This is a genomic window from Clavibacter sp. (assembly GCF_014802555.1).
In the GTDB taxonomy this organism is placed as follows: Bacteria; Actinomycetota; Actinomycetes; order Actinomycetales; family Microbacteriaceae; genus Clavibacter; species Clavibacter sepedonicus.
In genome coordinates, this window is sequence record NZ_JAAVCB010000108.1 from 1 (window position 1) to 44,641 (window position 44,641).

50 protein-coding genes and 2 pseudogenes are annotated in these 44,641 nt (G+C 73.2%); 22 read left to right on the plus strand and 30 right to left on the minus strand.

Features of this window, described 5'->3' with window-relative positions; translation table 11 throughout:
* Window positions 1-104, plus strand: a pseudogene (locus HDR73_RS11830) (IS481 family transposase); the annotation flags it as partial.
* A 43-nt stretch (window positions 105-147) separates the two neighbouring features.
* Here the strand turns inward: HDR73_RS11830 and HDR73_RS11835 are convergent.
* The 4 genes from HDR73_RS11835 to HDR73_RS11850 form a co-directional block, all read right to left on the minus strand.
* A complete protein-coding gene (locus HDR73_RS11835) occupies window positions 148-1,176 on the minus strand; it encodes a LacI family DNA-binding transcriptional regulator (protein WP_012300251.1) in 1,029 nt (342 codons plus the stop codon).
* Between the two features lie 56 nt (window positions 1,177-1,232).
* A complete protein-coding gene (locus HDR73_RS11840; RefSeq protein WP_012300252.1) occupies window positions 1,233-2,156 on the minus strand; it encodes a carbohydrate ABC transporter permease in 924 nt (307 codons plus the stop codon).
* Window positions 2,153-3,259, minus strand: coding sequence for a carbohydrate ABC transporter permease (locus tag HDR73_RS11845; protein ID WP_012300253.1), 1,107 nt, complete (start codon window positions 3,257-3,259; stop codon window positions 2,153-2,155). Before HDR73_RS11845 ends, HDR73_RS11840 begins: the two co-directional genes overlap by 4 nt.
* An 87-nt stretch (window positions 3,260-3,346) precedes the next feature.
* Window positions 3,347-4,666 carry an ABC transporter substrate-binding protein gene (locus tag HDR73_RS11850; RefSeq protein WP_012300254.1) on the minus strand — a complete coding sequence of 440 codons (1,320 nt, stop codon included), beginning with the start codon at window positions 4,664-4,666 and terminating at the stop codon, window positions 3,347-3,349.
* 161 nt (window positions 4,667-4,827) lie between these two features.
* Here HDR73_RS11850 and HDR73_RS11855 point away from each other — a divergent pair, with 161 nt between their 5' ends.
* Entirely contained in the window at window positions 4,828-5,844 is a 1,017-nt protein-coding gene (locus tag HDR73_RS11855; RefSeq protein ID WP_012300255.1) for a Gfo/Idh/MocA family protein, read from the plus strand.
* 136 nt (window positions 5,845-5,980) lie between these two features.
* Entirely contained in the window at window positions 5,981-6,532 is a 552-nt protein-coding gene (locus HDR73_RS11860) for an NAD(P)H-dependent oxidoreductase (protein ID WP_012300256.1), read from the plus strand.
* Window positions 6,533-6,621: 89 nt separating this feature from the next.
* Here HDR73_RS11860 and HDR73_RS11865 read toward each other — a convergent pair.
* The 3 genes and pseudogenes from HDR73_RS11865 to HDR73_RS11875 form a co-directional block, all read right to left on the minus strand.
* Window positions 6,622-7,797: pseudogene (locus HDR73_RS11865) on the minus strand (zinc-dependent alcohol dehydrogenase).
* 391 nt (window positions 7,798-8,188) lie between these two features.
* On the minus strand, window positions 8,189-8,515 hold the full coding sequence (locus HDR73_RS11870; RefSeq protein ID WP_012300257.1) for a hypothetical protein: 327 nt from the start codon (window positions 8,513-8,515) through the stop codon (window positions 8,189-8,191).
* Window positions 8,516-8,653: 138 nt separating this feature from the next.
* The gene (locus HDR73_RS11875) at window positions 8,654-8,977 is read right to left on the minus strand and encodes a DUF7882 family protein (RefSeq protein ID WP_012039605.1); all 324 of its coding nucleotides are present in this window, start codon (window positions 8,975-8,977) and stop codon (window positions 8,654-8,656) included.
* Between the two features lie 329 nt (window positions 8,978-9,306).
* Here HDR73_RS11875 and HDR73_RS11880 point away from each other — a divergent pair, with 329 nt between their 5' ends.
* The 5 genes from HDR73_RS11880 (at window position 9,307) to HDR73_RS11900 (ending at window position 12,983) form a co-directional block, all read left to right on the plus strand.
* Window positions 9,307-10,191, plus strand: coding sequence for a manganese catalase (locus HDR73_RS11880; RefSeq protein WP_012300258.1), 885 nt, complete (start codon window positions 9,307-9,309; stop codon window positions 10,189-10,191).
* A gap of 105 nt (window positions 10,192-10,296) precedes the next feature.
* A complete protein-coding gene (locus tag HDR73_RS11885; RefSeq protein WP_012300259.1) occupies window positions 10,297-11,076 on the plus strand; it encodes an MBL fold metallo-hydrolase in 780 nt (259 codons plus the stop codon).
* Window positions 11,073-11,810 carry a histidine phosphatase family protein gene (locus HDR73_RS11890; protein ID WP_012300260.1) on the plus strand — a complete coding sequence of 246 codons (738 nt, stop codon included), beginning with the start codon at window positions 11,073-11,075 and terminating at the stop codon, window positions 11,808-11,810. The genes HDR73_RS11885 and HDR73_RS11890 overlap by 4 nt, the downstream gene beginning before the upstream one ends.
* Entirely contained in the window at window positions 11,794-12,687 is an 894-nt protein-coding gene (locus tag HDR73_RS11895; RefSeq protein ID WP_012300261.1) for an NAD(P)H-hydrate dehydratase, read from the plus strand. Before HDR73_RS11890 ends, HDR73_RS11895 begins: the two co-directional genes overlap by 17 nt.
* A 92-nt stretch (window positions 12,688-12,779) precedes the next feature.
* Window positions 12,780-12,983, plus strand: a complete 204-nt coding sequence (locus HDR73_RS11900; protein ID WP_012300262.1) for an early set domain-containing protein — start codon at window positions 12,780-12,782, stop codon at window positions 12,981-12,983.
* Between the two features lie 21 nt (window positions 12,984-13,004).
* On the opposite strand, the gene HDR73_RS11905 is transcribed toward HDR73_RS11900, so the two are convergent.
* The gene (locus HDR73_RS11905) at window positions 13,005-13,214 is read right to left on the minus strand and encodes a hypothetical protein (protein ID WP_106408698.1); all 210 of its coding nucleotides are present in this window, start codon (window positions 13,212-13,214) and stop codon (window positions 13,005-13,007) included.
* A 106-nt stretch (window positions 13,215-13,320) separates the two neighbouring features.
* On the opposite strand from HDR73_RS11905, the gene deoC reads away from it, so the two are divergent.
* Together deoC and HDR73_RS11915 are read left to right on the plus strand one after the other, a co-directional pair.
* Window positions 13,321-14,043 carry a deoxyribose-phosphate aldolase gene (gene deoC / locus HDR73_RS11910; RefSeq protein ID WP_012300264.1) on the plus strand — a complete coding sequence of 241 codons (723 nt, stop codon included), beginning with the start codon at window positions 13,321-13,323 and terminating at the stop codon, window positions 14,041-14,043.
* On the plus strand, window positions 14,043-15,338 hold the full coding sequence (locus HDR73_RS11915; RefSeq protein WP_012300265.1) for a M18 family aminopeptidase: 1,296 nt from the start codon (window positions 14,043-14,045) through the stop codon (window positions 15,336-15,338). The genes deoC and HDR73_RS11915 overlap by 1 nt, the downstream gene beginning before the upstream one ends.
* A gap of 108 nt (window positions 15,339-15,446) precedes the next feature.
* On the opposite strand, the gene HDR73_RS11920 is transcribed toward HDR73_RS11915, so the two are convergent.
* Window positions 15,447-16,160: a DUF305 domain-containing protein gene (locus HDR73_RS11920; RefSeq protein ID WP_012300266.1), complete on the minus strand. Its 714-nt coding sequence runs from the start codon at window positions 16,158-16,160 to the stop codon at window positions 15,447-15,449.
* A gap of 55 nt (window positions 16,161-16,215) precedes the next feature.
* Here HDR73_RS11920 and HDR73_RS11925 point away from each other — a divergent pair, with 55 nt between their 5' ends.
* From HDR73_RS11925 to HDR73_RS11935, 3 genes are all read left to right on the plus strand, one after another.
* Complete coding sequence (locus HDR73_RS11925) at window positions 16,216-16,869, plus strand: dienelactone hydrolase family protein (RefSeq protein WP_012300267.1); 654 nt, start codon at window positions 16,216-16,218, stop codon at window positions 16,867-16,869.
* Window positions 16,870-16,966: 97 nt separating this feature from the next.
* Window positions 16,967-17,386 (plus strand): DUF4383 domain-containing protein, encoded by a 420-nt coding sequence (locus tag HDR73_RS11930; protein ID WP_012300268.1) that lies wholly within the window; start codon window positions 16,967-16,969, stop codon window positions 17,384-17,386.
* A gap of 123 nt (window positions 17,387-17,509) precedes the next feature.
* The gene (locus HDR73_RS11935) at window positions 17,510-18,211 is read left to right on the plus strand and encodes a hypothetical protein (RefSeq protein ID WP_012300269.1); all 702 of its coding nucleotides are present in this window, start codon (window positions 17,510-17,512) and stop codon (window positions 18,209-18,211) included.
* A 34-nt stretch (window positions 18,212-18,245) separates the two neighbouring features.
* Here the strand turns inward: HDR73_RS11935 and HDR73_RS11940 are convergent, their stop codons facing one another.
* Window positions 18,246-19,547: an ATP-dependent DNA helicase gene (locus tag HDR73_RS11940; protein WP_012300270.1), complete on the minus strand. Its 1,302-nt coding sequence runs from the start codon at window positions 19,545-19,547 to the stop codon at window positions 18,246-18,248.
* Window positions 19,548-19,680: 133 nt separating this feature from the next.
* On the opposite strand from HDR73_RS11940, the gene HDR73_RS11945 reads away from it, so the two are divergent.
* Window positions 19,681-20,700 carry a hypothetical protein gene (locus HDR73_RS11945; RefSeq protein ID WP_012300271.1) on the plus strand — a complete coding sequence of 340 codons (1,020 nt, stop codon included), beginning with the start codon at window positions 19,681-19,683 and terminating at the stop codon, window positions 20,698-20,700.
* Between the two features lie 115 nt (window positions 20,701-20,815).
* The gene (locus tag HDR73_RS11950; RefSeq protein ID WP_012300272.1) at window positions 20,816-21,238 is read left to right on the plus strand and encodes a VOC family protein; all 423 of its coding nucleotides are present in this window, start codon (window positions 20,816-20,818) and stop codon (window positions 21,236-21,238) included.
* Between the two features lie 23 nt (window positions 21,239-21,261).
* Here the strand turns inward: HDR73_RS11950 and HDR73_RS11955 are convergent, their stop codons facing one another.
* The 3 genes from HDR73_RS11955 to HDR73_RS11965 are packed head-to-tail and all read right to left on the minus strand — an operon-like array spanning window position 21,262 to window position 24,264.
* Window positions 21,262-22,125 (minus strand): ABC transporter ATP-binding protein, encoded by an 864-nt coding sequence (locus HDR73_RS11955; RefSeq protein ID WP_012300273.1) that lies wholly within the window; start codon window positions 22,123-22,125, stop codon window positions 21,262-21,264.
* Between the two features lie 19 nt (window positions 22,126-22,144).
* Window positions 22,145-23,209, minus strand: coding sequence for a FecCD family ABC transporter permease (locus HDR73_RS11960; RefSeq protein WP_012300274.1), 1,065 nt, complete (start codon window positions 23,207-23,209; stop codon window positions 22,145-22,147).
* Window positions 23,206-24,264 (minus strand): FecCD family ABC transporter permease, encoded by a 1,059-nt coding sequence (locus HDR73_RS11965; RefSeq protein ID WP_012300275.1) that lies wholly within the window; start codon window positions 24,262-24,264, stop codon window positions 23,206-23,208. The genes HDR73_RS11960 and HDR73_RS11965 overlap by 4 nt, the downstream gene beginning before the upstream one ends.
* 102 nt (window positions 24,265-24,366) lie before the next feature.
* On the opposite strand from HDR73_RS11965, the gene HDR73_RS11970 reads away from it, so the two are divergent.
* On the plus strand, window positions 24,367-25,371 hold the full coding sequence (locus HDR73_RS11970) for an iron-siderophore ABC transporter substrate-binding protein (RefSeq protein WP_012300276.1): 1,005 nt from the start codon (window positions 24,367-24,369) through the stop codon (window positions 25,369-25,371).
* Window positions 25,372-25,469: 98 nt separating this feature from the next.
* The gene (locus HDR73_RS11975; protein ID WP_231692863.1) at window positions 25,470-26,057 is read left to right on the plus strand and encodes a DUF998 domain-containing protein; all 588 of its coding nucleotides are present in this window, start codon (window positions 25,470-25,472) and stop codon (window positions 26,055-26,057) included.
* A 28-nt stretch (window positions 26,058-26,085) separates the two neighbouring features.
* Here the strand turns inward: HDR73_RS11975 and HDR73_RS11980 are convergent, their stop codons facing one another.
* The 13 genes from HDR73_RS11980 to HDR73_RS12040 all read right to left on the minus strand — a co-directional run bounded on the left by HDR73_RS11980 (window position 26,086) and on the right by HDR73_RS12040 (window position 37,588).
* Window positions 26,086-28,065 carry a bifunctional copper resistance protein CopD/cytochrome c oxidase assembly protein gene (locus HDR73_RS11980; RefSeq protein WP_041464776.1) on the minus strand — a complete coding sequence of 660 codons (1,980 nt, stop codon included), beginning with the start codon at window positions 28,063-28,065 and terminating at the stop codon, window positions 26,086-26,088.
* A gap of 132 nt (window positions 28,066-28,197) precedes the next feature.
* Window positions 28,198-28,485 (minus strand): HU family DNA-binding protein, encoded by a 288-nt coding sequence (locus tag HDR73_RS11985; RefSeq protein ID WP_012039622.1) that lies wholly within the window; start codon window positions 28,483-28,485, stop codon window positions 28,198-28,200.
* 131 nt (window positions 28,486-28,616) lie between these two features.
* Complete coding sequence (gene rpsN, locus HDR73_RS11990; protein ID WP_012039623.1) at window positions 28,617-28,922, minus strand: 30S ribosomal protein S14; 306 nt, start codon at window positions 28,920-28,922, stop codon at window positions 28,617-28,619.
* 2 nt (window positions 28,923-28,924) lie between these two features.
* Window positions 28,925-29,092, minus strand: a complete 168-nt coding sequence (gene rpmG, locus HDR73_RS11995; protein ID WP_012300279.1) for a 50S ribosomal protein L33 — start codon at window positions 29,090-29,092, stop codon at window positions 28,925-28,927.
* On the minus strand, window positions 29,092-29,328 hold the full coding sequence (rpmB, locus tag HDR73_RS12000; RefSeq protein ID WP_012039624.1) for a 50S ribosomal protein L28: 237 nt from the start codon (window positions 29,326-29,328) through the stop codon (window positions 29,092-29,094). The genes rpmG and rpmB overlap by 1 nt, the downstream gene beginning before the upstream one ends.
* Before the next feature lie 194 nt (window positions 29,329-29,522).
* A complete protein-coding gene (locus HDR73_RS12005) occupies window positions 29,523-29,966 on the minus strand; it encodes a Fur family transcriptional regulator (protein WP_012300280.1) in 444 nt (147 codons plus the stop codon).
* Window positions 29,963-30,889, minus strand: a complete 927-nt coding sequence (locus HDR73_RS12010; protein WP_012300281.1) for a metal ABC transporter permease — start codon at window positions 30,887-30,889, stop codon at window positions 29,963-29,965. The genes HDR73_RS12005 and HDR73_RS12010 overlap by 4 nt, the downstream gene beginning before the upstream one ends.
* Window positions 30,886-31,824, minus strand: a complete 939-nt coding sequence (locus tag HDR73_RS12015) for a metal ABC transporter ATP-binding protein (protein ID WP_012300282.1) — start codon at window positions 31,822-31,824, stop codon at window positions 30,886-30,888. The genes HDR73_RS12010 and HDR73_RS12015 overlap by 4 nt, the downstream gene beginning before the upstream one ends.
* On the minus strand, window positions 31,821-32,768 hold the full coding sequence (locus tag HDR73_RS12020; protein WP_012300283.1) for a metal ABC transporter substrate-binding protein: 948 nt from the start codon (window positions 32,766-32,768) through the stop codon (window positions 31,821-31,823). Before HDR73_RS12020 ends, HDR73_RS12015 begins: the two co-directional genes overlap by 4 nt.
* 69 nt (window positions 32,769-32,837) lie before the next feature.
* Entirely contained in the window at window positions 32,838-34,238 is a 1,401-nt protein-coding gene (locus tag HDR73_RS12025) for a dihydrolipoamide acetyltransferase family protein (RefSeq protein ID WP_041464777.1), read from the minus strand.
* A 60-nt stretch (window positions 34,239-34,298) separates the two neighbouring features.
* Window positions 34,299-35,264, minus strand: a complete 966-nt coding sequence (locus HDR73_RS12030) for an alpha-ketoacid dehydrogenase subunit beta (protein ID WP_012300285.1) — start codon at window positions 35,262-35,264, stop codon at window positions 34,299-34,301.
* Between the two features lie 86 nt (window positions 35,265-35,350).
* On the minus strand, window positions 35,351-36,463 hold the full coding sequence (locus tag HDR73_RS12035; protein WP_012300286.1) for a thiamine pyrophosphate-dependent dehydrogenase E1 component subunit alpha: 1,113 nt from the start codon (window positions 36,461-36,463) through the stop codon (window positions 35,351-35,353).
* Window positions 36,464-36,472: 9 nt separating this feature from the next.
* A complete protein-coding gene (locus HDR73_RS12040) occupies window positions 36,473-37,588 on the minus strand; it encodes a pyridoxal phosphate-dependent aminotransferase (protein ID WP_012300287.1) in 1,116 nt (371 codons plus the stop codon).
* A gap of 70 nt (window positions 37,589-37,658) precedes the next feature.
* Between HDR73_RS12040 and HDR73_RS12045 the strand changes: the two genes are divergently transcribed.
* Window positions 37,659-38,054 carry a phage holin family protein gene (locus HDR73_RS12045; RefSeq protein WP_012300288.1) on the plus strand — a complete coding sequence of 132 codons (396 nt, stop codon included), beginning with the start codon at window positions 37,659-37,661 and terminating at the stop codon, window positions 38,052-38,054.
* A gap of 8 nt (window positions 38,055-38,062) precedes the next feature.
* Here the strand turns inward: HDR73_RS12045 and HDR73_RS12050 are convergent, their stop codons facing one another.
* Window positions 38,063-39,424, minus strand: coding sequence for a hypothetical protein (locus tag HDR73_RS12050; protein ID WP_012300289.1), 1,362 nt, complete (start codon window positions 39,422-39,424; stop codon window positions 38,063-38,065).
* Complete coding sequence (locus HDR73_RS12055) at window positions 39,421-39,732, minus strand: hypothetical protein (protein WP_012300290.1); 312 nt, start codon at window positions 39,730-39,732, stop codon at window positions 39,421-39,423. Before HDR73_RS12055 ends, HDR73_RS12050 begins: the two co-directional genes overlap by 4 nt.
* Before the next feature lie 132 nt (window positions 39,733-39,864).
* On the opposite strand from HDR73_RS12055, the gene HDR73_RS12060 reads away from it, so the two are divergent.
* A complete protein-coding gene (locus HDR73_RS12060) occupies window positions 39,865-40,392 on the plus strand; it encodes a low molecular weight protein-tyrosine-phosphatase (RefSeq protein WP_012300291.1) in 528 nt (175 codons plus the stop codon).
* 13 nt (window positions 40,393-40,405) lie between these two features.
* Window positions 40,406-41,788, plus strand: coding sequence for an adenylosuccinate lyase (gene purB, locus HDR73_RS12065; protein ID WP_041464778.1), 1,383 nt, complete (start codon window positions 40,406-40,408; stop codon window positions 41,786-41,788).
* Between the two features lie 119 nt (window positions 41,789-41,907).
* Here purB and HDR73_RS12070 read toward each other — a convergent pair whose 3' ends face one another.
* Window positions 41,908-42,177, minus strand: a complete 270-nt coding sequence (locus tag HDR73_RS12070) for a hypothetical protein (protein WP_012300293.1) — start codon at window positions 42,175-42,177, stop codon at window positions 41,908-41,910.
* Between the two features lie 2 nt (window positions 42,178-42,179).
* Window positions 42,180-42,854, minus strand: a complete 675-nt coding sequence (locus HDR73_RS12075) for a hypothetical protein (RefSeq protein ID WP_012300294.1) — start codon at window positions 42,852-42,854, stop codon at window positions 42,180-42,182.
* A 324-nt stretch (window positions 42,855-43,178) separates the two neighbouring features.
* Here HDR73_RS12075 and ppgK point away from each other — a divergent pair, with 324 nt between their 5' ends.
* Both ppgK and HDR73_RS12085 read left to right on the plus strand, forming a co-directional pair.
* A complete protein-coding gene (gene ppgK, locus HDR73_RS12080; protein WP_012300296.1) occupies window positions 43,179-44,063 on the plus strand; it encodes a polyphosphate--glucose phosphotransferase in 885 nt (294 codons plus the stop codon).
* A 72-nt stretch (window positions 44,064-44,135) separates the two neighbouring features.
* Window positions 44,136-44,641 (plus strand): glycerate kinase (locus HDR73_RS12085; RefSeq protein WP_287136451.1); only part of this gene is annotated, 506 nt, incomplete at its 3' end.

The window sequence follows — 44,641 nt, forward strand, 5'->3', positions numbered from 1 at the left end:
ACCGGGCCGACGCGCTTGACCCCTTCATCGAGCACTACAACACTGAACGGATCCACTCGAGCCACGGGCTCACGCCCGCGGCCCGAGTGTCACCAACGTCATGACCCAGTACAGCTAGCAGCACCGGCGACCGCAGCCCGCCGCGCCTCAGCTGCTCTGCCGCACCACCAGGGTGGTCGGCATGAGCGTCAGCGGCTCCACTGTCTCCCCCGCCACCAGCCGCACCAGCACCTCGGCCATCTTCCGGCCGAACTCCTGGTTGGGCTGGCGCACGGTGGTGAGCGGCGGCACGGCGGACTTCGCGAAGTAGTCGTCGTCGAAGCCCACCACCGCCACGTCGTCGGGCACGCGCAGCCCGTGCTCGCGCAGCTCCGCGTAGACGCCCGCGGCCATCTGGTCGCTCGCCGCGAAGACGCCGTCGATGGGCTCGCCGCGCGCGAGGAGCGTGCGCATCGCGTCGGCGCCCGACGCCGGCGAGAAGTCGCCGTACGCGACGAGCGTCGGATCCAGCCCCGCCCCGGTCATCGCCTCCCGGAACCCGCGCAGCCGGTCGATCCCCGCCGGCATGTCCTGGCGGCCGGCCACCGACGCGATGCGCGTCCGACCGCGCGAGATCAGGTGCTCGGTCGCGGCCTTCGCGGCGCCGACGTTGTCGACGTCGACGGTGGGCGCCTCGCGGTCGTCCTGTCGCAGCGGCCGACCGGCGAACACGACGGGCAGCCGGTCGCGCATGCCGCTGAAGGTGGCGTCGCCCGAGTGGTGCGACACCACGAGGACGCCGTCGACGTTCCCCCCGAGCAGGAACCGCCGGGTCTTCTCGGCCTGCGCGGGCGAGGAGATGAGGAGCGTGAGCGTGTACTCGGTGGCGGCCAGGTGCGCCATCGCGCCCTGGATCAGCGCCGAGAAGAACGGATCCGCGAACACCCTGGCCGTCTGCTCCGGCATCACGAGCGCCAGCGCGTTCGTGCGGCGCCCGGCGAGCGAGCGTGCCGCGCGGTTGGGCACGTAGTTGAGCGTGGCGATGGCCGCGTTGACGGCGGCGACGACGTCGGGTGCGACCCGGTCGGATCCGTTCACCACCCGCGAGACCGTGGCCCGGCTGACCCCGGCGAGCGCGCCGACCATCTCGAGGGTGGGCGGGTGCTGCTCGGCGTCGGCGGCCACGGTCCCCCTCATGTCGGTGCTCGTCGGATCAGGCGCGGCGTGGATCAGGACGAGTGTACGGGCGGCCCCTACCCCTTCACCGCGCCCGCCATGATCCCGGATATCAGCTGCCGTCCGGCCACCACGAACAGGACCAGCAGCGGCAGCGTCGCGAGCACCGCGCCCGCGAGCACGATCGAGTAGTCGACGTACCTGGCCGACTGCAGCTGGCTGAGCGCCACCTGCAGCGTCGGGTTCTGCGGCACGACGAGCAGCGGCCACAGGTAGTCGGTCCAGGCCGTCATGAAGGTGAACAGGCCGAGGATCGCCATGGCCGGCCGGGCCGCGGGCACCCCCACGTGCCAGAAGGTGCTGATCATCGACGCGCCGTCCATCCGCGCCGCCTCGATGAGCTCGGTCGGGATCACGTCCACCAGGTACTGCCGCATGAAGAAGACGCCGAACGCCGTCACCAGGGTCGGCACCACGACGGCGCCGAGCGTGCCGGTCCAGCCGAGCTGCTTCATCATCATGAACAGCGGGATGATGCCGAGCTGCGTGGGCACGGCGAGCGTCGCGATCACGAAGACCATGAGCCCCTCGCGGCCGCGGAACCGGAGCTTGGCGAAGGCGTATCCGGCCAGGGTCGAGAAGGTGATGACCGAGACGCTGATCACGGTCGACACGATCACGCTGTTCATCAGCGCGAGCCAGAACGGCACGGTGCCCACGACCTCGGACACGTTGATCCAGAACCGACCGCCCGGCAGCAGCGACGGCCAGGTGTCGGTGAGCGCCGACTTGTCGCTGGATCCCATGACGACGGACCACCACAGCGGATACGCGCCGCCGATGAAGACCGCGAGGATCAGGCCGTAGGCGAGGAATCCGGGACGGCGGTCGATGCCGGTGCCGCCGCTCGGTCGGCGCCGGGGCGCGCGGTCGCGGCCGGCGGGCGGGCGCCCGGAGGCGGTGCCGGCTGACGCGGCGGGACGGGTGACGGTGGCGGTCATGATTCGCGCTCCTCGGGAAGGACGGTGTCGGGCGCCTGCGGCACGCTGGTCGCGCCGGGCGCGGGGGCCGCGGGCTGGGCGCGGAACCGGGTGATGGCCCGGCGGGTGCGGCGGGCGGATCCCCGCGCCTCCACCCCCGCGATGCGCCGCGACAGCCAGAAGTTGAGCAGCCCGATGAGCACGATGAGGAGGAACAGGATCCACGCCACCGCGCTCGCCTTGCCGAAGTCCTGCCGGTTGAACGCGAGGTCCCAGAGGTAGAGCACGGTCGTCTGGTACTGCCGCTGCGGCCCGCCCGGCGTGGAGCTCGCGGCGTTGAACAGCTTGGGCTCCGTGAATATCTGCAGGCCGCCGATGGTGGCCGTGATGATCACGAAGACGAGCGTCGGACGGATGCTCGGCACGGTGATGGAGAAGAACCGCCGCACGGATCCTGCGCCGTCGAGCGCGGCAGACTCGTGCACGTCGCGCGGCACGGCCTGCATGGCCGCGAGGAGGATGAGCGCGTTGTACCCGGTCCAGCGCCAGTTCACCATCGTCGCGATGGCGAGGTGCGACGGCAGCGTCTCCGTCTTCCACATGACCGGGTCGAGCCCGATCTCGGTGAGCAGGTTGTTCACGAGCCCGTACCTCTCGCCGAACATGCTGCTGAAGATGATCGCGACCGCGACCGGCGTGACGATGTACGGGAGGATCACGCTCATGCGCCAGAACGTCTTCGCCCGCAGGTTCTGGTCGAGGATCGCCGCGATGGCCGCCGCGACGGCCAGCTGCGGCACCGTCGACAGCAGGAAGATGCTGAACGTGTTGTAGACGGAGTTCCAGAACAGCGGATCCGCGAGCTCGACCGCGTAGTTCTCGAACCCGATCCAGTCGCCCGCCCCCGTCAGCAGGTTCCAGTCGTTGAGCGACACGACGAACGTGTAGGCGAGCGGGAACAGGCCGACCAACCCGAAGAGCACGAAGAACGGCGCCACGTAGAGGTACGGCGAGTAGCGGAAGTCCCACGTGGCGAGCCTCTGGCGCCACGTCGGCGGTGCGGGCTCCCGCGGCGGCAGCGCGCGGGGTCGGGGCGGCGCCGGTGGGCGCAGGGTGGTCGTCATCGGTCCTTCTCTCGAGCGTCAGGGACGGGGTGCGGGCGCTGTGGCGCCCGCACCCCTCGGGTGGGCGGTCCCCCGACCGCCCGGCTCCTACTGCTCGACCAGCTGCCCGAGCAGGGTGATCGCGTCGGCCCACGACTTCTTGCCGTCGGACTTGCCGGCGTCGAGCGCCTGGATGGAGGGGCCGAAGACCTGCTCCTGGATGACCGAGTCGTCCGGCCCCTTGTACTGCGCCTTCACGCCCTCGGCACGCGCAGCGAGGATCGTGCCCACGGGTGCCTCGTTGAAGAACGTCGTGAGCTCGCTCGGCCCGGTCACGCCCTCCGAGGACTGCGCCTCGACGGCGCTGGGGAACGTGCCCGCGGACTGGAAGGCAGCCGACTGCTGCTCCGGCTCGGTGAGCCACGCGGCGAGCTCCGCGGCCTCGGCCGGGTGCTTCGAGCTGGTCGGCACGGTCAGGAACGAGCCGCCCCAGTTGGCGGATCCACCGGGGAACACGTCCGCGAAGTCCCAGCCGGTCGTGGCGTCGCCGCCCGCGGACTCGGCGTTGCCCTTCAGCGTGCCGAGCATCCATCCCGGGCAGACGAAGGTCGCGAAGGACCCGTCGGTGAACGCCTTGCCGCCGCCCCAGTCCCATGCGGTCTGCGCGTCGGAGAGGCCGGCGCCCGCGCCGTCGGCGACCTTCTGCCAGAGCGCCTCGAGGTCGGCGTTGCCCTCGACGTTGAGCTCGCCGTCCTTCGTGTAGTAGCCCTCGGCCTGCTGGTTGACCATGGCGTTCCAGATGAAGCCGGACTGGTCGTACCAGGACTTGCCCGTGGCCGCCTTGTACTGCTTGCCGACCTCGAAGTAGCGGTCCCAGGTGGCGTCCTCGCCGCCGAAGAGCGTCGCCACCTCGGCGCGGTCGGTGGGCAGGCCCGCCTCGGCGAAGAGCTTCGAGTTGTAGCAGAGGCCCTCGGGCCCGATGTCGGTGCCGTATCCGATGACACGGCCCTCGGGATCCGTGGCCTGGTCGTACTTCCACGGGACCCAGCGGTCCTTGACGTCCTCGATGCCGTGGTCGCGGAGGTCGGTGAACGAGTCGGAGACCTGCATCACCTTGCTGAGCCCCCCCTCCTCGACGGCCTGCACGTCGGGGAGCCCCGCCCCGGACGCCTGCTTGGTCTGCCAGTCGATGAGCGCGTTGCCGCCCGTGTCGATGTTGGTCGCCTTGATGGTGACGCCCGGGTGCGACGCCTCGTACTGGGCGTAGAGCTCGTCGAAGCCCATCTTGTTGAACGTCGTGACGGTGAGCGTGATGTCCCCGCCGTCGGATCCTCCCGCGCCGCCGGAGCTGCATCCGGTCGCGAGGAGGGCGATGACCGCGGCGCCGGCGATGCCGGCGGCCGCGCGCGTTCGTGCTGTGTTCGTCAAAGGTCACTCCCTTGTGCCTGTCGGACGTCGGTGCTCTCGCTGTAAGCGCGCTCTCACGCCGTTCGGCAGACCATATGCAGCCCTCCTCGGCCCTGTCAAGGGCCGCGCGCGCTTCCGTGGAAGCGCTCTCACGGCAACCGGGCACCGCCTAGGCTCGATACATGTCGACGACGATGCCGCCCGCCCCCGCCCGCCCGCCCGACGGGGACGACGCCGGCCCCGTCCGGTTCGACGTGATCGGGGCCGCCGGCATCGCGACCTCGGTCGTCCCCGACATGCTGCTCGTGCCCGGCATCGAGGTCGTCGCCGTGCACTCCCGCACCCGCGCGAGCGCCGAGGATCTGGCCGCGACGCACGGCATTGCGCGGATCCACGACACCCTCGACGCGCTCCTCGCCGACCCCGAGGTGGACGCCGTCTACGTCGCCACCCCGCACACGCTCCACCGCGCGCAGGCGGAGGCCGCCCTCCGCGCCGGCAAGCACGTCGTCTGCGAGAAGCCCGCCACCACCACGGCCGCCGACACCCGCGCCCTCGTCGACCTCGCCCGCGCCGAGGGCCTGCTGTTCCTCGAGGCGCTCTGGATGGCGTTCTCCCCCGGCTACCTCGCTGTGCGCCACGCCATCGCGGACGGCCGCATCGGGGATCCGCGCGCGATCTCCGTGGCCTTCGGCTTCGTCACCGAGCCCGGGAAGGGCCGCCTCTGGGACCCGGAGGTCGGCGGCGGCACGCTGCTCGACATGGGCGTGTACCCGCTCGCCTTCGCGCACGGCCTGTTCGGCACGCCGTCGTCGGTCGCGGCGGTCGGCACCGTGATCGACGGCGGCGTCGACACCGAGGTCGCGATCCTGCTCGGCTGGCCCGACGGGCGGCACGCGACGCTCGCCTGCTCCCTCGTCGCCGCGCTCCCCACGGGCGCGACCGTCAGCGGCACGGCCGGCCGCATCGAGGTGGATCCGCTCTTCCTCGCCTCCCGCGCACTCACGGTCGTGCCCGCCGACGGGGATCCGGAACGGCAGGAGCACGAGATCGAGGGCCGCGGCTACGTGCCCATGTTCCGGGCGGCGCGCGACGCGATCCGCGCGGGCGCCGTCGAGTGCGCGGAGATGCCGCACGCGGAGTCCGTCGCCCTCGCCGAGCTGATGGACGGGATCCTCGCGGACATCGGCGCGCGCTGACCGACGCCGGCCGGGAGGCGCACGTCCGGGAAGACGTCAGAGGGCGCTCGTTAGGGTCGGAGAGGAGGCACGCGCCTCCGCCCTGCGGCACGTCGACGGAGACGATCCGACCGGAACGACCCCGAAGGAGAACACCATGACGCACGTCCTCGTGCTCGTCGGCAGCCTGCGCTCAGGCTCCACCAACCAGCAGATCGCCGAGGCGGCGGTGCGCCACGCCCCCGCCGGGGTGACCCTCGACATCCACGCCGGCCTCGACCGGCTCCCCTTCTACAACGAGGACGTCGACGTCGAGGGATCCGTGCCCGCCGACGCCGTGGCCTTCCGCGACGCCATCGCCGCGGCCGACGCGCTCCTCGTCATCACGCCCGAGTACAACGGCACGATGCCCGCCGTGCTGAAGAACGCGATCGACTGGGCCTCGCGCCCGTTCGGCGCGTCGGCCCTGGCCGGGAAGCCGACCGCGGTGATCGGCAGCGCCTTCGGCCAGTACGGCGGCGTCTGGGCGCAGGACGAGGCTCGCAAGGCCCTCGGCATCGCCGGCGCGCACGTGCTCGAGGACGTCAAGATGGCCATCCCGGAGTCGGTCGTCCGCTTCGCCGAGCGCCACCCGGCGGACGACGCCGAGGTCGTGGCGCAGCTCCGCGAGGTGCTCGACGCCGTGAGATCCTCGGCGACCGCAGCCTGAGACCACCCTCGACGGGGGCATCGCACCCCGAGCACCACGACGGCCGCGCCCCCGAGGGGACGCGGCCGTCGTCGTGCCAGCCCGGGAGGCTACGGCTTCAGCACCACCTTGATGCAGCCGTCCTCCTTCTTCTGGAAGATCTCGTACATGTGCGCGGCCTCGCTGAGCGGCACGGAGTGCGTGACGAGGTCCATGACGCCGAGCGGGTCGGCCGGGTCCTCGACGAGGGGCAGCAGGTCCTCGATCCATTACTGGACGTTGCACTGGCCCATGCGGATCGCGATCTGCTTGTCGAAGAGCGACTTCATGGGCAGCGGGTCAGCCTCGCCGCCGTAGACGCCCGAGATGGAGACGGTGCCGCCGCGGCGGACCGCGTCGAATGCCGTGTGCAGGGCCGCGAGGCGGTCGACGCTCGCTGTGTCCATGACCTTCTTCGCGATGCCGTCGGGCAGGAGGCCCGCGGCCTTCTGGGCGAAGGACGCGGCGGGGCTGCCGTGCGCCTCCATGCCGACCGCCTCGACCATGGCGTCGGGCCCGCGGCCGTCGACCATCTCGCGCAGCTTGTCGGGCACGTCGTCGGTGAGGTCGAGGGTCTCGACGCCGTGGCGCTCGGCCATGGCGCGGCGCTCGGGGACGGGATCCACCGCGATGACGCGGTAGCCCAGGTGCTTCCCGATGCGGGCCGCGAACTGGCCGACGGGGCCGAGGCCCATGACGCCGAGCGTGCCGCCCTCGGGCACGTTCGCGTACTGCACGCCCTGCCAGGCCGTGGGGAGGATGTCGCTGAGGAAGAGGTAGCGCTCGTCCGGCAGCTCGCCGTTCACGACGATCGCGTTGGCGTCGGCGAGCGGCATGCGGAGGCGCTCGGCCTGGCCGCCGGGGATGGATCCGTACATCTCGCTGAAGCCGTACAGCGCGGCACCGCTGCCCTGGGCCTTGACCTGCGTGGTCTCGCACTGCGTGAAGAGGCCGCGGTCGCACATGAAGCAGTCGTGGCACGCGATGACGAAGGGGACGACCACGCGGTCGCCGACCTTGAGCTTCGTGACGGCGCTGCCGACCTGCTCGACGACGCCCATGTTCTCGTGGCCGAGCACGTCGTCCTTGTCGAGGAACGGCCCGAAGACCTCGTAGAGGTGGAGGTCGGATCCGCAGATCGCCGTCGACGTGATGCGGATGACGGCGTCGGTGTCCTGCTCGATCACGGGGTCGGCGACGTCCTTGACCTCGACGTCGTGGATGCCCTGCCAGGTGAGTGCCTTCATGGTGCTCCTTCTGCTCTCGGGCGCGGATCCTCGTGGGACACGCGCTCATCCAGACAACGCCCTGCGGGGCTGTCCGCCAAGCGAAGGTCAGGCCGCGTCCAGTCAGCGGCGACATCCGGGCGCGGCGACGGGCGTGCGGTGCCCGCGGCGCGACGGGAGAGGCGGCGCACGCCGCTCAGACGATCCGCCCCGGTGAGTCGGTCGTCCACGACACGACCGATCCGGGGCGGATCTGGAGGGCCGGTGATGCGGTCCGGACTGCATAGGAGGACTCTCGACAATCCTCAAGCGCCCGAGCCCGCTGCGGCCTCGTGCGGTCAGTGTGCTCCCCACGCGGGGAAATGCCCAGTCCCCCGTCATGACTCCCGGCGGACATGCGGGAACGGCCGGCTCAGATGTCCCAGCCGTGCGCGCGCTGCACCGCGCGGAGCGCCTCGGCGGCGTCGTGCTCGCCGTAGGGGACACGATCCCAGTGGATGCCGGCCGTGGAGATCCAGCCGAGCTCGGTGAGGGCGGCCGCGAGGTCCTCGATGTAGAGGGCGACAGCCTCGTCCGCGCCGCGGATGGCGTCGCCCGTGATGGACCAGCCGAAGTAGCCGGCGACGAAGCGGGCCTGCTCGGTCGGGCTGCGGTCGGGACCCTCGCGCCGGTCGGGGAGGGCCTCGCTCTCGGACGACTGGACCAGGTCGCCCATGTCGTCGGTGCCGGTGTCGTGCATGGCGTCCCCTCCGAGGTCACGCGCGCGCGCGACATCGGTCTCCAGGATGTCAGCCGCGCGCGCACGACCCCAATGGGACGGAGGGGGTTGACATGGGCGCCCGTCGGCGCGTAAGAGCGGAGGGGGCTCCGCTCGAGGTCAGCGCGCGTCGTCGCGCGGCTCGTCCTCGGGGGGCTCCCGCATGATGAGCAGGCCGCCGGGGCTGTTCGCCGTGGTCATGAGCGCGTCGACCCACTTGCGGTTGATGGGCGGCACGCGGCTGCCGTGGTACTTGAACACCAGCGGCAGCGAGTTGTGCATCCAGATGGTCGTGCGCCCGTCGCCCACCTCGACGTCGTCGCGCCAGGAGAAGTAGAAGTTCTCCCCGCGTCGCAGCTTCGCGCCGATGACGAGCTGCAGATGAGCGAGCAGGCGGTCGTCGAACTCCGCCGTCAGCGTCGAGTCGTATTTGAACGTCCCCATGATCGATCCCGTGTTCCCCTCATGAGCTCTCGGGCCCCGCGCCGACGGAGAGGGGGCCAGAGAGCGGCGCTGAGCTTCGGCCGTGCCCACCCACTATGCCAGCGTTGTCGGCGATTTCCGGCTCGTGCGGGAGACCCGTGGGCATGTGGTAGTGGGAAGCACCCCGCGAGGGGTCGTCGCGGGGATCGGATCCCGCCGGCCGACGCGCCCGGCACGACGTGCCCGGCGCGTGTCAAGGGGGTAGGCGCTCTGGACCCCACCGGCGGACGGTCTATGGAGATCCGCGGTCGCTCCCGACCGCGGCGCCGACGACGAGGAGAGACCCCTCCATGTTCTTCCACAAGCAGGCCCTGCAGCACGAGGCCACCCCCGACAAGCCCGACCCCATCTACGCGCGCCACCTCCAGGAGGTGCTCGGCGGACAGTACGGCGAGATCTCCGTAGCCATGCAGTACGGCTTCCAGTCCTGGAACTCGAAGCTCCCGGGCAAGTACCGCGACATGCTCTACGGCATCGGCGCGGAGGAGTTCGGCCACGTCGAGATGCTCGCCATCATGATCGCCAAGCTGCTCGAGACGGCGCCCGTCGAGGCGACCGAGGACGCGATGAAGGACCCGACCCTCGCCGCGGTCATCGGCGGCGGCGACATCCAGCACGCCATCGTCGCCGGCGCGGGCGCCCGCCCGGTCGACGCGAACGGCAACCCGTGGTCGGGTGCCTTCGTGACCGCGAGCGGCAACCTCCTCGCCGACTTCCACGCCAACGCCAACGCCGAGATGCAGGGGCGGATCCAGGTCGCCCGGCTCTACCACATGACCGACGACAAGGGCGTGAAGGACCTCCTCTCCTTCCTCCTCGCGCGCGACACCATGCACCAGAACCAGTGGCTCGCCGCGATCGCCGAGCTGCAGGCCGAGGGCACCGAGACCCTGCCCGTGCCCGGCGACTTCCCGGTCGCGCTCGAAGAGCAGGAGGTCTCGTACCAGTACCTCAACTTCTCCGACGGCCCCGCCGCATCCGAGGGCACGTGGGCGTCCGGCCCGACGCCCGACGGCAAGGGCACGTTCACGTACCACGACGGCCCGACCACCTCGGTGCCGATGCCCGCCCCGCCGATCGGCAACCCGCTCCTGCACGGCACCATCCCGGCCAAGGACCCGGGCCTGCTGAAGAAGGCGGCCTCGGCCGTGAAGGACGCCGTCACCCCCGAGTGACCCGCGGTGCACGACCGGGCGGCCGACCCAGCACGGGTCGGCCGCCCGCCGCGGTCCGGCCGCACCCGGTCCGGCCGCCCGCACTCCCCCGACGAAGAGGAACGCATGATCCGCACCGGCACCCCGCCCCGGCCCTCGTGCCCCGTGCTCACGCGCGACGTGGCCCCGGGCGTGCACCTGCTCGCCCACGCGTACGTGAACCTGTACCTGATCGAGGGCGACGACGGGATCACGGTCGTCGACACCGCGTTCCCCGACACCTGGCCGCACCTGCTGCGCGCGCTCCACGCGATCGGCCGCACGCCCGACGACGTGCGCGCCATCGTGCTGACGCACGGCCACTTCGACCACGTCGGATCCGCCGCCCGCGCCGCCCGCGAGCTCGGCGTGCCCGTGCACGTGCACCCGGACGACGCGCGGATCGCCCGCCACCCCTACTCCTACCGCCGTGAGCGCACGCCCTTCGCGTACCCGCTCCGCCACGGGCGCGCGATCCCGGTGGTCGCCGCCATGGCCGCGGCCGGCGCCCTGCGCGTGGAGGGCGTGGACGCCGTGGCCGACGTCGCCGCCGGCCCCCTCGACGTGCCCGGCCGTCCCGTCGCCATCCCGACCCCCGGCCACACGGACGGCCACGTCGCGCTCCACCTGCCCGACCGCGACGCGCTCATCACCGGGGACGCGCTCGTGACCCTGGACCCGTACACGGGCCGCACCGGCTGCCGCATCGTCGCGGGCGCCGCCACCGCGGACAGCGGCCGGGCGCTCCGCTCCCTCCTCGCGCTCGAGGAGACCGACGCGCGCATCGTGCTCCCCGGCCACGGCGCGCCCTGGACCAACGGGATCCGCGCCGCCGTCGCCGCCGCCCGCGCCGTGGGCCCGTCGTGACCGCCCTCACCGAGCTGTGGCTCGTGCGCCACGGCGAGAGCACCGCGAACGTGGCGGCGAGCCGGGCGGACCGCGACGGCGACGAGGTGATCCGGGTCGACCACCGCGATCCGGACGTGCCGCTCTCCGACGTCGGGAAGGCGCAGGCCCGCGCCCTCGGCCGCTGGCTCGCAACACGGTCGGACGCGCCCACGACCGTGTGGACCTCGCCCTACCTCCGCGCGCGCAGCACGGTGGCGGTCGCGCTGGGGGAGGCGCGCATCGACGCCGAGGCGCGGCCGGACGAGCGGCTGCGCGACCGGGAGCTCGGGATCCTCGACCTGCTCACCGCCCGCGGCGTCGCTGCGCGCCACCCCGACGAGGACGACCGCAGGCGCTGGCTGGGGAAGCTCTCCTACCGGCCGCCGGGCGGGGAGTCGTGGGCCGACGTGGCGTTGCGCATCCGCTCGTTCCTGCAGGACCCGGAGGTCGCATCCGCCGACGGCCGCGCCCTCATCACCACGCACGACGCCGTGGTCATGCTCTTCCTCTACGTCGGCCTGGGGCTCACCGAGGCCGAGCTGCTCGCCTTCCAGGCGCAGCACACCGTGGCGAACGCGTCCGTCACGATCCTCGAGCGGTCCGCCCCGCGCGGCCCGTGGACCCTCCGGGTCTTCTCGGCCACGGAGCACCTCGACGGGCAGGGCGCCCCCGTCACCGAGCACGGAGGAGAACCCGATGACCGACGGCGATGACGCACGGCCCGACGGGTCCGCCCAGGTGGTGACCCCGGCGGCGCTGCGCGACTGGGCGCTGCCCGCGGCGACCGGATCCAAGTACGGCCGCGGCCAGGTCGTGGTCGTCGGCGGGGCCCTCCGCTCCCCCGGTGCGGCCATGATCGCGGGCCTCGCCGCCCTGCGCGTCGGCGCCGGCCGGCTCACGCTCGCGGTGGGCGCGTCGGTGGCCACGGAGGTCGCGGTGGCGGTGCCCGAGAGCGGCGTCGTCCCGCTCGAGGAGACGGCCGACGGCCACGTGCGCGGCGCGGGGATCCGCGCGGCCGAGGATGACATCGCCTCCGCCGACGCCGTGCTCCTCGGCCCGGGCCTCGACGACGCGGACGGGGCCGAGCGGATGGTGCGCCTGCTCGCGACCCTCGTCCCCGATGACGCGGTCGTGGTGCTCGACGCCTTCGCCCTGGGCGTGCTGCCCGCATGCCGGGAGTCGGCCGCCCACTTCGCCGGGCGGCTGGTGCTCACCCCGAACTCCTCGGAGGCGGAGCGGCTGCTCGGCCGCGAGGCGGGCGACGACGCCGTGGCCGACGCGCGTGAGATCGCCCGGGAGTACCGGGCGGTCGTGACGATGGGCGGTGTGGTGGCCGCCCCCGACGGGCGCGCGTGGACGATCGGCGCGGGCGGAAGCGGGCTCGGCACGTCCGGATCCGGCGACGTGCTCGGCGGCGCGGTGGCCGGCCTCTGCGCGCGCGGCGCGGATCCGGCGCAGGCGGCCGTCTGGGCGACGCACGCGCACGCCGCGGCCGGGGATCGGCTCGCGGTGCAGGTGGGTCCGCTCGGCTACCTCGCAGGCGAGCTGCTCGTGGAGCTGCCACGCGTGCTCGTGGAGCTGCAGGCGTGATCCGCTCCCTCCCCAGCGCCCCACGCTCGGGCATCGGCTGGGGATCCCGGCCCGGCCCGGTCGTCGCGGGCCGACGGTCGTAGGGTCGGACCATGACCGATTCCACGTACACCGCCCAGCTCGTCGGCCCCGAGGGGACCGAGGAGACCGAGGTCGAGCTCATCAACGGGGAGCCCGTGAAGAGCTTCGTCCGCGCCACCTCGCTCAGCGAGGAGGAGCAGGTGTGGGAGCTCGACCCCGACGCCGACGGGTACGTCTATCGTCCCGCGGGCATCCCGGGAGCCGACTACTCCTGATCGGCGGGGGCGGCAGCGGTCCTACGGCAGCAGGATCGGCAGGCAGCAGAGCACGCTGACGGCACCGGCACCGATCGCCGCCAGGGTCCACGGCAGGGCCGGCCGCGCGAACAGCTGCGCGCGGCCCATGCCGCGCTCGCGTGCGCTGAGCAGCCCGCCGACGCACAGCAGCACCCCGCTGGTCAGGATGGCGGCGAGCGCCACGAGCAGCAGGGCGAGCGTCGGATCCATGTCCACGGTCGAGAGGCTATCGGCGGGGCGCGGCGACGGCGGCCGGCCGAGTTGCCCCGTCTGCCCCCGCCGTAGGATCGAGGTCCCGCACGACGTGAGGAATCCCATGAGCACCAGCCCGTCCACGCCCGCGACCGACACCGCCGCGATCGCCCGCATCATCGACCACACGCTCCTGAAGCCCGAGGCCACGCGCGACGAGGTCGCCGCGCTCGTCGCCGAGGCCGTCGAGCTCGGCACCTACTCCGTGTGCGTCTCGCCGTCGATGCTGCCGCTCGAGCTGCCGGCGGGATCCGACCTGAAGGTCGCGGTCGTCTGCGGCTTCCCGAGCGGCAAGCACCACAGCGAGGTCAAGGCCGCCGAGGCCGCGCTCTCAATCCGCCAGGGCGCCGACGAGATCGACATGGTGATCGACGTGGGCGCCGCCCGCGAAGGCCGCTTCGCCGACGTCGAGGCCGACATCCGCGCGGTCCGCGAGGCCGTGCCCACGCCCGCCGTGCTCAAGGTCATCATCGAGTCGGCCGCGCTCGACGACGACCAGATCGTGGCCGTCTGCACCGCGGCCGTCGCCGCCGGCGCCGACTTCGTCAAGACCTCCACGGGCTTCCACCCCACCGGCGGCGCGACCGTGCACGCGGTCGAGCTGATGAGCCGCACGGTCGACGGCAAGGCCGGCGTCAAGGCGTCCGGCGGGATCCGCACCTACGAGACCGCCGTGCAGATGATCGAGGCGGGGGCCACGCGCCTCGGCGTCTCGGGCAGCGCGGTCGTGCTCGCGGGCCCCGTGCAGACGCCCGAGAACGGCGCGCTCGGATCGAGCGGCTACTGATGCCGACAGACCGCCGCGCGCACCTCGCGGACATCGGCCGCTTCATCCAGGCCTCGCCCTCCTCGTTCCACGCGGCCGAGGAGGGTGCGCGCCGGCTCGAGACCGCGGGCTTCACGCGCCTCGACGAGCGCGACGCGTGGCCGACCGGCTCGGGGAAGCGGTTCATCGTCCGCGACGGCGCGCTCCTCGCCTGGATCCAGCCCGCCGGCGCGCACGCCACCACGCCCTTCCGCGTGCTCGGCGCCCACACCGACTCCCCCGGCTTCAAGCTGAAGCCGAAGCCCACCATCGGATCCGACGGCTGGCTCCAGGCCGGCGTCGAGGTCTACGGCGGCCCGCTCCTCAACTCCTGGCTCGACCGCGACCTCGAGCTCGCCGGCCGCCTCGTCACGCGCGACGGCCGCCGCCACCTCGTCCGCACCGGCCCGCTCCTGCGCTTCCCGCAGCTCGCCGTCCACCTCGACCGCGGCGTCAACACCGACGGGCTCCGGCTGGATCCGCAGCGCCACACGAGCCCGATCCTGGGCACGGGCTCCCCCGCCGACGCCGACGTGCTCGGCCACCTGGCCGGCCTCGCCGGAGTGGCGGCGGACGACGTGCTCGGCTATGACGTGGGCGTCGCCGACACCCAGGCGCCCGGATCCCTCGGCCTCGCGGGCGAGCTCTTCGCCGCCGGCCGGATGGACAACCTCAGCTCCGTCCACGCGGGCCTCGCCGCCCTGCTCGAGCTCGCCGGCACCGCCGACGACGACCCGGACGCGCCCGTCGCGGTGCTCGCCGCCTTCGACCACGAGGAAGTCGGATCCGCTACCCCGTCGGGCGCCGCCGGCCCCGTCCTCGAGGACGTGCTCGGGCGCATCTCCGCCGGCCTCGGCGCCTCGTCCGAGGAGCGTCGCCGCGCGTTCGCCTTCTCCTGGTGCCTCTCCGCCGACGCCGGCCACGCCGTGCACCCCAACTACCCGGACCGCCACGACCCGGCGAACCGGCCGGTGCCGAACGGGGGCCCGCTGCTGAAGATCAACGCGAACCAGCGCTACGCGACCGACGGCGTCGGCGCGCGCGAGTGGGCCCTGGCCTGCGAGCGCGCGGGCGTCCCGTTCCAGGAGTTCGTCTCCAGCAACGCGGTGCCGTGCGGCTCGACCATCGGCCCGATCACCGCGACGCGGCTCGGGATCCGCACGGTCGACGTGGGGATCCCCCTGCTCTCGATGCACTCGGCTCGCGAGCTGTGCGGCGCCGACGACCCGGGGCACCTCGCCGCCGCAGCCGCCGCGTTCCTCCGCCCGGCCGCCTGACCCGCGGCACGACCCGCGCCGCACGACGCTCGCCGCACGACGCTCGCCGCACGACCGAGGGCCCGACGCGTTCCGCGCCGGGCCCTCGGTCGTGGAGTGCGCCGGGGATCAGCCCCCGTACGACGCGAGCAGCGCGCGCATCTTCGTGAGCTGCTCGCCCTGGGACGCCGCCATGGCACCCGCCAGCTCGAGCGCCTCGGTCGAGGTGCCGAGCTGCGACTCCCCGTGGGCCAGCTCGATCGCGGCCTGGTGCCGGGCGATCATGCCCTGGAGGAACAGCCGGCCCGCGTCCGTGCCGCTCGACGCCCTGAGCACCTGCAGCTCGGAGTCGAACGCCGTGTCGCTCATCGCCTCGATGTCGGCCTCGGACGCGGCACCGTCGGTCGTGCCGCCGGCGCTGCCGTCCTCGGATCCGCTGCTGGCCGACACCCCGCCCGCCTCGTCGCGGTCCTCGGTGCCGTTCGCGCCGGATCCGCCCTCCTCGCCCGACCACTCCTCGGCGAGCTCCGCGAGCGTCCGGGACTGCGGGCCCTGCTCGTCGCGGATCTGCGCGGCCAGCTCCCCGGCGCCCGGCGGCAGGTCGCGCACCTGGAGCGCGGCGACGGCGAGCTCGACGGATCCGGCGGCGTGGTCGCCCATCTCCTCGGCGAAGGAGAGGTCGGCGCGGTTCCAGCCCTGCGACTCCGTCTCGGAGGGGGCGGCCGCGTCGGCGCTCGGGCTGGCGTCGGCGTCGGGCGTGCGCGGCGGGGTGGAGCAGCCGGCGAGCGCGGCGGCGATGACGATGGCGGTCGTGGCGGCAGCGAGCCGGTTGCGGTATCCCATGCGACGATCCTCCTCCACGGCGCGGCGTCGGAGGGGCCGACTGTAGGTTCTCCCCATGCCCGAGATCGTCGACCTGCCGCATCCCGGCGTCACCCTCGAGTTCGGCGACCCCGGCAGCCCCGTGGTCGTGCTCGTCCACGACGACCACGGCCGCCTCCCCTGGCTCGACCAGTACGCGCTCGCCCTCGCCCGCGCGGGCTTCCACGTGCTCGTCCCCGACCTCTACGACGGCCGCGCCACCCTCGACGACGCGCTCGCCGAGGGGCTGGCCGCCCAGCTCGACGTGGGGTTCGCGCTCGGCACGATCCGCGACGGCATCGACTCGGCGCGCGCCCGAGGATCCCGGCGCGTCGGCCTCGTCGGCTTCGCGCCCGGCGGCTGGCTCGCGCTCCTTGAGGCGCAGGACGGCGGCGCCGACGCCGTGGTCGCCTACTGCGCGAGCCTCGGCCCCCAGGAGCACGGCGTCATCCCGTGCGCGGTCCTCCTCCACCTCGCCGAGCACGACGACTGGATCGACGACCAGCGACCCGAGGCGTTCATCGGCCGGCTCCGCGAGCACGGCACGCCCATCACCTCGCACACCTACCCCGGCACGACCCCCGTGTTCCCCAACGCGAGCCTCCGCGACCGCATGGATCCCGACGCCGCGGCCCTCGCCTACCGCCGTACGGAGGCGTTCCTCCGCGAGCACCTGGCAAACGGGTCCTGATCCAGTAGCGCCTGCGCACCAAACCGGTCGCTTAGGCGGTACGAATGTAAGGAGCCTGGGAACGCCCCGGCTCTTCCCTACCAGTGGAGGCACCATCATGAGCTCATCCCCGAACCGCCTGCTCGGCACCGCATTCGGCGCCGTGTACGTCCTCGTCGGCCTTCTCGGCTTCCTGTTCCCGCCGCAGAGCGGGGGCTTCTTCTCCTCCGACGGCGGCCTGCTGCTCGGGATCTTCATGGTGAACCCGTTCCACAACGTGGCCCACCTGCTCATCGGCGCGGCCCTCCTCATCGGCGGCCTCTCCAGCGTCGCGTCGGCCAAGGCCGTGAACTCCACCATCGGATTCGCGTACCTCGCGCTCGGCATCGTCGGCTTCTTCCTCGTGAACACTGACTTCAACATCCTCGCGCTCAACACCGCGGACCACTTCCTGCACCTCGGCAGCGCCGTCGTGCTGCTGATCGTGGGCCTCGGCGCCGAGAAGGGCGTCCGCAACCGCGCCGCCCGCGCCGCTTAGGCAGCGCCACCGCCGCGCCGCTGCACCGGGCGCGTCACGCATCACCGCACGACAGCACCACCCGCACGACAGCACGCAGCACCGCACCACCCGCGGCGCCCGGGACGACGAAGGGACCAGCACGTGTCACTGCTCATCCGCCACTGGCTGGCCCTCGCCGCCCTGGGCGCCGCGCTCATCCACCTGGCCGTCGGCGCGGGATCCCCGCCCGCGGCCATGGTGGCACTCCTCCTCATCGGCCTCGCCGAGGGCGCGTGGGCCGTCGCGGCCCTCCGCTCCGACCGCCTGCCGGTCCCCGGCTGGGCCGCCCTCGGCGCTCTCGTCCCGGTCGCCGGCTGGGCCCTCCTCGTGACGGCCGCGGTCGTCATGTCCGCCCCCGGCATCACCAGCGACCTGCCCGTGATCCCCATGCTCGCCGCGACCCTGCTCGACCTCGTGGTCGCCGCGGTCGTCGGCCGCCACCTCCGCTCGCATGCCGAGTCCGAGGCCCTGGCCGTGTGCACGGCCGTCGAGGCCACGTTCCCGGCCGACGCCGCGCTCGTCGGATCCGGCGCGCCGCTCCCGTCCCCCGCCGCACCCGCCGCACCCGTCTCCGCCGCGCTGCCGGCCTCCGCCGCCGGCACGCCCTCCACCGCCACCGCCGAGGCGGATCCCGAGCGCACGGGCGGCCGCTACCTCGCGGGCGTGCTCGTCGGCGCCTTCGTCGTCGCCGGCCTCGTGACCCCCGCACTCTCGCTCACGCGCGCCGGCGAGTTCGCCGTGCCGCACGGCCAGCACAGCTCCATCGACCTCGACGGCATCCAGGGCGAGCACTCCGGCCACTGAGCCGGTCGGCCGGCCCGCAGCACGCGGACCCGGGTCAGCTCGCGGGCGCGACCGACGGCGTCACGCGGATCCTGGTCGCCTCGCTCATGAACCGCCGCACGTTCTCGTCGACGATGATGTCGCCCGGCCGCAGCGGCCGCGTGAGGAACAGCCCGTCGATGTCGGTGATCCGGCTGAGGGCCACGTAGGTCTGGCCGGGGCTGAAGACGCGCGCGCCCAGGTCCACGATCGCCCGGTCGTACGTCTTCCCCTGCGACTTGTGGATGGTGACGGCCCACGCCAGCCGCAGCGGGAACTGCGTGAAGTCGGCGACCACATCGCGCCGCAGCTGCTTGGTGGTGGGCGAGTACGAGTACTTGTGCTTCTCCCACGTGACCGGCTCGACCTCGTGCACGACGCCGTCGAGCTCCACGTACACGTTGGTGTCGATGCGCGTGACGACGCCGACGGATCCGTTCACCCAGCGCTGGTCGACGTCGTTGCGGAGGAACATCACCTGCGCGCCGATCTTGAGGTCGAGCTTCTCGTCGGCCGGGTAGGTGCGCCCGCCGAAGTCGCCCGTGACGTCGGCGGTGGCGGTGAGCGAGCGGCCGGGCAGGCGCTTGAGGGCCTCCGCGTTGATCCGGTTCACGGTGTCGTTGCGCGTCGCGAGCGTGATGGCGCCGTCGGTGGGCGCGGGGCGCGCGCCGGCCGCGTTGAGCACGCCCGCGATCTCCGCCGTGACGCGCCCGTGGCGCACGGCGTTGAGCATCTCCTTGAACGCCTCCTCATGCTGCCGGTGGATCTCGGTGAGCTCGTAGATCCGCAGCTGCGCCTCCTCCCACACCTTCGCGTCGAAGAACCACATGGAGCGGTAGCGGTCGGCGAAGTAGGCGCGCTCGTCGCCGTCGCCGGGCACGGGGGCCAGCTGGTACGGATCCCCGAACAGCACGACCTGCACGCCGCCGAACGGCACGTCCTTCTTGTGGCGCGCCTGGCGGAGGCTGCGGTCGATGGCGTCGACGAGATCCGCGTTGACCATGGAGACCTCGTCGATGACGAGCGTGTCGATGGTGTTGAGGAGCTTCCGCAGCTCGCCGGTCTGCTCGATCTCCTCGTCGGCGATGACCCCGATGGGCAGCTTGAACAGCGAGTGGATGGTCTGGCCGCCGACGTTGAGCGCCGCGACGCCCGTGGGCGCGCAGATCACGATCTGCTTCTCGGTGTTCCACGACAGGTGCGTGAGGAGGGTCGACTTGCCGGTGCCGGCGCGGCCCGTGACGAAGATGTGGTCGCGCGTGCCCTCGATGGCCTGGAAGACCGCGGCCTGCTCCGGGGAGAGGGGGACCGTGCTCACGCGGGGCTCCTGGCGGGTCGGGGACGGGAGGGTGCGCGGATCCGCGGCCGCTGGTGCCGCGCAGATGCGCACTCGAATCTACCCCGGCGCCCGGCCGCGGAGGCGTCGATGCCCCGCCCGTAGGATGATCCGCATGCCGAGCCCCGCCGTCGACGCGCGCGGGGAGCTGCGTCGGGCGGTCCTCGTGTGGTCGCTGCTCGCGGCGCTCCTGGTCGGGGCGTTCCTCGGCACCGTCGCGTCGCTCAACCAGGGCACCTTCAGCGCCCACGGCTTCGTGCGCTCCTACCTCGACGCCCTCGCGCGCGAGGACAGCCGCGACGCGCTCTCCGCTCCCGGCGTCGTGCTGCCGGACACGGGGAGCCGCGCCCTCCTCGACGCCCGCGCGCTGCCCGGCCTCGCCGACGTGGAGCTCGTGTCCGACGAGCCCGCGGGCGACGGCGAGCGCGCGGTCACGTACTCCTACACGCTGCCGTCGGGGCCCGGATCCACCGAGTTCCTGGTGCGCGAGACCCCCGCCGCCCTCGGCCTCTTCGCGCGGTGGGAGTTCGCGACGAGCCCGGTCGCGGCGATCGACCTCGAGCTGCGGCACGCGGCGACGTTCACGGCCAACGGGCTGGCCGTATCGGCGACGCCCGGGGGCGAGGCTGCCGAAGGCGCCGGATCCACGTACCTCGTGCTCGCGCCCGCGTCCCTCGCGCTCGACCACGCATCCGAGTACCTCCAGGCCGAGGACGCGGAGGTCGCCGTGACCGAGCCGGGCAGCGTCGTGCCGGCCCGCGTCGACGCCGAGCCCACCGACGACCTCGTGGCGTCCGTGCAGTCCGAGGTCGAGTCCTACCTGACGCAGTGCACGACGCAGGCCGTGCTGTACCCGTCGGGCTGCCCGTTCGGGAAGACGATCCGCGACCGGATCACCGCGCCGCCCGTGTGGAGCATGACGGCCATGCCCGAGATCACCCTGCAGCCCGCGAGCGACGACCCCGCCGACCTCGACTGGGTCGTGCCGTCGACGGTCGGCACCGCGCACATCAAGGTGCCGGTCCGCTCCCTGTACGACGGCAGCGTCAAGGACCTCGACGAGGACGTGCCGTTCAGCGTGAGCTGGCGGGTCAGCGTGGACGAGACCTCGGGCGTGCGGATCCAGGGCCTCTAGCCGCTCCCGGCACCCTCCCCCCGCGTCACGGTGCGGTGCGGGGGCGGCCGGGCCAGGATCGGGACGCAACAGGGTCCGTGCGACCGCGGGGATCCGTCACCCGAGGAGCGCCCCCATGTCCGCGACCATGAACCCGTACCTGTCCTTCCGCGACCAGGCGGCCGACGCGCTCCTCTTCTACCAGGGGATCTTCGGCGGCGAGGTCGAGACGACCACGTTCGGCGATGGCGGCATGGCCACGGATCCGGCCGAGGCGGACAAGGTCATGCACGGCCAGCTGACCTCCGGCGCGGGCTTCGTGCTCATGGCGTCGGACACCCCGGCCGCGATGGGCGTGCCGAGCGGATCCGCCATCACGCTCTCGCTGTCGGGCGACGACGCGGACGTGCTCGGCGGTTGGTGGGACGCGCTGACGGCCGACGGCACGATCGTGCTCCCGCTGGAGCCCGCGCCGTGGGGCGATCGGTTCGGCATGTGCACGGACCGCTTCGGGATCGACTGGATGGTGTCGATCAGCGCGCCGCCGGCCGCCGCCTGATCCGGTCGGCCGGGTCGCCCGGCTCAGGCCCACCGGCCTCCGCTCGGGACGATGAGCGGCGTGTGCGAGACGGGGTCGTCGATCACCAGGCACGGGAGGCCGAAGACCTCCTCCACCAGCTCGGCCGTGACGATGTCGCGCGGGGCGCCCGACGCGACCACGCGGCCGTCCGCCATCACGATGAGGTGGTCGGCGTAGCGCGCGGCGTGGTTGAGGTCGTGCAGCACGGCGACGATGGTGCTGCCGTCGCGGTGCAGGTCGGCGAGGAGGTCGAGCAGCTCGATCTGGTGGGCGATGTCGAGGAACGTCGTCGGCTCGTCGAGCAGCAACACGGGCGTCTGCTGCGCGAGCGCCATCGCGACCCACACGCGCTGGCGCTGGCCGCCGGAGAGCTCGTCGACGTGGCGGTCCGCGAGGTCGGCGACGCCCGTCGCGGCCATCGCCTCCTGCACGGCGTCCTCGTCGGTGGACGTCCACTGGCGGATGAGGTTCTGGTGCGGGAACCGGCCGCGCGCCACGAGGTCGGCCACCGTGATCCCCTCGGGCGCGATGGCGCTCTGCGGCAGGAGGCCGACGATGCGCGCGACCTCCTTCGCACGGTAGGAGCCGAGCGGCCGGTCGTCGAGGAGCACGCCGCCCGCGGTCGGCGCGAGCAGGCGCGACAGCGCGCGGAGCAGGGTCGACTTCCCGCACGCGTTCGGGCCGACGATCACGGTGAACGAGCGGTCCGGCACGGACACGTCGAGCTGCTCGGAGATCACCCGCCGGTCGTAGGAGAGCGTGACGCCCTCGGCGCGGAGACGCGGGGCGCCGGTCGCTGCCGACGCGGTGGGCGCGGCGGCCGCGGGCGCGCGGGTCTCGGTGTCGTCCACGGGTGGATCTCCCATCGGGTCGGGGGCGGGGGCGTCAGGCACGTCGGGACGCCTCGCGGATCAGCAGCGCGATCAGGTAGGCGCCGCCGACGACGACCGTGACGATGCCCACGGGCACCGTCCCCGGCAGCGCGTGCTGGGCGGCGAAGTCCGCGGCGAGCAGCAGCAGGCCGCCCGTGAGCGCGGCCGGCACGAGCGGCAGGCCGGCGCTCCGCGTGAGGCGGCGGGCGATCTGCGGGGCCGCGAGCGCGACGAACGCGATCGGCCCGGACGCGGCCGTCACGACCGCGGTGAGCGCGACGCCGAGGATCAGCAGCGCGAGCCGCGTGGGCTCGGCCCGCACGCCGTGGGCGCGCGCGGCGTCGTCGCCGAGCTCGAGCTGCCGCAGCGGCGCGGAGAGCAGCAGGATCGCGGGCGCCAGCACGAGGAGGGCGACGAACGCCGGCAGCGCGCGGTCCCAGCCGACGAGCGCGAGGGATCCGGCGCCCCAGATCGACGCGGCCATCGCGACCTCGGTGCCCGCCTTCAGCAGCAGGAACGTGTTGACCCCGTGCAGCACGGCCGTGACGGCGATGCCCGTGATGATCAGCCGGAACCCCTGCACGCCGCCACGGTACGCGAGCAGGTACACGACGAGCGCCGTGCCGAGCCCGCCCGCGAGCGCCCCGATCGCCGTGGGCAGGAAGGTCGCGCCCGCCAGCGTCGTCACGATGAGCGCGCCCGTGTAGGCGCCCGTCGAGAAGCCGATGACGTCGGGCGATCCGAGCGGGTTGCGCGTGAGCGACTGGAACACGGCGCCGGCGACCCCGAGCGCGGCGCCGAACGCGGCGAGCACGCGCGGGAGGCGCCACTCGAGCACGATGGTCGACGCGAACGAGCCGTCGGGGAGCAGCATCGCGCGGATCACCTCGGGCACCGTCAGCGGGAAGTCGCCGGTGCCGAGCGCCACGAGCGCGAGGGCGAGGATCGCGACGGCGAGCGCCGCGCCCACGAGCACCTCGCGGCGCTGCAGCCGGATGCCGACGACGGGCAGGCGTACGGTGCCGGGAATGCGCGCGGCGGGGCGGCGGCCGGCGTCGGCGCGGGCGCGCGCGCTCACAGCCCCGCCGCCCTCTGTCGGCGGACGAGGAGGATCAGCACGGGCGCGCCCAGCACGGCCGTCACGATCCCGGCGGGCAGCTCGGCCGGGCGCAGCACGACGCGGCCCACGATGTCGGCGCCGAGCAGGAGCACGGGCGCGAGCACGATCGTGTACGCGAGGATCCAGCGCTGGTCGGGCCCCACGATCCAGCGCGCGATGTGCGGGATCATCAGCCCCACGAACGCGATCGGCCCCGCCATCGCGGTCGCCCCGCCCGCGAGCAGCGTCACGGCCACGACGGCCACGGCCCGCACGACGACGACGTTCGCGCCGAGCGAGCGCGCGAGGTCGTCGCCGAGCGCGACCGCGTCGAGGCTCCGGGCGATGAGGGCGGCGAGCATCACGCCCCCCGCGAGGAACGGCGCGACCGGCAGGAGGGCGTCCCAGCCGCGGTCCTGCAGCGAGCCCGACTCCCACGCGCGCATGGCGCTGAAGCCCTGGGGGTCGGCCAGGAGCATCCCCGAGGTGATGCCCGCGAGCACCGCGCCGAGGGCAACGCCGGCGAGCGTGAGGCGCACGGGATCCCCGCCGCCGCGCCCCGCGGATCCGACGACGTAGACCACCACGGCCGCCACGAGTGCCCCCGCGAAGGCGAACCAGATGTAACCGCTCACGGCGGTCACGCCGAGCACGCCCGTCGCGATGGCGACCGCGAACGCCGAGCCGGCGGTGACGCCGAGGATGCCGGGATCCGCCAGCGGGTTCCGCGTGACGGCCTGGATGAGCGCGCCCGCGACCCCGAGCGCGAGCCCCGCGGCCAGGCCGACGAGGGTGCGCGGGACGCGGAGGTCGAGGATCACGACGAGCTCGGCCGGATCGCGCGGCCGCCCGGCGAGCGCGTCGACGACGGCGCCGAGCGGGATGTCGCGCGACCCCACGGCGACGCTCGCCAGGCACGCGAGCACGAGCACCCCGAGCGCGAGCAGCAGGCCCGCCGAGCGCGTGAGTCCGCTCCGCGCCCGGCCCTCGGGGGCGTCGGGGGCGGAGGCGCGCGCGAGGACCCGGAGCGACATGGCCCCGTCAGCCTACCGTGCCGTTAGGTTAGGCTCCCCTTGCCTGACGGGATCCACACCGGCCCGTCAGCCCGCACCCGAACACCCGAGAGGCCCCGCAACATGAGGTTCCCCACCACCGGCTCCGCCCTCGTCGCGCTCACCGTCGCGACGCTCGCCCTCACCGGATGCACCGCCTCCTCCGACCCCGGCGCCTCCGCCCCGCCCGCGTCCGGATCCGCGACCGGCGCCTTCCCCTCGACCGTCGACACGAAGTTCGGCGCGGTCACCGTGCCGAGCGAGCCGAAGCGCGTCGTCGCGCTCGGCTGGGGCGACGCGGAGACCGCGCTCGCGCTCGGCGTGCAGCCCGTCGGCGCGTCCGACTGGCTCGGCTTCGGCGCCGACGCGGACGGCGTCGGCCCGTGGGCGCAGGGCCTCTACACGCAGAAGCCGCAGATCATTGAGACCCTCGAGCCGTCCTACGAGGCGATCGCGGCGCTCACGCCCGACCTCATCCTCGACACCAAGGGATCCGGCGACCAGGACCGCTACGACCGCCTCTCGCAGATCGCCCCCACCATCGGCGTGCCCGAGGGCGCCGACAGCTACCTCACCGACATGGACGACCAGGTCGACATGATCGCCGAGGCGCTCGGCCGCGAGGACCAGGGCGACGCCCTCCTCGACGCGGTCGACACGCGCTTCGACGCGGTCGCGGCCGCGCACCCGGACTGGAAGGGCAAGACGGCCACCGCCGCCACCAAGACCAGCGAGGGCTGGGGCGCCTACGCCGAGGGCAGCGAGCGCGTCGCGTTCCTCGAGCGCCTCGGCTTCGAGCAGAGCCCGACCATCGCGGGGATCCCCGTCAACGCCGGCGGCTTCTCGGTCGACGTCTCCTCCGAGCAGCTCGACCTGCTCGACGCCGACGTGATCGTGGCGTTCCCGATCTTCATCGACAAGTCCGTCATCACCGACGACCCGCTGTGGCAGGCGATCCCCGCGGTCGCGGCCGGCCACTCCATCGTCCTCGACGGCGACGTCTCGTCGGCCTACTCGATCGGCACCACGCTCTCCACCGGCTACGCGCTCGACCAGCTCGTGCCGCTGCTGGAGACCGCGACGAGCTGATCCGGATCCGCACCCCGAGCACCCGCACCGCCCCCGTCCCCGCCGCCGCCGGCGTCGCCTGGATCGCCGCCGCCGTCGTCTACGTCGGCACCGAGGCGATCGCCGCGTCCGCCTTCCCCGGTTACAGCTACTCCGCCAACTACATCAGCGACCTCGGCGTTCCGGACGTCGCCGTGTTCCAGGGCCGCGCCATCGACTCGCCGCTGCACGCGGTGATGAACGCCGGCTTCATCCTGCAGGGCGTGCTCTACCTGCTCGCCGCCGTCATCGCGACCCGGGCCCTCCGCGCCGGCCCCCGCCGGACGTTCCTCGCCCTCGCCGCGGTGCACGCCGTCGGGATCACGGTGGTCGGCCTCGTCCACGGCAGCGCCTCGAGCGCGGCGAGCGGCATCGGCTGGATGCACGTGGTCGGGGCGGGGCTCGCGATCATCGCGGGCAACGCGGCCTCGATCGTCGCGGGTCTCGGATCCGGCCGCGTCGGCGCCGCGCGCGTCTTCCGCATCGCGAGCGTCGCGCTGGGCGTCGTCGGCCTCATCGCGGTCGCGCTGCTCGAGGTGCTCGGCGGGTCGGACATCGACGGGATCTGGGAGCGCGGATCCGTCTACACGGTCACCGCGTGGGAGCTGATGACGGGCATCGCCGTGCTCGTCGCCGCCCGCCGCCGCCGCGGGAGCACGCGCGACTGACCCGCGCCACCCGGTCGGGCAGGAGGGCTCAGCGCCGCTCGGCCGCCTGCAGCGCCTCGAGGTTGCGGTTGTACGCCTCGAGCTCGGCGTCGCCGTCGCGGTCGGCCTTGCGGTCGTACCGGACCGAGTCCCGCTTGTCGCTCTTGCTCCACATGATCGCCGTGACGATCGCCAGCACCACCGTCGGGATCTCCCCGATGCTCCACGCGATGCCGCCGCCGGCCTGCTGGTCGGCCAGCGCCGACTCGCCCCACGGCCGCCCCATCGCTCCGAACCAGTCCGCGAGCAGCAGCCCGGTGCCGGTCATGAGCGAGAGGCCGAAGAACGCGTGGAACGCCATGGTCGCGAGCAGCAGCAGCAGGCGCATCGGGTAGGCGAGGCGCACCGGCATGGGATCCACGCCGATGAGGTTCTGCGTGAAGAGGTACCCGACGATGAGGAAGTGCACGATCATCCACTGGTGCCCGATGTGGTCGGTCGTGGCCCAGCTGAACAGCGGCGAGTAGTAGAAGACGAGGAGCGAGCCGGCGAAGAGCACGGCAGCCACGACCGGGTGGCCCACGAACGACGCGAACTTCGAGTGCATGGCCATGAGGATCCACTCGCGGCCGCCGCGGCTGCCGTCCTGCCGCTTGCGGATGGCGCGCATCGCGAGCGTGACGGGGGCGCCCGGCACCAGCAGCAGCGGGATGACCATGGCGAGCACCATGTGCGCCAGCATGTGCGAGCTGAAGAGGTACTTCTGGTAGACGTTCACGCCGCCGTTGGTGATGTAGAAGAGGCCGATCATGCCCGCGACCCAGAGGATCGTGCGGTGCAGGGGCCACGCGTCGCCGCGCGTGCGGAGGCGGTGCACGCCGGCGAGGTAGAAGAAGATCCCGAAGGCGCACAGCAGGATCCAGAGCAGGTCGAAGTTCCACTCGGTGAGGTAGCGCATGGGCGTCAGCTCGGGCGGCAGCGGCTCGCCGGTGAGGATCTGCGCGGGCGTCGGATCCGGAAGCTGCGTCGCGACGACCTGGCTCACGGGCGGCGCCGTGCGGGCGAGAGCCGCGGCGACCCCGGACGCGACGCCCATGAACGCGAGCTCGGCGGTGACGAGCCACCAGAACGGCCCGCGCGCCGCGGATCCGCGCTCCTCGAGCCGGCCGATGAGCACCCGCCGGTACGCGGCGCCGAAGAGCCCCAGCGCGAGGAGCGCCGCCACCTTGATCAGCACGAGCAGCCCGTACGCGGTCAGCAGCCGGTCGAGCGAGCCTACGCGGATCTCGGCGCTCACGTACCCGGAGGCCGCGACGACCACGAAGCACACGAGCGCCACGGCGGAGTAGCGGCGCAGCACCGGCACGAGCCGGTCGCCGTCGAGCTTCGACCGCAGCAGCGCCAGCGTGACCAGGCCACCCAGCCAGATCGCGGCGAAGACGAGGTGCAGGCCGAGCGCGTTGACCGCGGCGTCGTGCCCCTCGGTGCCGCCCGCGTGGCCCTGCTGCGCCATCGGCACGAGACCGCCCACGGCGATGACGAGCACGAACGCGATGGCCGTGTGGTTGCGGACCGCGAAGCACAGCACCGTGACGGTCGCCGCGATCAGAGTGGTCGCGAGCCAGGCCTGGCCCACGGAGATCTGCGTCAGCACCAGGCCGAGGCTCGTGCCGAACTCCGCGCTGAACGAGAACGCGGTGCCCGAGACGCTGAGGAAGGTGAAGAAGGCGGTGATCGCGGAGGCGACCGTCCAGAGGGCGGCGCCCGCGGCCGCGATGTCGAGCGCGCGGCCGTACTCGGGGCGCTGGCGCGACAGGGCGAAGGCCGCGAGCAGCAGCGCGCCGATGGCCGTCGCCGCGGAGATGTTCACCATCATCTTCGCCGCGGGCAGCCCGTAGCGGACCACGGGCCCGGCGTCCTCGAGGAGCTGCGGGGCGGCACCCCCGCCGATGGCGAGGGCGGCCAGCAGGGAGAGGAACGCGACGATGAGGAGGGCGGCGGGCCCCGCGACGCGGAGGAGTCTGGGCATGAGGGGATCAGCCTAACTCGCCCGTCCTGACGGGCGGCTGGCGGCCGTCGGCACCCGCGCGACCGGCCGGGAACGCGACAGCGGGGGCGTCGACCGGAGTCGACGCCCCCGCTGGGCGTGTGGTGAGGAGGACTACTTGACGGCGGCCTTGAGCTTGCTGCCGGCGGAGACCTTGACGCCCTTGGACGCCTTGATCTCGAGGGGCTCGCCCGTCTGCGGGTTGCGGCCGGTGCGCGCGGCGCGAGCCGTCTGCTCGAACGCGACCCAGCCCGGGATCGTGACCTTCACGCCGTCGGCGACGTTGGTCGCGACGGTCGAGAAGAGCGCGTCCAGGACGCCGTTGACGGCGGCCTGGCTCTGGCCCGACTCCGCGGCGACGGCGGCAACGAGCTCGGTGCGGTTGAGTGACTTGTCAGCCATGGGTGTCCTCCTCGGACCTGGTGCCGTTCTTCACGAGCGGCCGTGTGGTGGATGGGGTCTGTCTACGTCAGCGGACCGTGCGAGCCGAAGAGGCCATCAGCGGTCCGTTCGGCCGTACGGCCGCTTGGAACCTACCAGCTGGACTTCGTGATGCCCGGAAGCTCGCCGCGGTGGGCCATGTCACGGAAGCGCACGCGCGAGATGCCGAACTTCGACAGGTTGCCGCGGGGGCGTCCGTCGATGCCGTCGCGGTTGCGGACGCGGATGGGCGAGGCGTCGCGCGGGAGGCGCTGGATGCCGGCGCGGGCGGCCTCGCGGCTCTCGTCGGTGCCGTTCGGGTCCACGAGGGCCTTCTTCAGCTCGAGGCGCTTCGCGGCGTACCGCTCGACGATGACCTTGCGCTGCTCGTTGCGGGCGATCTTGCTCTTCTTGGCCATGGTTAGCGCTCCTCGCGGAAGTCGACGTGCGTGCGGACGACCGGGTCGTACTTCTTCAGCACGAGGCGGTCGGGGTTGTTGCGGCGGTTCTTGCGGGTCACGTACGTGTACCCGGTGCCGGCCGTCGAGCGGAGCTTGATGATCGGACGGACGTCCTGCTGCTTGGCCATTAGATCTTCACCCCACGAGCGAGGATGTCCTTGACGACGGACTCGATGCCGCGGGCGTCGATGACCTTGATGCCCTTCGCGGAGAGCGTGAGCTTGACGTTGCGACGCAGCGAGGGGACGTAGTACGTCTTCTTCTGCACGTTCGGGTCGAAGCGGCGCTTGGTGCGCCGGTGCGAGTGCGAGATGTTGTGTCCGAAGCCGGGGACGGCGCCGGTCACCTGGCAGGTTGCTGCCATGGTTTCCTCCGTAGGTACCGTAGGGCGAGACCGCCCTACCCAAGATTTCTTGTCGGCACGCCCGTCCCCGGTTCTCGAGAGAAGGGGATCCGCCCCTCGGGAGGGGCAGCGGGCGCACATGCGAGCGGATGAGCCGCTCGGCAAAGGTCGAGATTACGCGACGACACGCCCGGACGCAAGCCGGGGGCCCGGGATCATGCGGATGCGGGGGCCTCGGCGACGCCGGCCGTCGGCCCGTCCGCCGCCTCGGCAGCGCGGCGCGTGCACTCGGCGCAGAGCCCGAAGACGTCGACCACGTGGCTCGGCGCGGTGAAGCCGTTGCGCGCCGCGACGTCGTGCGCCCACGACTCGACCTCGTCGGCCGCGATCTCGACGGTCTTGCCGCAGACGCGGCAGATGAGGTGGTGGTGGTGGCCGCCCGATGCGCACGTGCGGTAGAGCGCCTCGCCGTCGGGCGACTGCAGCGAGTCGGCGTCGCCCTCCGCGGCGAGGTCGCCGAGCGCGCGGTAGACGGTGGCCAGCCCGATCGGGGATCCCGCGTCGTGCAGGCGCGCGTGCAGGCGCTGCGCGCTCACGAACTCCGTCGATGCGTCGAGCGCCTGCCGGACGGCCTCGCGCTGCCACGTGTTCCGCTTCATGCCCGTGCCCTCCCGGCGGTCGATCCTCCCCGCCCCGTCAGGGTACGCGTCCCGCCCGACGTGCCGCTGCGCGCCCGGAGGGCGCCGATGCCGCGGCAGACGAGGTAGATCGTGAACGAGATGGTGGTGACGTACGGGCTGATGGGGATGCTGCTGCCGAGCGCGAGCATGATGCCGCCCACGATGCTCGCGAGGGCGAACAGCACGCTGAGCGAGACGACCACGCGCGGCGTCGAGGAGACGCGCATCGCCGCGGCCGCGGGCGTGACCAGCAGCGAGAGCACGAGCAGCGCGCCGACGATCTGGATGGAGACCGCCGTGCCGAGGCCGAGCAGGATCATGAAGACGATCGAGAGCATCCGCACCGGGACGCCGCGGGCCGCGGCCACGTCGGGGTCGACGCTCGCGAACATCAGCGGGCGCCACACGACGGCGAGGCCGACGATGACGACGGCGCTGATGGCCACGAGGTAGCCGAGCTGCGGGTTGTCGACCGACACGATCTGACCGGTGAGCAGTCCGAACTTGTTGCTCGCGCGTCCGTCGTAGAGGGCGAGGAAGAGGATCCCGAGGCCCAGGCCGAACGGCATGATCACGGCGATGATCGAGTTGCGGTCCTTCGCCCGCGTGCCGAGCACGCCGATGGCGATGGCGGCGATCAGCGAGCCCACCAGGGATCCGCCGACCACGTTGACGCCGAGCAGCAGGGCCGCCGCGGCTCCCGCGAACGAGAGCTCGCTCACGCCGTGCACCGCGAAGGCGAGGTCGCGCGTCATGACGAACACGCCGATGAGGCCGCCCACGACGCCGAGCACGGCGCCCGCGATGATGCTGTTCCGCAGCAGCGCGACGAGCGCGCCGTAGTCGGAGAAGTCGAACAGGCGCGACCAGACGTCGCCCGCGTCGGCGAGGAGGTGGATCACGCGGCCCTCCCGTCGGTCGAGCCGACGGCGCCCTCGGGGCCCGCGGCGTGGGAGCCCGCGGCGTCGGAACCTGCGCCCTCGGGGCCCGCGGCGTGGAGGCCGTGCGGCCCGTGGTCGCCGTGCTCGTCGTGATCGTGGTCGGCGTGCGAGTGGTGCCCGTGCGGGTCGTCGGTGGCGCCGACCACGACCACGCGGCCGCGTACACGCACCACGTCGACGGGTGTGCCGTAAAGCGAGCTCAGCACCTCCGAGTCGAGGACCTCATCGGGCGTGCCGATGCGGAACCGGCCGCCTACGAGGTACAGGACCCGGTCGACCATGTCGAGCACCGGGTTGACGTCGTGGGTGACGAACACGACGGCCGCCTCGGTCTCCCTGCGGTGCCGGTCGATGAGCTCGCTGACCACGCGCTGGTGGCCGAGGTCGAGGCTGAGGAGCGGTTCGTCGCAGAGGAGGAGCCGCGGATCCGACGCCAGGGCCTGGGCCACGCGCAGCCGCTGCTGCTCGCCGCCCGAGAGCGTCGCGACCGGGGCGTCCGCGTAGGCCGTGGCGCCGACCGCGTCGAGCAGCTCGTCGACCCGGGCCCGCTCGGCCCGCCGGCTGATCGGCAGTCCCCAGCGGTGGCCGGTGACGCCGAAGCCGACGAGGTCGCGCGCCCGCACGGGCGTGGCCGCGGTGATGAGCTTCTGCTGCGGGATGTAGCCGATGCGCCGCGCACCGCGGCGCATCGGCTCGTCGAGGAAGCGCATCTCCCCCGACGTGAGGCGCTGGGCGCCGAGGACGGACTTGAGGAAGCTGGTCTTGCCGGATCCGTTCGGACCCAGCACCGCGACGAACTCGCCGGGTGCCACGTCGAGGTCGAGTCCGCTCCAGAGGGTGCGCGCGCCGAACGCGAGCGTCGCGTCCCGGAGGCTCAGGACGGGTGCGCCGGTCACGATCCCCGGATCGCGGAGGCCACGGCGTCGACGTTCTCGGTCATCCACTCAACGTACCCGCTGCCCGCGGGCAGGTCGGCGGGGAGCGTCTCCGTGACCGGGACCACCGGGACGCCGGCGGCCTTCGCGGCGGCGACCACCTGGTCGGTCGTGGCACCCGTGGTCTGCGAGTTGTAGACGAGCGCGGCGACCTTCTTCTCGGCGAAGAGCGCGAGCGTCTCCTTGAGCACGTCGGCCGGGACGTCGGTGCCCTCCTCGACGGCCTCGCTGAACTCGTCCGGCGTGCGGTTCTCGAGGCCCATGGCGCTCGTCATGTAGAGGGGCACGGGCTCGGTGATCGCGACGCCCTTGCCGGTGCCCGCGGGCTTCGCGGCGGCCTCGGCCTGGGCGATGCCGTCGAGCTTCGCGGTGAACGCCTGCTCGTTGGCCTCGAACGTGGCGGCGCCCGGAGCGTCGGCCTTCGAGAACGCCTGCTCGATCTCCTCGGCCAGCTTCTTCATCGTCGGCATGTCGTACCAGACGTGCTCGTTGAGCTCGCCCTCGGCCGGCTTCTGGTCGAAGCCGGAGATGTCGACCGCGTTGAGCAGGACGGGGCTCTTCCCGCCGGGGAGCGCCTTGATCATGGTGTCGACGAAGTCGTCGTAGCCGCCGCCGTTCTGGATCACGATGTCGGCCGTGGAGAGCGCCAGCTGGTCGCGCGAGGTGGCCTGGTACTCGTGGGGGTCCTTGTCGGGGCTGTCGATGATGGACGTCACCTTCACGTCGTCGCCGCCGATCTGCTGCGCGATGTCGCCGTAGACGTCGGTCGAGGCGACGACCTCGAGCGTGCCCGTGCCGGACGCCGACGCATCGGCGGAGGGGGTGGTGGATCCGGATGCGCAGCCGGCGAGCGGGACGGCGAGGAGCGAGACGGCGAGCAGGGCGGTGAGGGGGCGACGGTTCATGGATCCGACATTACGGTATTGATAACCACTCTCAAGACCACGGCGCCCCCGCTGTGGAGGGCGGCCCCCTCACTCCAGGAGCAGCGCCGGCTCCTCGATGATGCTCGCGACGTCCGCCAGGAACCGGCTCGCCACGTCGCCGTCGACCACGCGGTGGTCGAAGCTCGCGCCGATGGTCGTCACGAAGCGCGGACGCACCTCGCCGTCGACGACCCACGGCTTCTGCTTGATCGTGCCGAGCGCGACGATCGCGACCTCGCCCGGGTTGAGGATGGGCGTGCCCGTGTCCATCCCGAAGACGCCGATGTTGGTGATCGTGATGGTGCCCTGGCCCATGTCGGCCGGGGTCGTCTTGCCGTCGCGGGCCGTGAGCGTCAGCTGCTCGAGCGCGCGGGCGAGCTCCAGCAGCGACATGGCCTGCGCCTCCTTGACGTTCGGCACGACGAGCCCGCGGGGGGTCGCGGCGGCCACGCCGAGGTTCACGTAGTGGCGGACGATGATCTCCTGGTCGGTCCACGAGGAGTTGACCGTGGGGTTCCGGCGCACGGCCCAGATCATCGCCTTCGCCATGATGAGCAGCGGCGAGACCTTGACGCCCGCGAAGTCGGTGGACGCCTTGAGCCGCTTGACGAACTCCATCGTGCGCGTGGCGTCGACGTCGACGAAGAGGCTCACGTGCGGCGCCTGGAACGCGCTCTGCACCATGGCCGCGGCGATGACCTTGCGGACGCCCTTGACGGGGATCCGGTCCTCGCGCGCATCCGGCCACTCGGGCGTCTCGATGTTCTTGAAGACGCTCGCCTGCTGGGCGGTGCGGATGACGTCCTCGCGCGTGATCTCGCCGACGAGCCCGGTGGCCTCGACCTCGGCCAGGTCGACCTCGAGGTCCTTAGCGAGCTTGCGGATGGGGGGCTTCGCGATGATCGGCACGGCCGAGGCGGCGGGCACCGAGTCCGGACGCGGGGCGCGGGCGGCGGGGGCTCCGGCCTGCGCGCCCGGGCGGGCGGCGTGGCGCGCGGCCGGGGCGGCATCGCCCGGCTCGGCACGGCGACGCCGGCTCGCGACCTTGCCGACCGTGCCGTATCCCACAAGCACGGCACCGGAGGTCTCGTCTGCGGCGGGAGCGGGCGCCGGCTCGCGGTTCTCGATGGCCGTGTCGTCCTCGATCACCGTCTCGCCGGGCAGCGCCATCTGCGCGGGCGTCTCCGCGGGCCCGGACACGCTCGGCGAGCCCTGCGCGATCGCGATGATCGGCGTGCCCACCTCGACCGTCTGGCCCTCCTGCACGAGCAGGCCGGAGACCGTGCCCTCGAACGGGCTCGGCAGCTCGACGAGCGACTTCGCGGTCTCGATCTCGACGATCACCTGGTTGAGCGCCACCTGGTCGCCCGGCTGCACGCGCCACGAGACGATCTCGGCGTCGATGAGGCCCTCGCCCACGTCGGGCAGGGTGAACTCGGAATCAGCCATCGTGCGGTCCTTGTCATCGTGCCGCTGGGGAGCGGCGGGCATCTGTGCGGCGGGCGGCGTCTAGTAGGCGAGCGAGCGGTCGACGGCCTCGAGGATGCGGTCGGCATCCGGGAGGTACAGCGTCTCGAGCTTGGCGGGAGGGAAGGGGGCGTCGAAGCCGGAGACGCGGATCACCGGCGCCTCGAGCGAGTAGAACGCGCGCTCGGTGACGGTGGCCGCGATCTCGGAGCCGACGGACACATGGCCGGGCGCCTCCTGCGCGACGACGAGGCGGCCGGTGCGCTGGACCGACTCGAGGATGGGGCCGTAGTCGACGGGCGACAGCGAGCGCAGGTCGACGACCTCGACGCTCGTGCCCTCCTCGGCGGCGAGCTCGGCGGCCTGGAGCAGCATCGCGACCATGGCGCCATGGCCGACGAGCGTGACGTCGGTGCCGGAGCGCACGACGCGGCTCTCGTGCAGGCCGAGGCCCGGAGCGGAGAGGTCGACCTCGCCCTTCGGCCGGTAGCGCGCCTTGGGCTCGAAGAACATGACCGGGTCGTCGCTCTGGATGGCCTCCTGGATCATCCAGTAGGCGTCGTGCGGGGTGCTCGGGCTCACGACGCGGAGGCCGGGCGTGTGCGCGAAGTACGCCTCGGGGCTCTCCTGGTGGTGCTCGATGGCGCCGATGTGGCCGCCGTACGGCACGCGGATCACGACGGGCATGCGCACGGCGCCCTCGTGCCGGTTGGTGATCTTGGCGAGCTGGCTCGTGATCTGGTCGAAGGCCGGGTAGATGAAGCCGTCGAACTGGATCTCGCAGACCGGCCGGTAGCCGCGCATGGCGAGCCCGATGGCCGTGCCGACGATGCCGGACTCGGCGAGCGGGGTGTCGATGACGCGGCGGGCGCCGAAGTCGCGCTGCAGGTGCTCGGTGATGCGGAAGACGCCGCCGAGCGGACCGATGTCCTCGCCCATGAGCAGGACCTTGTCGTCGTCCTCGAGCGCGCGGCGGAGGCCGGCGTTGAGGGCCTTCGCCATCGGCATGGTCTCGATGCCGGCGGGGGCTCCCGCGCTCGGGGTGGCGGCGTCGTCGGATCCGGCGGGCGTGGCCGCGCGGTCGATGGTGTCGGTCATCGGTTCCCCTCCAGGGAGGCCTCGTAGCGCTCGAGCCACTCGCGCTGCTCCGTCGTGACGGGGTGCGGCTCCGAGTAGACGTGGTCGAAGATGCCGGGCAGCGCGGGGCTGGTGAGCTCGATGGTGCGGCGGCGGACGTCGGCGGCGAGGTCCTTGGCCTCCTCGTCGATGCCGTCGAAGAGCGACTGCGGCGCGCCCTGGTTTCGCAGGTACGCCTCGAGCCGGGCGATCGGGTCCTTGGCAACCCAGCCCTGCAGCTCGTCGTCGGTGCGGTACTTCGTGGGGTCGTCGCTCGAGGTGTGCGCGCCGACGCGGTACGTGAGCGCCTCGATGAAGGAGGGGCCGCCGCCGTTCCGCGCGTCGTCGAGGTGCTTGGCCGTGACGGCGTAGCTCGCGAAGACGTCGTTGCCGTCGACCTGGGTGCTGGGCACGCCGAAGCCGCGGGAGCGGAGGTAGAGGGGCGTGCGCGACTGCGTGCTGACGGGGACCGAGATCGCCCAGTGGTTGTTCTGCAGGAAGAAGACCTGCGGGGTCTGGAAGCTCGCGGCGAAGACGAACGCCTCGCTCACGTCGCCCTGGCTGGTGGCGCCGTCGCCGTAGTAGGCGATGACGGCGGTGTCGCGGTCCGGGTCGCCCGTGCCGACGTCGCCGTCGAACGCGACGCCCATCGCGTAGCCCGTGGCGTGCAGCGCCTGCGAGCCGATGACCAGTGTGTAGAGGTGGAAGTTCGCCACGGCCGGATCCCATCCGCCGTGCGTGACGCCGCGCATGAGGCGGACGATGTCGACCGGGTCGACACCGCGGATCAGCGCGACGCCGTGCTCGCGGTAGGCGGGGAACACGTGATCCTGCGGGCGCGTGGCCCGACCGGATCCGACCTGAGCCGCCTCCTGCCCGGTGCTCGGCGCCCAAAGGCCGAGGTGGCCCTGGCGCTGGAGGTTGGTGGCCTCGAGGTCGAACGCCCGCGTGAGGCGCATGTCGCGGAGGAAGCCGCTGTGCTCGTCCTCCGTGAGTCGCTCGAAGTACGGGAGGAACTCCTCGGCGGAGTCGCTCGGTGCGAGCTCGCCCGCGGGGGTCAGGAGCTGGACCGTCACATCGCTTTCCGGCATCGTCCCAACCTACCGGCGCGCAGGGTGGCCCTCCGGCAGCCCCTGGACAATCTCGGCCGACGCTTTCAGGAGCTTCCGGACAGAGGCCGGCTCGCCGATGGTGACGCGGATGCCCTCGCCCGCGAACGCGCGCACCACCAGCCCGGCGGCAGCCAGCTGCGCCTCCACCTCGGCGGTCTCGGTGCCCGTGGCCAGCCAGACGAAGTTACCGTGGGGTCGCGGCACATCCCATCCCTGCTCGGTGAGGGCGCGCCAGGCCTCGTCCCGGTCGCGCGCCAGGACGGCCACGCGCTCCAGGAGCTCGTCCTCGTGCTCGAGCGACGCCAGCGCCGCGTGCTGCGCATGGCCCGTGACGGACAGCGGGATGGCGGCGGAGCGGGCGGCGTCGAGGATGCGCGGGTGCCCCACGGCGTAGCCGATGCGGAGGCCGGCGAGGCCGTACGCCTTCGAGAAGGTGCGGAGGACGACGAGGTTCGGGTGGTCGGCCACGAGGCGCATGCCGTCGAGGGCATGCTCCTTCCCGACGAACTCGCCGTACGCCTCGTCGAGCAGCACGAGCACGTCGCGCGGGACGGCGGCGAGCAGGCGCTCGAGGTCGGCCTCCGTCACGAGGGTGCCGGTGGGGTTGTTCGGGGTGCAGACGATCACGACGCGCGTGCGGTCCGTGAGGGCCGCGATCATGCCGTCGACGTCGTGCGAGTGGTCGGGCAGGTTCGGGACGGGCACGCCCGTGGCTCCCGCGACCGTGATGAGCGTGGGGTACGCCTCGAAGGAGCGCCACGCGTGGACGACCTCGTCGCCCGGGCCCGCGGCGGCCGTGATGAGCTGCGAGAGGATCGCGACGGATCCCGCGCCCGCGTGGACGTGGTCGACCGTGACGCCGAAGCGCTCGGCGAGCGCGGTGCGCAGCAGGGTCGCGCCCGCATCGGGGTAGCGGTTCACGTCGCGCACGGCGTCGAGCGCCGCGAGGACGGAGGGCAGCGGCTCGAACGGGTTCTCGTTGCTGGAGAGCTTGAAGTCGTCCTCGCCGGCCGGCTTGCCCTGTCGGTAGGCGACCATGGCCGCGATGGCGGGACGGAGCCTGACGGGCGCGGCGTCGTCGAGGGGCGCGGGTTCGGGGATCACCGGGCGATTCTACGGGCGGGTCACCGCCTGGCCCATGGTCCGCGCGGGCGGCGTCTGCGAGGATCGCCGCATGCCCCGATTCCTCGTCCGCGTGGTCGTCAACGCCGTCGCGCTCTGGCTCACCACCCTCATCGTCTCCGGCACCATCGTGACCGCCTACGAACCGGGCGACACCACGGCCACGGTGCTCACCTACCTGCTGCTCGGCGCGATCTTCGGCGTCGTGAACGGCGTGATCGGCACGGCCATCCGGATCGTGGCGTTCCCGCTCTACATCCTCACGCTCGGCCTCATCGCGCTCATCGTCAACGGGCTGCTCTTCCTCCTGGTCGGCGCCATCTCCGACGCGCTCGGCTTCGGCCTCACGGTCGAGGGATTCTGGTGGGGCGTGCTCGGCGCCCTGCTCATGGCGTTCTTCAGCTGGCTGGTGGGTCTCGTCCTCCGCCCGGTGACCTCGAGGGCCTGACCCGCGGGTCACATCCCACCGCCCGGTGCACCCGACGGCCTGATCGGTCCGCGCTCCGCCCGGTAGAGGTGGGAGGCGACGGGCGTCGCCCCGTCGAGGAACCCGTGGAGCTCGTCGCGCGCGCGCTCCAGGAGCGGCGAGCGCGATGCGTCCATCTCGGCCGCCGTCTCCCGGTAGGTGTCGAGCTCGTGCGCGCCAAGCGGACCCGCCTGCGCGGTCGGCGCGAAGGCAGGGGTGCGCACCACGACGTCGTCGCCCGCGTCCCCCTCCGACGTCCGCGCGCCCCCGAGCGCGGGGACGGGGTCGTCCGTGTGCTCCACCGCCACGCCGTCGATCCCCTCGCGGATCGGCAGCTGCCCGACCGGGGAGCCGAACGTGAGCTCGTGGGTGACGTGGAAGCCCGGCGCGTCGCCCACCGACCGCGCGAGGATCCCGCCCATCGAGTAGCCGATGACGTAGACCTCGTCGTCCGCGGTCGCGCCCGCGTCGCGGAGCGCAGTCTCGGCCGCGTGGACGGCGGATCCGCCCTCCGTGGCGAGCGCGGCTACCGCCGAGGCGGGTCCGAAGTCCTCGCGCCCGGTGCGCGGATCCAGGGTCACCATGCCGCCGAGGTACGCCACGAAGCGGCGGCGCCCGTCCGGAGCGCGGTACTCCTCGACGCGCATCTGCGGGGCGCCGGGGACCGGGTCGGGGATCCGCTCGGAGAGGTCGCCCAGCGTCGCGGGCGCCGATCGGAGGGCGTCACGGCGGACGCGGACGGTCGCCGGCGCGTCCCGGAGCAGGCCCACCGCGCCCAGGGCGGCGAGGAGGCCAGCGGTCGTCTCGCGCACGCCGTCGTCGCCAGCAGGGCGCCCCGGCAGGAAGCGCGTGGCCGAGGCCGCGATGTCCGAGACCACGTCGCGGAGGACGCCGGGGAGCACGATGCGGCCGGGCCCGTCGGGATGGAGGGCGAGCATGCTGCCGACGCCCAGCAGCCGGAGCCCGCCCAGCCTCAGCGGGTCGGGCTCGCCGCCGATGCCGCCCAGCAAGGCGCGAGCCGCATCCGTCGCACCTTCGCCCGAGGCGGATCGCACGCAGCGGTCCACGTCCCGCTCCCCGTCCACGTACTGGGCGGCGACGCGGCGCAGGTCCGCGGCGAGCGCCCGCGCATCGTGTGCGGCGGAGGCCAGGAGGCCGCGCGGGGCGTCGAGGGCCGCATCGTGATCGCCCGTGATGGAGGCCACCAGCGGCGGCAGGGCGAGCGCGCGGGCATGGTCGTCCAGGCGCCCGCCCGCGTCGTCGAGCCGCGCGGCGATGCGCGTGAGGTCGTCCGTCTCGACCGCGGTGCCGCCTCCCTCCGTGACGGTGAGCCCCGCGACCGCCGCGGTCACGCGTGCGCTCCGGGGCAGCCGGGCGCGGACGCGTCGTGGAGGAGGGTGCCGGCGAGCGCCACGCGGCCGGCGAGGTCGTCGAGGGCACGGACGAACGCGTCGTGCGCGCGGCCGGACCACGACGGGTCGTCCCGGCAGGACGCGATGTCGCGCTGCGTCTCCGCGACCGCATCGGCGATGGCGGCGAGCGCGTGCGCGCGCGTCAGCGCCTCCGCGCGGAGCTGGCCGGGTGTGCTCCCGCTCCCCCGCCCCGTGCCGCCGAGCGGATCGCCGCCGCCCGCATCCCATCCGCCCGGCTGTTCCCGCATCACGTCCCGTCCTCTCCCGTGGGCCCGCATCGTGCGCCGGCGGCGACCAGGGCCAGCCGCCGGGGGCCGCATCCGGGGGACGGGCCGCGGATCGGGGATGTGGGGAGGGACCGCAGCCGACAGAATGAGCGCATGGGAGCCCCCGACTCTCCGGCCGCGACGGCTCCACCCGTCTTCCGGATCGCCTTCGTCTGCACCGGCAACATCTGCCGCTCCCCCATGGCGGAGGTCGTCTTCCGGGACCTGGTCCAGCGGGCCGGGTACGCGGACCGCGTCTCCGTGACGAGCGCCGGCACGGGCGACTGGCACGTGGGCGAGCAGGCGGACGCGCGGACGCTCGCCGCGCTCGAGCGCCGCGGCCTGGCCGGATCCGCGCACCGCGCCAAGCAGTTCGACCCGGACACGCTCCCGGACCTCGACCTGGTCGTCGTGTTCGATCGCGGACAGGAGCGGACGCTGCGGCAGTGGGCCAGGACGGAGGCGGACCGGGCGAAGATCCACCTGCTGCTGTCGTTCGATCCTCCACAGGCCCACCTGCGGGACGTGCCCGACCCGTACTACACGGACGCGGCGATGTTCGATCGGGTTCTTGGGATGATAGAGCGAGCCGCCCGGGCCCTCCTCGCGCAGGTGGAGCCCGGCATCCGTCCCCCCAGCTAGGAGATCCCCCCGCATGAGCCCGTTGCCCCCGCAGGTGCTGAGCCCCCTCGACGGCCGCTACGCCCCCGTCGTCACCGAGCTCGGCGAGCACCTCTCGGAGGCGGGCCTCAACCGGGCGCGCATCCACGTCGAGATCGAGTGGCTCATCCACCTCACCGACCGGTCGCTCCTCTCCTCCTCGCCGTTCACGGACGAGCAGAAGACGGCCCTGCGCGAGGTCGTCGAGGGCTTCGGGCAGGAGCAGATCGACGCGCTCGCCCGCGTCGAGGCCGTCACCCGGCACGACGTGAAGGCCGTGGAGTACTTCGTGCGCGACCGCCTCGAGGAGCTCGGCCTCGGCCACGTCGCGGAGCTCACGCACTTCGCGTGCACGAGCGAGGACATCAACAACCTCTCCTACGCGCTCGTCATCGACCGCGCCGTGCGCGAGGTGTGGCTGCCGAAGCTGGTCTCCGTCATCGGCGCGCTGCGCGAGCGGGCCCTCCTCTTCCGCGACGACGCCATGCTGTCCCGCACGCACGGGCAGCCGGCCACGCCCACCACCCTCGGCAAGGAGCTCGCGGTGTTCGTGCACCGGCTCGAGCGCCTGCGGGCCGACGTGGAGGACGTCGAGGTGCTCGGCAAGTTCAGCGGCGCCACCGGCACATTCGCCGCGCACCTCGCCGCCGACGCGGACGTCGACTGGCCCGCGGAGTCGCGCGCCTTCGTCACGTCGCTCGGGCTCGTGTGGAACCCGCTGACCACGCAGATCGAGTCGCACGACTGGCAGGCCGAGCTCTACACGCGCATCGCCCACGTCAACCGCGTGCTGCACAACCTCTGCACCGACGTGTGGACCTACATCTCCATGGGGTACTTCCGGCAGATCCCGCAGGCCGGCGCCACCGGCTCGTCCACCATGCCGCACAAGATCAACCCCATCCGCTTCGAGAACGCGGAGGCGAACCTCGAGCTCTCGGACGCGCTGCTCGACTCGCTGGCGTCCACGCTCGTCACGTCGCGGCTCCAGCGCGACCTCACCGACTCGACGACGCAGCGCAACGTCGGCGTCGCGCTCGGGCACTCGCTGCTGGCGCTCGACAACATCGGGCGCGGGCTGCTCGAGATCGACGTCGACCGGGCGCTGCTCGCGGCCGACCTCGACGGAAACTGGGAGATCCTCGGCGAGGCCATCCAGACCGTCATCCGCGCCGAGATCGTGGCGGGACGCAGCTCCATCAGCGACCCGTACGCGGTTCTCAAGGAGCTCACGCGCGGCAAGCGCGTGGGGCGCGACGAGATGCGCGCGTTCGTCTCCGGGCTCGACATCGGGGACCAGGCCAAGGCGCGGCTGCTCGAGCTGACCCCGGCGGGCTACGCGGGGCTGGCGTCGCAGCTGGTCGACCACATCCTCTGAGCCGGCTGGCCCGGGGGCGGAGGTGCGGGGATCCGCGGCTCGGCCCCCGGACCCGACGCGGTCGAGTGGCGTCAGGCGGTCAGACGGTCAGGAGGGCCGGCCGGGTGTCGCGACGACGCTCAGTGCCGGGTCGGCCGATCCGGGTGGTCCTGGTCGTCCATGTCCTGCAGCTCGTCGCGGTTGGGCTTGAACGACAGCACGAGCATGGCCATCATCACGAGCGCGCCGATGAACGCAACGCCCGTGAAGACGATCACGACCGTCCAGCCCTGGGCGTCGGCCGGCCGGGTGCTGAGGGCCACGATGAGGCCCACGAACGCGGCGAGCACGCCCGCGATGCCGAGCAGCTCGGCGGGGCGCATGCGGTCCTTGCGGATGTTGGAAGTCACGGTCAGCTCGCGCTCTCGGTGGTCCGGGGGGCGTCCGCCGCGGAGGTCGCGGTGGGCGTGGAGGTGCCCCATTTCATGCTCAGGGCGGCGATGACCAGGAAGACCCCGACGATCGCCGCGTAGGCGCCCAGGAGGCCGACGGCCACGACGGGAGCGGTGAGCTGGCCCTCGCGCTGCTCGACCCCGCCGTACTGCACGACGAGGTCCGGCGGCACCAGGAGGAAGGCGACGGCGAGGACGACGGTGAGCGCGCCGGCGGTGACGGCGTCGGTGGCGCCCGGCACGCGGCCGCGCGAGCGCAGGCCGGCGACGAGCTCCAGGAACCCGGTGACGACGGCCCAGACGCTGACGACGTAGAGGAGCACGAGCACGCCCCCGTCGCGCGCGAGCAGTGCGGCGACGCCGGCCACCGCGGTGATCGCGCCCTGCACGATGGCGCCGGTGCGGATCCGCGCGGCGGGACCGCGGAGGACCCGGGCGCCGAGGCCCGCGGTGATGGGCCCGGAGAGGATCGCGAAGACCCCGAACGCCACGAGGCCGAGGGACGGCGAGTGGTCGGTGGAGAAGGTGATGAACGCGGCGAGCGCGAGGGCGGGCAGTGCGCGCAGGAGGAGCACGGGCCAGTACGCCGCCCGGAACGTCAGCTCGTCCTCGGACACGGCAGCCTCTTTCTCCATCCCGGCCAGCCTACTCGGTGGGTTCCTGGGCGGATGCTCGGCCGGGCGCCGCGGCGACGGTCCTGCCGGGCTGGCATAGGCTCGATCCGTGACGAGTCCCCTCCCCCGTCTGGCCGCCGCGGCGGCCGGTGCGGTCGTCGGGCTCGCGGTCGTCTGCGCCGTGGGCGTGGCCTGCGGGATCGTCTACGCGAACCGGGCGTTCTGAGGCGCGGCGGCCCCGCGGCCGACGGCCCGGGATCCACCTGCCGGGCCGCTTGATCCGCCGCTCCGCCCGCCGCGCACCCGCGCCCCGCAACCCGCAACCCGCAACCGAGAGGCCCCGCCGTGCCCCAGCCCGAGACCGCGCCGCGGCCCGCCTCCGAGACCGGCCGCGCGGCAGGCGGGTTCATCCCCGTCGACCGCGCCGTCGTCGCCGCGCCCGAGGGCGCCGCGGAGCACCTCGCCCGTCGCGACCGGCTGGCTCTCGGGATCGACATCGGCGGCACGACGCTCAAGGCCGGGATCGTCGACGTCACCACGGGGATCCGGCTCACCGAGCGCATGACCGTCGCGAAGCCCGTGGGCGGCGAGCCCGAGGACATCGCGGACGTGATCGCCGAGATCGTGCTGGAGCTGACGCCCGACGAGGACCTGCCCGTGGGCGTCGGCGTCCCCGGCATCGTACGGGACGGCATCGTCCGCTCCTCCGCCCACATCTCCGACCGGTGGCTCGGCATGGACGCGCGCACCGCCATCCGCGAGCGCAGCGGGATCGACGTCCTCACCGTCAACGACGCCGACGCCGCGGGCGTGGCCGAGCTCGAGTACGGCGTGCTGCAGGGCCGCGACGGCCTCGTGATCCTCACGACGCTCGGCACCGGGATCGGCACGGCGCTGCTGCACGACGGCACGCTCATCCCGAACAGCGAGCTGGGACACGTGCACATCGACGGCGGCGACTACGAGATGCAGGCCGCGTTCTCCGCCGTGCGCCGCGAGGGGCTGACCTTCGAGGCGTGGGCGGCGCGGCTGGAGCGCTACTACCGGCACCTCGAGTCGATCATGTCGCCCGACCTCATCGTCGTCGGCGGCGCGGCGGCGCACGAGTTCGCGCGCTTCTCCGGGTTCCTGCACCTCGACACCGAGATCATCGCGGCGAGCCGGGGCAACGACGCCGGGCTGGTCGGGGCGGCGCTGCTCGCGCACCGGGCGGGCGTCGCGCCCGACTGATCCGGCGCGGTACGAGCCGGGACGAGCCGAGCCGACACGCTCCCGCCCGCCGCGGACCGGCAGACTGGCCGCATGAGCACCGCCGCTCCCCGCCCGCTGCGCGTCGTCCTGTCGCCCGACTCGCTCACCGGATCCGCCACCGCCGTCGAGGCCGCCCGTGCCCTCCGCCGCGGCTGGCTCCGCGCGCGGCCCGGCGACGACGTGGTGATCGCGCCCATGGCCGACGGCGGGCAGGGCACGCTCGACGTGCTCGCGGCGGCCGTCCCGGGAGCGCGCCGCGTACCCGTCCGCGTCATCGGACCCGACGACCGGCCGGTCGACGCGCACTGGCTCCTGCTGCCCGACGGCGCGGGTGTGGTCGAGGTCGCGTCGACGAGCGGGATCACGCTGCTGGATCCGCTCCGCCCGCTCACCGCGCACACCCGCGGCTTCGGCCAGGCGGTCCGCGCGGCCCTCGACGCCGGAGTCCCCCGCCTGCTGCTCGCGCTCGGCGGCAGCTCCTCGACCGACGGCGGCGTGGGCGCGCTCCGCGAGCTGGGCGCACGGGCGAGCCGCGCCGACGGCTCCCCGGCGGGCGA

Excerpts from the sequence above, each read along its gene's own strand:
- HDR73_RS12055 (WP_012300290.1), bottom strand. The coding sequence starts at position 39,732 with ATGCGGGAACAGCCGGGCGGATGGGATGCGGGCGGCGGCGATCCGCTC.
- HDR73_RS11970 (WP_012300276.1), top strand. The coding sequence starts at position 24,367 with ATGAGGTTCCCCACCACCGGCTCCGCCCTCGTCGCGCTCACCGTCGCG.
- HDR73_RS11870 (WP_012300257.1), bottom strand. The coding sequence starts at position 8,515 with ATGCACGACACCGGCACCGACGACATGGGCGACCTGGTCCAGTCGTCC.
- HDR73_RS11950 (WP_012300272.1), top strand. The coding sequence starts at position 20,816 with ATGTCCGCGACCATGAACCCGTACCTGTCCTTCCGCGACCAGGCGGCC.
- HDR73_RS11900 (WP_012300262.1), top strand. The coding sequence starts at position 12,780 with ATGACCGATTCCACGTACACCGCCCAGCTCGTCGGCCCCGAGGGGACC.
- rpmG (WP_012300279.1), bottom strand. The coding sequence starts at position 29,092 with ATGGCCAAGCAGCAGGACGTCCGTCCGATCATCAAGCTCCGCTCGACG.
- HDR73_RS11905 (WP_106408698.1), bottom strand. The coding sequence starts at position 13,214 with ATGGATCCGACGCTCGCCCTGCTGCTCGTGGCGCTCGCCGCCATCCTG.
- HDR73_RS11915 (WP_012300265.1), top strand. The coding sequence starts at position 14,043 with ATGCCGACAGACCGCCGCGCGCACCTCGCGGACATCGGCCGCTTCATC.
- HDR73_RS11845 (WP_012300253.1), bottom strand. The coding sequence starts at position 3,259 with ATGACGACCACCCTGCGCCCACCGGCGCCGCCCCGACCCCGCGCGCTG.
- HDR73_RS11920 (WP_012300266.1), bottom strand. The coding sequence starts at position 16,160 with ATGGGATACCGCAACCGGCTCGCTGCCGCCACGACCGCCATCGTCATC.
- HDR73_RS11875 (WP_012039605.1), bottom strand. The coding sequence starts at position 8,977 with ATGGGGACGTTCAAATACGACTCGACGCTGACGGCGGAGTTCGACGAC.
- HDR73_RS12025 (WP_041464777.1), bottom strand. The coding sequence starts at position 34,238 with ATGGCTGATTCCGAGTTCACCCTGCCCGACGTGGGCGAGGGCCTCATC.
- HDR73_RS11860 (WP_012300256.1), top strand. The coding sequence starts at position 5,981 with ATGACGCACGTCCTCGTGCTCGTCGGCAGCCTGCGCTCAGGCTCCACC.
- deoC (WP_012300264.1), top strand. The coding sequence starts at position 13,321 with ATGAGCACCAGCCCGTCCACGCCCGCGACCGACACCGCCGCGATCGCC.
- HDR73_RS11880 (WP_012300258.1), top strand. The coding sequence starts at position 9,307 with ATGTTCTTCCACAAGCAGGCCCTGCAGCACGAGGCCACCCCCGACAAG.
- HDR73_RS12045 (WP_012300288.1), top strand. The coding sequence starts at position 37,659 with ATGCCCCGATTCCTCGTCCGCGTGGTCGTCAACGCCGTCGCGCTCTGG.
- HDR73_RS11855 (WP_012300255.1), top strand. The coding sequence starts at position 4,828 with ATGTCGACGACGATGCCGCCCGCCCCCGCCCGCCCGCCCGACGGGGAC.
- HDR73_RS12005 (WP_012300280.1), bottom strand. The coding sequence starts at position 29,966 with ATGAAGCGGAACACGTGGCAGCGCGAGGCCGTCCGGCAGGCGCTCGAC.
- HDR73_RS11930 (WP_012300268.1), top strand. The coding sequence starts at position 16,967 with ATGAGCTCATCCCCGAACCGCCTGCTCGGCACCGCATTCGGCGCCGTG.
- HDR73_RS11985 (WP_012039622.1), bottom strand. The coding sequence starts at position 28,485 with ATGGCTGACAAGTCACTCAACCGCACCGAGCTCGTTGCCGCCGTCGCC.
- HDR73_RS11965 (WP_012300275.1), bottom strand. The coding sequence starts at position 24,264 with ATGTCGCTCCGGGTCCTCGCGCGCGCCTCCGCCCCCGACGCCCCCGAG.
- HDR73_RS11840 (WP_012300252.1), bottom strand. The coding sequence starts at position 2,156 with ATGACCGCCACCGTCACCCGTCCCGCCGCGTCAGCCGGCACCGCCTCC.
- rpsN (WP_012039623.1), bottom strand. The coding sequence starts at position 28,922 with ATGGCCAAGAAGAGCAAGATCGCCCGCAACGAGCAGCGCAAGGTCATC.
- purB (WP_041464778.1), top strand. The coding sequence starts at position 40,406 with ATGAGCCCGTTGCCCCCGCAGGTGCTGAGCCCCCTCGACGGCCGCTAC.
- HDR73_RS11835 (WP_012300251.1), bottom strand. The coding sequence starts at position 1,176 with ATGAGGGGGACCGTGGCCGCCGACGCCGAGCAGCACCCGCCCACCCTC.
- HDR73_RS12035 (WP_012300286.1), bottom strand. The coding sequence starts at position 36,463 with ATGCCGGAAAGCGATGTGACGGTCCAGCTCCTGACCCCCGCGGGCGAG.
- HDR73_RS12060 (WP_012300291.1), top strand. The coding sequence starts at position 39,865 with ATGGGAGCCCCCGACTCTCCGGCCGCGACGGCTCCACCCGTCTTCCGG.
- HDR73_RS11955 (WP_012300273.1), bottom strand. The coding sequence starts at position 22,125 with ATGGGAGATCCACCCGTGGACGACACCGAGACCCGCGCGCCCGCGGCC.
- rpmB (WP_012039624.1), bottom strand. The coding sequence starts at position 29,328 with ATGGCAGCAACCTGCCAGGTGACCGGCGCCGTCCCCGGCTTCGGACAC.
- HDR73_RS12030 (WP_012300285.1), bottom strand. The coding sequence starts at position 35,264 with ATGCCGATGGCGAAGGCCCTCAACGCCGGCCTCCGCCGCGCGCTCGAG.
- HDR73_RS11980 (WP_041464776.1), bottom strand. The coding sequence starts at position 28,065 with ATGCCCAGACTCCTCCGCGTCGCGGGGCCCGCCGCCCTCCTCATCGTC.
- HDR73_RS11925 (WP_012300267.1), top strand. The coding sequence starts at position 16,216 with ATGCCCGAGATCGTCGACCTGCCGCATCCCGGCGTCACCCTCGAGTTC.
- HDR73_RS11945 (WP_012300271.1), top strand. The coding sequence starts at position 19,681 with ATGCCGAGCCCCGCCGTCGACGCGCGCGGGGAGCTGCGTCGGGCGGTC.
- HDR73_RS12020 (WP_012300283.1), bottom strand. The coding sequence starts at position 32,768 with ATGAACCGTCGCCCCCTCACCGCCCTGCTCGCCGTCTCGCTCCTCGCC.
- HDR73_RS11885 (WP_012300259.1), top strand. The coding sequence starts at position 10,297 with ATGATCCGCACCGGCACCCCGCCCCGGCCCTCGTGCCCCGTGCTCACG.
- HDR73_RS12075 (WP_012300294.1), bottom strand. The coding sequence starts at position 42,854 with ATGGAGAAAGAGGCTGCCGTGTCCGAGGACGAGCTGACGTTCCGGGCG.
- HDR73_RS11895 (WP_012300261.1), top strand. The coding sequence starts at position 11,794 with ATGACCGACGGCGATGACGCACGGCCCGACGGGTCCGCCCAGGTGGTG.